The organism is Streptomyces sp. TRM68416 (genome assembly GCF_014596915.1).
Taxonomy (GTDB): Bacteria; Actinomycetota; Actinomycetes; order Streptomycetales; family Streptomycetaceae; genus Streptomyces.
In genome coordinates this window covers 111,134-166,021 of the sequence record NZ_JACVWU010000022.1, presented here as the reverse complement: position 1 = coordinate 166,021, position 54,888 = coordinate 111,134, and the positions used below count along the sequence as shown (strand labels likewise).

The following is a 54,888-nucleotide window of genomic DNA, read 5'->3' as shown; positions in this document are numbered from 1 at the left end:
CACCCCCGTCACGGACGCGAAATGAGACCCGAAGCACATGATCTTCGAACGCAACGGGGCTGACGTACCCGTGGTGATCGTCGGCGCCGGGCCCGTGGGCGTGACCGCCGCCCTCCTCCTGGCCCGGCGCGGAGTCCGCAGCGTCGTCCTCGAACGCCACAGGGACATCTATCCGCTCCCGCGCGCCGCCGCCACCGACGACGAGGTACGCCGGATCCTCCAGGCCGCAGGCGTGGGAGAGGAGTTCGCCGCCATGGCCCGTCCGGCGAACGGGCTGCGGCTGCTGGACGCCCGGCACCGGGTGATGGCCGAGTTCCGGCGCACCGAGCACGGCCTGCACGGCTACCCGCAGACCAGCATGTTCGACCAGCCCGAGCTGGAACGCGTGCTGCGCGACGCCCTGGCCCGGCACCCGGAGTGCGAACTGCGGGGCGGAGTGGAGGTCACCGGCATCGGCCCGGACACCGAGGGCCCCGTGCGCGTGACCTACCGGGACGACGACGGTGAGCATCACCTGTGGGCCGAGGCGGTGCTCGGCTGCGACGGCGCGAACAGCCTCACCCGAGAGGCCGTCGGAGCCGCCTGGGAGGACCTGCGCTTCGAGGAACGCTGGACCGTCATCGACGTCCGTACGACGGCCGACGTGCGCTCCTGGGAGGGGGTCGACCAGGTCTGCGACCCGGACCGGCCGGCGACCTTCGCGCGCATCGGCGAGGACCGTTACCGCTGGGAGTTCCGGCTGCGCGAGGGGGTGGAGCAGCCGGTCCGCGAGTTGGTCGCTCCGTGGCTGCCGCCCTCGTACGAGGGGGACTTCGAGGTCATCCGCGAGGCGCAGTACACCTTCCGGGCCCGCCTCGCCGACCGTTGGCGCAGCGGTCGGGTGTTCCTGCTCGGCGATGCCGCCCACCTCACCCCGCCGTTCATCGGACAGGGGCTGTGCGCGGGCCTGCGGGACGCCTACAACCTCACCTGGAAGCTCGCCCGCGTGCTCCGACAGGGCGGGGACGAGCGACTGTTGGACACCTACGAGAGTGAACGCAAGCCGCACGCCCGGCATGTGATCCGGCTCGCGGTCGCCGTCGGCTGGGCCATGACCGGCGGCCAGGACCGTGCCGCCGCGATCCGCCGCAGGGCCCTGGCCGCGGCCTGCCGCGTACCCGGCCTGACCGAACTGGCCGGCCGCGACCTCAGCCCGCCCCTGACCACGGGACTCCTCGTACGCCGCCGCCTCCGCAAGGGCCTTGCGGGAACGCACTGCCCCCAACCATGGATCACCGCCGACGGACGGCGCAGCCGCCTCGACGAGGTGCTCGGTGACTCCTTCACCGTCCTCACCGCCGCCGATCCCTGGCCCTCGCTGAACGCCCTCGCCCACGCGCTCGGCGTCCGGACGATCCCCGCGACCGGCCTCGGCGACGACGGCACACTCGCCGCCTGGCTGCGCGCCGGCCGCGCGGACGCCGTACTGCTGCGCCCCGACCGCGTCGTCATGGACGTCGTCCCCGCCGGGGGCCGGGACTTCACCGGCACCACCACCTGGGCGTCCCTGCTGTACAGCACCCGCAGTCCCCACCCGCCGCGACGAACCGCCGACAACAGCCCGCTGAGGAGCGTCACCCGATGAGTCTGCGCGACCCTTTCGCGAGGCCGGATCCGCAGGCCGCCGCGGACAGCAACCTCACGGACTCCGCCCGCAATGTCGGGATGTCCGGCACCGATTACGCCGACCTGTACCGCTGGTCGGTCACGGACCGGGAAGGTTTCTCGGGCACCACGGCCCTGCCCAGGTGCATCGTCCACGGCCACGGCGCCACCACCCCAGCACTGACGGCGCCCGCCCGCGCAACGGGATGAGCAGCGGCCACTCACCCTTGCGCCCGAGACCGCGCTCTCGTCAGCCGTCCACGCATCTCACAGCTTCTTCAGGAGGGCTCCTCATGCCCATGCGTACGGAGATTCCCGTCTACCACCCCGACCTGTATTCGGCGTCGGCCATCCGCGACACCTATCCGCACTACGCCGCGCTGCGCGCACTCGGCCCCGTGGTGTGGCTGAGCAAGCACAAGGTCCACGCCCTGCCGCGGTATACCGAGTGCAAGCAAGTACTGCTGGACGACGACACCTTCGTCTCCTCGGGCGGCGTCGGCCTCAACCCCGTCGCCAACCGTATGAGCCAGGGCACCACACTGTGCAGTGACGGCGAGGAGCACGCCCGCCGCCGTTCCCTCCTCGCGCACCGCCTGACCCCCAGGGCGCTGCGCGCGATGAAGGACACGGTCGAGCAGCAGGCGGCCGCCGTGGTCGAGGCAGCCGTGGTCCGGCGAACGATCGACGCGGTGGAGGTCGCCACGGCACTGCCGATGGCAGTCGTCCCCGACCTGGTCGGCTGGCCTCAGCAGGGCCGCGAGGATCTGCTGCGCTGGGCCGGTGCCACCTTCGACGCTCTGGGCCCGATCAACCGCCAGGCGGTGCGCACACTCCCCGCGTCCCTCGGCATGCTGCGCTACGCCCGCGGTGTCGTCCGCGACCGGTCCGTGCTGGACGGCAGCATGGGCCACGACCTGCTGCGCGCGTCCGACGAGGGCCGGATCATGCCCGCCGAGTGCGTCACCATGATGATCGACTACCTGGCGCCGTCCCTGGACACCACCATCAGCGCCATCTCCAGCGCCCTGTACTTGTTCGCCACCCACCCCGAACAGTGGCGTCTGCTGAAGGCGGACCCGGACCTCATCCCGAAAGCGGTCAACGAGGTCGTCCGGCACGAATCCCCGATCCGCGCCTTCTCCCGCACAGTCGCCCGCGACACGGAACTCGCGGGCGTCCCGCTGGCCAAGGGCTCCCGGGTACTCGTCCTCTACGGCTCCGCCAATCGCGACCCGCTGGAGTGGGACGACCCGGACACCTTCGACATCCGCCGCGACGCCGCCCGCCAACTCGGCTTCGGGCAGGGCACGCACGGCTGCGCCGGTCAGGGCCTGGCCCGCATGGAGACCTCCGCGATGCTCCGCGCCCTGGTCGAACGTGTCGACCGCATCGAGGTGACCGGCCCACCCGAGTGGGCCCTGAACAACGTCATCCATCGCCTGGAGCGCCTGCCGCTCGAACTCATCCCCGCCTGAACCCGCCGCTCGCCCGTTCGAAGACAGCTGAGGACAGCACCATGAAGATCTCCGTCGACCATCCGCGCTGCGAAGGCCACGGCCTGTGCGCCGACCAGGCCCCCGACCTCTTCAGCCTGGACGACGACGCCGAACTCACCTACCACTTCGAGGGCACCGACGTCCCCGACGAGCATCAGCCCGCCGCCCGCGCGGCCGTCAACGCCTGCCCGGTCGCCGCCCTGCGAGTGCTGTCGTGACCGCACCGCGCTCGGTGCTCATCGTCGGTGAGTCACTCGCCGGGACCACCGCCGCCCGCCACCTGCGCACCCTCGGTCACACCGGACCCCTCACGATCATCGGCGCGGAAGAACACGGCGCCTACTCGCGCCCGCCCCTGTCCAAAGCCGTCCTGAAAGACCCGGCCGCCGACGACACCCTCGGCCTGGCCCTCGACGGACTCGACGCCGACGTCATCCGCTCGCCCGCCGTCGCCGCCGACACCCGGCGCCGCACCGTCACAACCGCCGACGGCCGCCAGGTCGGCTACGACGCGCTGATCATCGCCACCGGCGCCGACGCCCGCCGCCTCGCCGCCCCCGGGCAGCGGGGCGAACTCGTGCTGCGCACCCTCGACGACGCCCGCCGACTCCGCGCCCGCCTGGCCGACGCCGCTTCGGCGATCGTGGTCGGCGCCGGCTTCCTCGGCATGGAGGTGGCCGGCGCCTGCGCCGCCCGCGGCATCCCGGTCACCGTCGTGGACGCCGACCGGCCGCTGGAACGCATCCTCGGCGGTCACCTGTCCGCCGCGATCACCGCACGCGCTGCGGCGTACGGCATCCGCTTCATACAGGCCACTGGCTTCGCCACCCTGACCGGCGACCCCGTCAACGGCGTGGCGCTCCCGGACGGCACCGAACTCACCGCGGACCTGGTCGTCACCTGTGCCGGAGAAGTGCCCTGCGTCGGCTGGCTGGCAGGGACCGGCCTCGCCGACCGCCTCGGTGTCGGCATCGACGAGGCCTGCGCCACCACCATCCCCGGCGTGTTCGCCGCAGGCGACGTCACCTATCTCCGTGGCGACGGCACACGGCCCGACCGGCGTGCGCCCTTCTGGTCCAACGCCGTCGCCCAGGGCAGGACCGCGGCGGCCTCCGCCCTGGGGCTCGCTGCGACGGGACCAGCGCAGGACGACTACTTCTGGACCGAGGTCGCCGGTCTCACCGTCAAGATCGTCGGCCGTCTGCCGCTCCTCGGCGAACCGGCCACGGTCCAGGGCAGCGTGGCCGACGGACGCGCGCTGCTCACCTGGAGCCATGCCGACGGAACGTCGACGGCGGTCGCCTACGGACTGCGTAAACCGGTCTCCGCGCTACGGGCCTTGGCCGCCACGTCTTTGCCGCCGCCACCGTGACTGCTGGCCGAACTCCGCCGCGCGGACTCATGGGACCTGGACGACTGCTCCGTGGACGGATCGCACGTCCGGCCCTCAAGGGGGATCACGTCGGCCCCTCGCCTCATCCCGGCGGACGCCGAGCACGCAGGGGCGAGAAGCTCGCCGAGTCCCTCGGCGTGACCCGCAGGAGTCGGGTCAACGGTCGACCAGCCGCGGACGCGGGATCTCACCCGTGGATTCCGCAGTCGTGTCTGCGGTGCCGACCGGGCCGCGGGGAAGGATCCGGTCCAGCCACTTCGGCAGCCACCAGTTGGTCCGGCCGAGGAGTGTCATGGTCGCCGGTACCAGCACCATGCGTACGACCGTGGCGTCGATGAAGATCGCGGTGGCCAGGCCGAGCCCGAACATCTTGGTGGAGGGATCCTCGGCGACGGCGAAGGACAGGAAGACCGCCACCATGATGAGGGCGGCCGAGGTGATGATCCGGGCGGTGCCCGAGACGCCCTCGACGATCGCCGTGCGGTTGTCGCCGGTGCGCAGGTACTCCTCGCGTACGCGGGAGAGGAGGAACACCTCGTAGTCCATCGACAGGCCGAACAGGATGGCGAAGAGGAACATGGGGATGAACGACACGATCGGAACCGTCGCCTCCAGGCCGATGAGTGAGCTTCCCCAGCCCCATTGGAAGACCGCGACCATGACGCCGTAGGCCGCGCCGATGCTCAGCAGGTTCAGCAGTACCGCCTTGAGCGGGACGAGTATCGAGCGGAAGACCAGCATCAGCAGCAGGAACGACATCGCCAGCACGGCTGCGACGAACACCGGCAGGCGTTCGCTGGTGCGTTGGCCCACATCGGACAGGCTCGCGGCGGCGCCGCCGACATGAGCCCTGGCCGGGCCGTGCCCGGTCGCCGTGGGCAGTACGTCGGTGCGCAGCCGGGCGATGGTGTCGGCCGTGGCCTTCTCCTGCGGGCTGGTGGTCGGGAACACCACGAGGGTCGCGATGCCGGTGGCCCGATCGATGTGCGCCGGCGCGACGGACGCGATGCCCGGATCCGCGGCGACCGCCCCGACGAGGCGGTCCACCACTTGCGGATCACCGGCGGGGTCCGCGGCGATGACGAGGGGACCGTTCGTGCCCGGGCCGAACCCCTCGGCGACGAGGTCGTAGGCGCGGCGCTCGGTACGGCTGGGGGGCTGCGAGCCGTCGTCGGGCAGGCCGACGCGCAGGCCGAGCACGGGCAGCGTCGCGGTCAGCAGCAGCCCCGCCGCGCCGATCGCGTACGGCACCGGGTGCCGGTTGACGTGCCCGATCCAGCGCCGCCACCCGGCGGCGGGGGCGGCGCCCGGCGCCGGGGCCCGTCGCCGGGTGAGTCGGCCCGGCTTCCCGGTCCGCAGAGCCCGGCCGATCCGGCCGATCCGGGCCAGGCGCGGGCCGGCGGCGCCGAGGAAGGCCGGCAGCAGGGTCACCGACGCGACCACCATGATCAGGACCACGATCGAGACGGCGAGCCCGCCCACCGTCATGAACGGCACGTTCGCGACCGCCAGGCCGAGGATCGATACGACGACGATGCCGCCGGCGAAGACCACGGGCCGCCCCGCCGTGGCCACCGCCCGCCCCGCCGCCTCGCGGTGATCGAGCCCGCGCGCGAGGTACTCCCGGTGCCGGGCGAGCACGAACAGCGCGTAGTCGATGCCGACTCCGAGCCCGACCATGCTGCCCAGGACGGGGGCGAAGGTCGGGACGTCCGTCACCCCCGCCAGGACCGTCATCGTGGCAACCCCGACGGTCAGCCCGAAGACCGCCATGCCGATCGGCAGCGCGGCGGCGACGAGCGAACCGAACGCCAGAAACAGGATCGCCGCCGCGGCGAGGATGCCGATCAGCTCGCTCATGCCGCCGGCGGGGTCGGAGAAGGCGTAGAAGAGGTCCCCGCCCATCTCGATGCGCAACGGCAGTTCGGCGCGCAGCCGGTCGCCGAGATCGACGAGGGCGTCGAGGTCCTTGGCGGACAGCATGCTCTGGTCGGGGTACTGCACCCGGACGACCGCGATCCGCCCGTCGGCCGAGACGAGGCCGTCGCGCACGGTGGTGTCCCCACCCGCGTCGAGTGCCCCCGCCGGGTCGCTCGTGCCGAGTACGTGCGGCAGCCGCCGCACCTCGGCCTGCAGCCGCGTGAGAGCGGTACGCGCGCCGGCGTCGTCGATGAACGTCGCACCGTCCTCGACGGGGGTGACGACCACTTGGGCGGTCATCCCCTCCTGGCCGGTGCCGGCCCGCTCGATCAGTTGCGCGGCCCGCTGGGAGTCCAGTCCCGGGGCGGTCATCGAGTCCGCGGTCCGCCCGCCGACGGAGAGCGCGGCGAGGACGGCGAGCGTGGCGGCGACCAGCCATGCCGCGATCACCCGCCAGGGACGGCGGGCGGCGCTTGCGCCCAGGCGCCACAGGGCTTTCGAGAGCATCGGGTCCTCCAACCACCTCGTCGGCCGTCCTTGTACGGCCCTCGATGCCGAGGTTGGCCGCCACGGTGTTCCGCGGCATCGGCCCGCGGGCCGCGGATCCGTCGGCCCCGAGTCGGAGTGCCGCCCCGTCCTTTCGGCCGATGCGCGCCACGGCGCGGTCCCTAGGCTGAGAAGCGTGCTGCGAGACGACCTGCGAACCCTGTGGAGCGAACCCCGGCCGCCCGACGCGCCCGCCCGGGTGTGGCGGGACTGGGCGCTGCTCGCCGCGGGCCTGTGCGGCGTGGTGCTGGAGGCCACCCTGCGCGAGGACCTCGTGTGGCGGCCGGTGGCGGTGGTGCTCGCCGTATGGCTGTGCCTGCTGACCCTGTGGCGCCGGACGCGCCCGCTGGCGATGGTCACGCTGGCGTTCGGCTCGACGATGCTGCTCCAGGCCGCCTCGCTCGTCGCCGCACCGAGCGAGCCCGTCGGCCTGCACACCGGCGTGATCGTGCTCGCGCTGGTGTACGCGCTGCCCCGGTGGGGATCGGGACGGGAGATCGTGCTGGGCAGCGGGGTGATCGTGGCGGTCTGCGCGGTGTACGCCGTCACGGACGAAACCCCGGCCGCCGAACAGGTGGGGGGCTACGTCTTCCTGTCGCTGCCCGGTTTGATCGGGGCCGCCGTGCGGTTCTGGGGGGCCGCTCGCGAACGGCAGTTGGAGCAGGTACGCTCCCGCGAGCGTGAGCAACTCGCCCGGGAACTCCACGACACGGTGGCCCACCACGTGTCGGCCATGGTGATCCGCGCCCAGGCGGGCCGGGTGCTCGCGGCCACCGACCCGTCCGCCGCCGTGGAGGCGCTGGAGGGGGTCGAGGAGGAAGGGGCACGCACGCTGGAGGAAATGCGGGCCATGGTCGCCACGCTGCGCGACCGCAGGGTCGGCGCCGAACTGGCGCCGCCTGCCGGCGTCGCGGACCTGGAGTGCCTGGTGCGCGCCCCGGGCGGTCGTCTCAGGGTCGATCTGGGGCTCCACGGCGAGCTGGACTCGCTGCCCCCGGCCGTGGACGCGGCCGTCTACCGCATCGTGCAGGAGTCGGTGACCAACGCGATGCGCCATGCGGTCGGCGCGACCGAGGTCGTGGTCCGGGTCACCGCGGAACGGCACACGGTACGGGTGAGCGTGCGCGACGACGGCCAACGCACCGGCCGAGGTCGCGACGGATACGGACTCACCGGACTGCGCGAACGCGCGACCCTGCTCGGCGGCACCCTACGAGCCGGCCCGGGCGCCGAAGAGGGCTGGCACGTCGAAGCCGAACTGCCGAGAGCGAGGAGCGAGAACGGTGTCCATTCGCGTCCTCGTCGCTGACGACCAGACGATCATCCGCACCGGGCTGCGGATCATGCTGAACGCCCAGCCCGGCATCGAGGTGGTCGGCGAGGCCGCCGACGGACGCGAAGCGGTACGCCTGGCCCGCGAACTGCGCCCCGACGTCTGCCTGTTCGACATCCGCATGCCTCTGCTCGACGGGCTGGAGGCCACCCGGCTGATCGCCGGCCCGGACGTCGCCGACCCGCTGGTCGTGGTCGTCATCACCACGTTCGACCTCGACGAGTACGTCTACGGCTCACTCCGTGCCGGCGCCCGCGGATTCCTCCTCAAGGACACCGGACCTGACCTCCTGGCGCAGGCCGTCCGGTCGGCGTCCGACGGTGAGGCGCTCATCGCCCCCAGCGTCACCGTCCGTCTGCTCCAGGCGTTCGCGGACCTGCCCGCCGGCCGGCCCGCGGCCCAGCCGGTCTCCCCGGTCACCGCCCGCGAGGAGCAGGTGCTCCTGGCCGTCGCTCGCGGGCTGACCAACACCGAGATCGCCGATGCGCTGCACATCAGCCTCAGCACGGTGAAGACGCATCTGGCCAGCCTGATGGCCAAACTCGGCGCCCGCAACCGGGTCGAGATCGCGATGTGGGCCTACGAGACACGCCGCATCCTCCCCGGAAGCTGAGGCGTGTGCCGGGCCGTGCGGGCGGGTGGGCCGGTTGCCGACGTGCTCCGCACGCAGCTTGCGCGAGTCGGCCATCCTCTTGGCGTGCACCTGTCGACGAGGTCGACGGGTGCCCCGGCGCACGAGCGAGGCGACCGGCGCCCTGATCCACTCGTGCTGGGGCCGGTCGGCCTGCGCCGGACCATCACCGGCCGCCACCCCTGCGCCCGTTCGCCCGGCGGCGTTAGCCTTCCGGTATGGGCGACCCCGGGCTCTTCACCCCCCAGTCCGTGACCTGGCAACTGCACGCCGACCCCATGATGTGGGTCGCCGGCGTGCGCGCGCTCTACCTCCAGGCCCTGCACCCGCGCGCGGTCCGCGGGGTCATGCAGAACTCCGACTTCCGGCGCGACGCCTGGGGCCGGCTGATGCGGACCGCGAACTTCGTCGGGACCATCACCTACGGCACCACCGAGGCCGCCGAGCGGGCCGGGGCCAAGGTGCGGAAGATCCACAGCATGCTGCGGGCCACCGACCCGGACACCGGCGAGGTGTACGGCGTCGACGAACCCGGACTGCTGCTGTGGGTGCACTGTGCCGAGATCGACTCCTATCTGCACGTCGCCCGCCGCTCCGGCATCCCGCTCACCGACGCCCAGGCCGACCGGTACATCGACGAACACCGGGCAGGCGCCCGCCTGGTGGGGCTCGACCCCGACGCCGTACCGGCCAACCGGGCGGAGATGGCGGCGTACTTCGAGAAGGTGCGCCCCGAACTCGCCTGTGGAGCCGAGGCACGCGCGGTGGACGACTTCCTGCTCCGCCCCCCGACGCACCCCCTCCTCGTCCCGGCGCGCGAGCTGCTGTGGCGGCGCGTGGCGCATCTGGCGTACGCCGCTCTGCCGCCGTACGCCCACGAGCTGTACGGCAGACCGGCCCCCGAACCGGCCACCGTCACCCGCCGGTTGCGCGCCACCGGCACCCTGCTGCGCTGCATTCCCGCACGTCTGCGCTGGCAACTCCCGCCCAAACACATCCTGCGGGCCATGGACCGGCTCGGCCCCGGCAGCCGCCCGGCACCGTACAAATTCGGACGATAGCTCGCCATACTGGACGGGCCAGGGGAGGGCGGGGCACCACAGCGACGGGGGCGATCGCGGAAGATGGGGGACAGCAGGCTCATTTACGGCCGGTACCGACTGCTCGACCTGATCGGGCGCGGCGGCATGGGCGAGGTGTGGCGCGCCCGCGACGAGTCCCTCGGCCGGCACGTCGCCGTGAAGTGCCTCAAACCGCTGGGCCGGCACCACGACCAGTCCTTCACCCGGGTCCTGAGAGAACGGTTCCGGCGCGAGGCCCGCGTGGCCGCCGCGCTCCAGCACCGCGGCATCACCGTGGTGCACGACTTCGGCGAGTCCGACGGCGTCCTCTACCTCGTCATGGAACTCCTGGAGGGCCGCAACCTCAGCCAGCTCCTGGAGGACAACAGACACCACCCGCTGCCCGTCCACGCCGTCGTCGACATCGCCGACCAGGTCACCGCCGCCCTCGCCTACACCCACCAACAGGGCATCGTGCACCGCGACCTCAAACCCGCGAACATCGTGCGGCTCACCGACGGCACCGTGAAGATCTGCGACTTCGGCATCGCCCGGCTCGGCGCCGACATCGGCTTCACCTCCCGGCTGACCGGCACCGGCATCGCCATGGGCACCCCGCACTACATGTCGCCCGAACAGATCGGCGGCACCGAGGTCGACCAGCGCAGCGACCTGTACTCGCTGGGCTGCGTGCTCTACGAGATCGCCACCGGCGTGCCGCCCTTCGACCTCGACGACGCCTGGGCGGTCCTGGTCGGCCACCGCGACACCCCGCCCCGCCCGCCGCGCGAACACCGCGCCGAACTCCCCGGCTACTTCGAGGAGATCATCCTGGACCTGCTGGCCAAACGCCCCGAGGACCGGCCGCACGACGCCCGCGCGGTGGGCCGGCGGATCGGCGCGGGCCGCACCACCCCGACGTACGTACCCACCGTCGTCACCCCGCGCCCCGAACTGCGGCCGCCCGAACCGGCTCCCCGCGAGGCCCGGCTGCCGTCCTGGACACGGGGCATGACCACCGGCCACAAGGCCACCGGCGCCGGACTGCGCACCGCACCCCCGGACGCCGGAGCAGGGCTGACCGGCGAGTGGATCCCGCGCTCGATCGCCGCCCGGCCCGAGGAACCCGTGCCGCAGGCGCCGCCCGCGCCCGACCCGGCCGCGCTCACCGCCCTGGCCGGCCGGCACAACGCCGGACTCAGCCTGGGACGCCTGGGCCGCTGGGCGGAGGCCGGCGAGGTGCACCGCGCGGTCGCCGCCGAACGCGAGCACCTCCTCGGCCCCGACCACCCCGACACCCTCGCCAGCCGCTACGAGGTGGCCTTCACCCTCAGCCGCACCGGCCGCGCCGCCGACGCCCTGCGGGAGTACAAGCACGTCGCCCGCTGCCGCAGCCTGGCCCTCGGCCCCGACCACCCCGAAACCCTCGCCGCCCGCCAGGAGATGGCCTTCGTCCTGGGCCAGCTGGGCCGCCACTTCGACGCCCACCAGGTGTACACCTCCGTGCTCGCCGCACGGGAGCAGGCCATGGGCGCCGACCATCCCGACACCCTGCGCTGCCGGCACAACCTCGCCTTCAACCTCAGCCGCCTCGGCCGCCTGGAGGACTCCTACCGCATGGCCCGCGAGGTGGCCGCCGCCCGCGCCCGCGTCCTCGGCGCCGACCACCCCGAAACCCTCGTCACCCGCTACGAAGTGGCCTACGCACTGGGCCAGTTGGGCCGCTGGGCGGAGGCCCTGGACACCTACCGGGACGTCGCCGCGGCACGCACCCACGCCCTGGGGGCCGACCACCCCGACACCCTGGCCGCCCGCTACGAGGTCGGCATCAGCCTCGGCCGCCTCGGCCGCAGCGCCGAAGCCCTGCGGCTGTACCGCGAGCTGATCGAGGACCGCACCCGCGTCCACGGCCCCGCCCACCCCGAAACCCTGCGCGCCCGCCACGGCCTCGGCGTCAACCTCGGCCGGCTCGGCCACTGGGAGGAGGCCCTCGCCGAGTCCCGCGACGTGTGCGCGATCCGCGAGCGCGTTCTCGGCCCCGAGCACCCGGACACCCTCGTCAGCCGCCGCGAGGTCGCCGTCGGCCTCGGCTGGCTCGGCCGCTGGCCGGACGCCCTCACCGAGTACCGCAGAGTCGCCGCCGCCCGCGAACGCGTCCTCGGCCCCACCCACCCCGACACCCTCGCAAGCCGCAACGACGAGGCCCACTGCCTGGAACAACTCGGCCGCGCCGCGGAGGCGGTGGAGCTGTACCGACGGGTGGCGGTACTGCGGCAGCAGGGCGCGGCGAGCGCGCACTGACCGGACCGGTCGAAGGCGGCCGGTGCGTGCACCAGACGGGCGGAGGAGCCGCAAAGGCGGCGGCCGGTCCCCGGGCGATGTCCGCGACCGCCGCCCTCGCGGGGGCGACGCGGCACTGCGTCGGATCAGTTCAGGAGGTGGTCGCGCAACTCGGTCATGGCCTGCATCAGCCGGTCCGGCCAGGTCGGATCGGTCAGGAAGGCACCCTCCGCCTCGGCCAGCACCGCCGCCGTGGTCCCCGGAACGGGCGCGGAGCCGAGAGTCCGTGCGATCTCCCGCGCGATCTCCGCCATACGGGCCACGCTCCCCTCCTGATGGGCGGCGCGCAGGTGTCCGACGAGGCGGACCACCTCCGCACGCCCCCGGGCCGGTTCGCCCATGGCCGTCAGCGATCGCGCGCCGCAGTCCTCGTACACCCGACGTTCTCCTTGCTCAGCGCTCACGGGAGCTCTTACGCGGTGGTGTGGGCGGTGCTGTGCTGCCCGCGCCGGCGGCCCGGACGCGGCCCGCGCCCGCCGTCACCGTCGGTCGCGCCGCGCACCCCGGTGAGGGTGAAGGCCAGGGCGGCGGCGGCCACGACCGCGAGCAGGGCGAGGCCGGCCGCGTAGGTCCCGTACTCGCCGTACAGCGAGCCCATCACCAGCGGCGGCAGGAAGCCGCCCAGCCCGCCGGCCGCGCCGACCACGCCGGTGACCGAGCCGACCTGGTTGGCCGGGGTCTGCAGCGCCACCAGCGCGAAGGTCGCGCCGCTGCCCGCGCCGAGCGCGGCGGCCATGGCCAGGAAGGCGACGGTGCCCAGCGGCACCAGGCCCGGCGTGAACGACTGCACCAGCGCCCCGGCCACGACCACGCCCAAGGCCCCGGCCAGCACCCGGACCGGCCCCAGCCGGTCGGACAGCCAGCCGCCCACCGGCCGCATCGCCACCGCGAGCAGCACGAACCCGGCCATGCGGTTCGCGGCGTCGGCCTGGGAAAGGCTGTAGCCGGTCTTGAGGTAGGTGGGCAGGTAGACGGAGAAGGCGACATAGCCGCCGAAGGCGACCGCATACAGCGCGGACGCCTGCCAGGTGATCCTCAGCTTCAGCGTGGCACCCAGCCGACGGGCCAGGGGCTGGGTCGGCACGGTACGGCCGGGAGCGTCCCGCAGCAGCAGCGCGGCGGTCGCCGCGTAGACGGCGAGCACCGCGGCGGTGATCAGGAAGGGGGTGGACATGCTCTGCGCGTCGACCAGCTTGACCGTGGTCAGGGCGCTGATGGCGGTGCCGCCCATGCCGACGCCGAAGACGCCGATGGCCAGGCCCCGCCGCTCGGGCGGGAACCAGGCGTTGACGAGCGGCACGCCGACGGCGAACGCGGTGCCGCCGATGCCCAGGAAGAAGCCGCCGACCAGCAGGGCGGCGAAGGAGTCGTGGCCGGCCAGACCGAGGTAGAGCACCGGCACGATGGTGGCGGCCGAGACGATCGGGAACATCATCCGGCCGCCGAACCGGTCGGTCAGCGCGCCGACCGGTATGCGGCCCAGCGAGCCGACCACGACCGGCACCGCCACCAGCAGCGACTGCTGGAACGACGTCAGGTCCAGGGTGTCCTTGAAGCGCGGGCCGAGCGGACTGAGCAGCGCCCAGGCCCAGAAGTTCACGGCGAAGCCGATGGTGGCCAGCGCCAGCATCAGCCAGGCCCGCCCCGGCACCGGCGAGCCCGAGCCCGGCCTCTCGCTGTGCGTCTTCGCCGACTGGACCATGCTGTCCGTCCTCTCCCACTGCGTCACCACTGCGTCACGTGTGTGGCGTGGGGCCCGTGCTGTCGCGGACCCGTCTTCGCAGCCACTGTCCGCGCGCGGGTGCTCGGGCGGCATGGGCCAAGGGTCCCCGCGGGCCGGGCACAGGGCCCTCGAACGGGGCCGCCCCGGCGGCGGCACCCCGCCTCCGCGGGGGACACGGCGGAACAGGGCCGATCGGCCCTGTCGCCCTTGCGGTGAGCCCGGGGACGATGACGCGATGTCCTGGGACGACGCCTTTCGCGCTCTCGGCCGACGGGAGTGCCTGAGCCTGCTGGGCAAGGTACCGGTCGGGCGCGTGGTCTACACCCGGCAGGCGCTGCCTGCCGTCCTCCCGGTCAACTTCTCGCTGGACGCGGACGCCTCCGTCGTGCTGCGCACCGCACGGGACTCGGACCTCGTACGCGCCGTCGACGGGGTCGTGGTCGCCTTCGAGGCGGACGAGTTCGACGCGGCGGCCCACTCCGGCTGGAGTGTCGTCGTCACGGGACGGGCCGACGTGGTGACCGACCCGGCCGAGCACGCACGGCTGTCGCGGACCGGCCCCCGCTCCTGGATGCCCCTGCACGACGCGGTCTTCGTGCGGATCACCTCCGAACTGGTCACCGGACGCGAGCTCAGGGCGGCGACCGACCCTCGGTGAACCGCCTTCCGCGCCGGGTGCAACAGCACCGCGGCCGGGCCGGGTTCGACCCGGGCATCCCTGTCGTGCACATGCTCTCAAGGTGTCCCGGCGTACGCTGGCCCCTGCGCACCGTGATCTCCGACAGCGGTGGATCCACGGGCGCGACCGGGACCGAGAACGGCGTGAGGGGAGCGGCCTGGATGGCTGACGTACGGGAATTCTCACCGCAGGAACCGATCAAGGTGTTCCTCGTCGACGACCACGAGGTGGTCCGGCGCGGAGTGCACGACCTGCTGGACGCCGAGCCGGACATCTCCGTGGTCGGCGAGGCCGGCAGCGTGGAGCAGGCGCTGACCCGCGGCCCCGCGCTGCGGCCGGACGTCGCCGTGCTGGACGTACGGCTGCAGGACGGCGACGGCATCACCGTCTGCCGCGAACTGCGCTCGCGCATGCCGGAGTTGGGCTGTCTGATGCTCACCTCCTTCGATGACGACGAGGCCCTGCTGGACGCGATCATGGCGGGCGCGTCCGGTTACGTGCTGAAGCAGATCCGAGGCTCGGAACTGGTGTCGGCCGTGCGCACCGTCGCCTCCGGCCAGTCGATGCTGGACCCGGCGACCACGAGCCGGCTGATCAGCAGCCTGCGCGCCGAGAACGCCCCGGCCGAGCCCGAGAACGAGCAGCTGGCCCACCTGAGCGACCGGGAGCGGGAGATCCTCGCCCTGATCGGGGAGGGCCTGACCAACCGGCAGATCGGGCAGCGGCTGTACCTGGCCGAGAAGACGGTCAAGAACCACATCTCACGGCTGCTGGCCAAGCTGGGGGTGGAGCGCCGCGTCCAGGCCGCCGTCATCGCCACCCAGGCGTCCGCCCCGCCGCCGCCCGCCCCCGCCGACTCCCGCCGCCGCACCTGAGACCGGTCCCGCCCACCCGCGGAACGGTCAGCGGGGGCTCGTGCACGCCCCGGCACAAGGCCCCCACCGGTCCTCGCACGGGCCCGCTCGTCCCTCGGGCACCTGGTCCCGCGGAGCGATCCTGGAACCAGGCGAGGGTGACGGCAACGGCCGGGGACGCCCACGTCCCCGCCACAGCCGACGCCCGCGCCAGGGGGACGGCCTCTTGGCAGGCTGCGGCTGGACGTGGGTCGTCGACCGCAGGCCCGCGCACCGCGTACCCGCGCGGGCCCGCCCCTCGCCGCACAGGCCGGGTCCGCGCGACATCGGCAGGGGTGCCGCCCGGACCCGGCCGCATGCCGCCACCGGCATCCGGCCCACCCTCTTCGACGTCGCCGACCGCCTGAACAGCACCACCGGATCCCGAGCCAGGCCGCCCGCCGACAGACCCGCCGCCCCGTAGAAGGGGACCGCCGCACCTCGCCGGGAACCCGGTGGGCGCGGCAAGAAGATGTCCGGTACCGCGGCCCGTCTCAGCCGGCGAGGAGTTCGGCGACCTCCCGGCGAATGTAGGGCAGGTCCGTGTGGAGCGTGCCCGGGCATTGGGTGCTCGCCCAGTCGCGGTGCCCGCTGATGGCCGGCACGGTGCGCACCACATTGCTGACGGGATTGCGGTAGACCACGTCGGCCAGCGGGTCCACCCCGTGACGGCCCGCGAGTTCGGCCAGCAGCCGGGCCAACGAGACCCGCGCTTCCGGGGTTGCGGACCGCGCGGTGAAGGTGCCCAGTAGGGCGATGCCGACGTTCCCGGAGTTGTACCCCCCGATGTGGGCGGCGGTGACCAGGCGGCCCGCCGCGTCGTGCGCGGGCGTTCCGTCGGTGCCCGACCAACGTCCCTCGTACACCTGACCGGCCGCGTCGATCAGGTAGTGGTAACCGAGGTCGCCGTACTCCGCGGCGTCGGTGCGGTAGATCGCGCGCACCCGGGCGGCCGCCTCCAGGCTGTCGCCGCCGTCCGCGGTGTGGTGGACCGTCAGGGTCTGGACCGGATAGTAGGCGGGGGGCCAGCGCTCGGCGCCGGTGGCGGTGTGGCGCAGGGCTTCGTCGGCTCCCCACTGGGCGCGGGTGAGCAGCGGGTAGGTGGCGGCCGAGGCCGGGAGCGCTGTCGTGCCCAGTACGGCCGCGGCGCCCAGCGCGCCAAGGAACGTCCGGCGCGGCAGCGGGGAGGGGGACGCGGGGCGTCTGGTGCCCCGTAGGTCTTGGCGGTCCGGGAGGTCCATGGGGGGTGTATTCCTGTGTGTTCTCGTCGGGAAGGGTGATCGTGTGTCGCCGTACGGGCCGCTGCCCGTCCTCCCTGATGAGGGGAGGACGGGCAGCGGTGCGCGTGTGTGCGGTCGGAGGCGAGACCAGGTCAGCAGCGGTCCGTGCGGGCGAAGCTCCAGAACGCGGACCTGGTGGCGGGTCCGGCGATCCCGTCGACGGTGAGGCTGGCGCCGTGCAGGTTGAGATACCTCTGCAGCCCCTTGATCGTGTTGGGGCCGACGATCCCGTCGATGGAGTCGCTGTAGTAGCCCAGGTACTTGAACAAGTTCTGCGCCGCCTTCCAGCTGTTGGTGCCCAGCTGGCCGTCGATGGTGCCCGGCCCGGGGAAACCATAGGAGCGCGCCCGGTCGCGCAGCAGGCACTGCCAGCTCTTGGCGTGGGCGGTGTCCAGCCCCAGGTTGTTCACGGCGAGCACGCCGATGGCCTCCGCGCCCGCCGCCGGCGCCGCCGCGGGCACCGAGGACGAGGCGGGGGCCGCGGAGCTGGTACCCGCACCGGCCAGACCGCCGGCGGTGAGCGCGGCGACGGTCGCGGCGGTGACACACGCCCGCTTCATGATCTTCGATCGCATTCGGAAAATCCTCTTCGTCTCGTAGATCGCCCAGTGCTGCACGGGGGTTCGAGACGACCTTGCCAGCCTCCTGCGCTCCTTCACATACTTTTACGCGCCAGTGCAAAGGACGAGGCAGACGAGAGGAATCCAATGCTCCGCATCCATTTCACGGATGCCGATTTAGCGCGTGTTCAAGTCACGTCAAGACCAGATCCACTCTGGGAGACCTACTTCAGCCTGCACCGGCTCCAGGGCCGACGGAACCTGCGGCGCTACGGGCAATGGCACCGCACCACACGCCAGGCCCTGCACGAGAAGGGACTGACCGCAGCCGTCCGTGAGGTACTGCTGCCGCTCTACCCTCGCGGCAGCTACATCCCTGACTTCCTCACCCCCGGCGCGGCGGCCGAGGGCCTGCAAGCAGGACTGGAGGCGATACTCTCCGCTCCCCGCAGCCGCGTCCAACGCGAAATCGGAATGCTGGCCAGAGTGGGAAGCGTTCCCTCCTGGACCCGGCGATTAGCCGATACGGAAACCCGCGGTCAATTGGTCGAGACGATCCGGGCCTATCATGACATCGCCCTTCTTCCGTACCGCGATCTCATGCAAGCGCACCACGACGCCGACCGCTCGCTCCGCGCCCGTGCCCTGCTGGACGACGGCACCGGAGGGATGCTCGCGGGACTGGGCCCGTGTATCCGCTGGCTGAGACCGATCCTGGAGGTCGACTACCCCGTCGACCGGGATCTGCATCTGCGCGGCCGCGGCCTCACTCTTGTCCCCTCGTACTTCTGCCAGGGCACCCCCGTAGCCCTGGCCGATCCCGACCTCCCGCCCGTCCTCGTCTACCCCCTGCGTCACCAGGACCCCGACGACGGCCACACCGGGGCGCCCGGCCCACCGGCCCGGCTCTGTGCGCTCATCGGAGCGACCCGCGCCGCCATCCTCCGGGCCTCCGCCACCGGCGCGACCACCGGTGAACTCGCCCGGCTCGCCGGCGTATCCGCGGCCTCCGCCACCCGGCACACCACCGTCCTGCGCAACAGCGGCCTGCTCCTCAGCCGCCGCCACGGCCCATCCGTCCTGCACACCCTGACCCCCGCGGGCACCACCCTGCTGAACGCCGACGGGGGCCGGTGAGACACCTGTTGAGTCCCTCCGCGACGAGCAGGACAGCGGCAGCCCGGACGCCTTCGCCCGCTCCTGCAACATCGCCGCCCAGGGCCTGCGGGGAACAGAGATCGTTGGAAACGACGCTGCTCACGGATGGGCGACCAGTCCGCACGCGGCAGTGACCACGCTTCCCCCGATGAGGCGAGCCCCGGCCTGTCCTCAGCGCGGTGTCCCGTGCCGGCGTTTACGATCCGGCCCACCATCACGCCCTGGGGAACGATGAACAACACGCCGCACAAGCCTGCAGCCCCGCCGCCCGGGCCGCTGGCCAAACCCAAGAAGAGCCGCACCAACATGATCATCATCGGGGCGGCTGCAGCGGTCATCGCTGCAATCGTCGCCACCGGCATCGTGGTGGTGCAGACCCGCGACAACGGCGGGGACCCGAACAACGAGCCGCCACGTTCCGCACCGGCGGACAAGACGCTCACCACCGAGGAGGAGCCGGAGCCTACAGCGGAGGAGAGCGAACCAGGGGTCCGAGAACTGCAGGACACGGCGGCGTACGACAACGGCGTTGAGGTGACGCTGTCCGACTACCAGCGGGGTACATCGACGGCGAACGCCGCGCCGGCGAACACACCCTACGTCTCGTTCGCCGTGACGATCAGCAACAAGTCCGAGTCGGCCCTGGACGTCGGAACCGGCACCTTCACGTGCTACTACGGCGACGCGAGCCAGGAGTCCCGGCAGATCTTCGACTTCGATGAGGGACTGCGCGGCCTGCCCTCCGTGCGGCTGCGGCCGGGCCGGACAGCAAAGGCCACGGTGGCGTGCGAGATGGCCAAGGACGAGAGATATCTGCAGGTGGAGTTGACCCCTTCGATCAACCTGCCGAAGACGATCTTCGCGGGCGATGTGAAGTAGGGCGCGTCATGTATGCCTACGCGCCTCGCTGGACTGGGCATACCAAGCCATCAACACCCGAGCTGTGCCAGGCTCCGCAGCGCATCCCGCCCCAGCCGTCACCCCATCCGGCGCATGTGTCACAACCACTCCAAGGGATTGGCGAGGATCCGCGGGAGGCGATCTCGGGAAGGCGCAGACGCGTGTCGCGGATCTTGCGCACGAGGTCGGACAGAGCCCGGAGGGCGGATCGACCCCTTGCTCGACGCAGAGCCAGTGCGGCTCGTCCGAATCGAGCCCCGCGCGGCCCGATCCCGCCGGTGAGCGGGGGAAACGCTGATCGGCGGGGCCGGAGGCCGGTAGCATCTGACGCCGTAAATCAGAAGGGCCCTGCCGATCAGCGCACCCGGGGGCGGGCGGGGACTGACGAGGTGAAGGGCGGGGCGGGGCATGACGACGTCATCGGCGGACGAGCAGGATCCGACGACCAGACTGCGTGATCTCGAAGCGATGCTGGACGCGCTCGGCGACCATGCGGTGATCAAGCTGGGCCCGGACGGCGAAGTGGCCCGCTGGAGCAGCAGCGCCCGGGCGATGACCGGCTACGCCGAAGCCGAGGTCGTGGGGCGGCCGTTGTCGCTGCTGCGCAGCGCGGAGGAGCGCGAGGCCGGACGGCTGGAGCAGGAACTCGCGGAGGTCCGGCGGACCGGCCGGCAGGAGTTCCAGGGCTGGTGGGTCCGCAAGGACGGTGAGCGGTTCCTGGCGCACATCAGCATGACTTCGCTGAAGGCCGAGGACGGCACGGTCACCGGCTTCGTCAAGGTCCTGCGGGACATCACCGAGTCCGCGCGCGCCGAGTCGCTGTTCCACGGGCTTCTGGAGTCGGCCCCGGACGCCATGGTGATCGTCGGCGAGGACGCCCGGATCGTCCTGGTCAACCGGCAGGCGGAGGCCCTGTTCGGCTTCGAGCGCGACGAGCTGGTCGGCCGGGAGATCGAGGTGCTGGTGCCGGCCCGGTTCCGTGACCGCCACGTCGGCCACCGCAACGGCTTCCTCGCCGACCCGCGGCTGCGGCCCATGGGGGCGGGGCTGGAGCTGTCCGGCATGCGCCGGGACGGCAGCGAGTTCCCCGTCGAGATCAGCCTCAGCCCGCTGCAGACCGCCGAGGGACGGCTGGTCGCCGCCGCCATCCGGGACGTCACCGAACGCCGGGAGACCGAACAGCGCCTGCAACGCCAGCGCGACGAGATCCTGGAACTGTCCACCCCCGTGATCCAGGTGTGGGACAAGATCCTCGCGCTGCCGATCATCGGGACCCTGGACACGCTGCGGGCCACGCGGCTGACCGAGGGGCTGCTGGAGAAGATCGCGCAGACCCAGGCGGAGGTCGCCATCCTCGACATCAGCGGGGTGCCCACGATCGACACCCAGGTCGCCCAGCACCTGCTGAAGACGGTGCAGGCGGCCGCGCTGATGGGCACGGTGAGCATCATGAGCGGGGTGCGGCCGGAGACCGCGCAGTCGATGGTGCACCTGGGCATCGACATGGGCCGGCTGCGCTCGCGCAACACCCTCCAGGACGCCCTGCAACTGGCGTTGGCGGTCCTGGCCGAGCGCGCCGGGACCACGGCGACGGCCGCCCGCGCCCTGTCGGCGGGGGAGTCGCTGTGACCGAGGACGTCGTCCCGGTCATGAAGATCGGTGACACGCTGCTGGTAGCACTGCAGGGCGACCTGGACGACACCACGGTGATCCAGATCGAGGAGCAGCTCACCCGGGAGATCGCCCGGACCGGCGCCACGGGCATGCTGATCGACGTCAGCCGCCTCAGCGTGGTCGACTCCTTCATCGCGCGGGTGCTGGCGCGGATCGTGGCCATGGTGCGGCTGCTGGGGGCGCAGGCGGCCGTGGTGGGCATCCAGCCCGCGGTCGCCATCACCCTCGTAGAACTCGGCGTTCCCATGGGGCACTTGGACACCGCGCTCAACGCCGAGCAGGGACTGGCGCTGCTGCAGCGGCTGCGCCGGAGCGACGCCGGGCCGGGCCGGCCGTGACCACCGAGGCGGCAACGGACCGGGAGCCGGACGTCTTCGCCATCGCCCACGAGGCCGATCTGATCCGTGTGCGCAAGGTGCTGCGCGCCGAGGCCCAGGCGGCAGGGCTGAACCTGGTGGACGCGACGAAGCTGATCACGGCGGGCAGTGAGCTGGCCCGCAACATCCTCAACTACGCCACCGGGGGCCGCGGCCGGATCCGCGTCGAACGGGTGCACCGGCAGGGACGCCAGGGCGTGCGGGCCACGTTCGCCGACGACGGCCCGGGCATCGAGGACATCGCGCAGGCCATGACCGACGGCTTCAGCACCCGCGGCAGCATGGGACTTGGCCTGCCGGGCGCGAAGCGACTGGTGGACGACATGATCCTGACCTCCGCCGCCGGTTCGGGCACCACCGTGGTGATCGTGAAGTGGCAGCGGTGACCGGGAGCGCACACCGGCTGTGCGCGGTCAGGGCCGAGGAGGACGCGGGCGCGCTGCGCCGCACGGTGACCCGGATGACGGCCGGGCAGGGCGGACTGCGGCCCGGCGTGGCCGAGTTGGTGGCCACCGAGTTGGGCACCAACCTCGTCCGCCACACCCGCGACGGCGGTTACGTGCTCGTCCGCACGGCCGGGGACGGGATCGAGCTGATCTCCGTCGACCGGGGCCCCGGGATGCCGCCCGGCGCCCTCACGCCCGCCACCACCGCGGCCGGCCCCCCGGCGCGGGGGCGCGGCCTGAACGCCGGCCTGAACGTCGTACGGCGGCACGCCGCGGAGTTCGACTGCTACACCACCCGCGGCGGCACGGTCGTCTACGCCCGGCTCGGCACCACGGACCCGCACCGGGCCGGCCGGTGGCGGTTCGGCGCCGTCAACGTGCCCTACGGCGGGGACGGCGAGTCCGGAGACGCCTGGGCCGTCCTGCCGGACGGACGCCTGGCCGCCCTCGTCGTCGACGGGCTCGGACACGGCCCGGCCGCGGCCGCGGCGTCCCGCGCCGCCGTCGCCGTATTCGAACGCGGCCCGGTCACCGACCTGGAGGCCCTGATCAAGCAGGCCCACGAGGCGATGCGGGCCACCCGGGGCGGTGTGCTGGGCGCCTGCCTGGTCGACCCCGGACGCGGCGAACTCACCTACGCGGCCGTCGGCAACATCACCGGGCGCCTGCTGGCCGGTGGCCGCGCCGTCCACCTGCTGGACCGCCCCGGCACCCTCGGCACGCACCTCCCGCTGCCCACCGTGCGCCCCCAGACCTGCCCCTGGGAGCACGGCGCCACCCTGGTCCTGGCCTCCGACGGGCTCCGCTCCGGCTGGAACCTCGACGAGCACCCGCGCCTGCTGGAGCACCACCCGGCCGTGATCGCCGCCGTCCTGCACCGTGACCACGGCCGGCCCACGGACGACGCCACGGTGCTCGTGGTCCAAGGCACGGCCGGCACGGCATGATGAGGGAAGCGCGCGTCACCGCGGACGAAGGACGGTCAGGCATGGGAAATCCGGGCAGTCTCCACCCCGTTGACGGTCCGCCCCCGCCGGGCCACGACACCTGGCACACGGAGTCGGGTCCGATGGCCGAGCTGCGCCAGGAGTTGGAGGACACCAACCGGGGCCTGATCGCCCTGCACACCGAGCTGGAGAACGCGCGTCTCGCCGAGGCCCGCCTCGCGGCCATCGTGGCCTCCTCCGACGACGCCATGCTCTCGCTGGACCCCGACTGCCGGGTCCGTACCTGGAATCCGGGCGCCCGGCACCTGTTCGGCCACACCGAACAGGACATCACCGGCCGGCCGGTCGACATCCTCATGCCCCACGCGGCGGGCGCACCGTTCCGTGCGGCGGTGGAGCAGATCCGCTCCGACCGGCGCGCCGAGTCCTACGAGTGCCGCTGGCGCCGCGCGGACGGCAGCGAGGTGGACGTGGCGGTCACCGTCTCGGCGATGCGGGACACCGACGGCACGCTGATCGGGTACTGCGCGACGGCCCGGGACATCACCCAACAGCTCGCCGCGCGGGCCGAACTGGCCGCCGCCCGCGCCGATCGCGAGGTGATGGCGGAACGCGACCGCATCGCCCGCGACCTGCACGACATGATCATCCAGCGGGTCTTCGGCGCCGGACTCGCCCTGCAGAGCACCGCCGCCCGCCTCCCGCAGCCCGAGGCCGACCGCGTTCACTCCGTGATCGACGAACTCGACGCCACCATCCGCGAGTTGCGCACCACCATCTTCGACCTGCACCAGCCCACCCAGAAGGCGGCCAGCCTGCGCGCCCAGGTCCTCGACGAGACCGCCGCCGCACGCGAGCGCCTCGGCTTCGTCCCCGCCGTCGAGTTCACCGGCCCCGTCGACGCCGCCCTCCCCGACGCGACCGCCGCCCACCTGCTCGCCGCTCTGCGCGAGGCCCTGTCCAACGCCGCGCGCCACGCCCAGGCCTCCGTCGTCACCGTCACCGTCCGGGCCGACAGCCACCTGCTGCTGGAGGTCACCGACAACGGCCGCGGCCTCGACCCGGCCGTCACCCGCAGCAGCGGTCTGACCAATCTGCGCCGCCGTGCCGAGAAGCTCGGCGGCACCTTCGACATCGCCGGCCCCGCGACCGGCGGGTGCCGTCTGCGCTGGCGCATCCCCCTGACCGCCGCCGACCCGGGCCGCAGCACCGCCTGACAGGGGCGCCGAGCACCCCCGCGTCCCGTCGATTTCCTGCATGGGAATGTCGATCTCCCGAATTGGAATACCGAACGACTCGGTTCGGTTATGTTGGTGACCGGGTGCCCCTCCGTCACCCGGCACACCTCGGAAAGGATCGTCGCCATGCGATACGCCGTTCTCGGCACCGGCATCGTCGGCCGGACCCTCGCCGCCAAACTCGTCTCCCTCGGCCACGAGACCGTCATCGGCACCCGTGACCCGCAGGCGACCCTCGCCCGCACCGAGGGCGACGCCATGGGCAACCCGCCCTTCGCCACCTGGCACGCCGACCACGCGGACGTGGCGCTCAAGCCCTTCGCCGAGGCCGCCGCCTTCGGCGAGACAGTTATCAACACCACCGCCGGCGTCGCCGCCCTCGACGCCCTCGACAGCGCGGGGCAGGCCAACCTGGCGGGCAAGGTGCTCATCGACGTCGCCAACCCGCTCGACTTCTCCGCCGGGATGCCGCCCACCCTGAACCCCGTCGGCACCGACAGCCTCGGTGAGCAGATCCAACGGGCCCACCCCGACGCCAAGGTCGTCAAGACCCTCAACACCATGAACTGCTTCGTCATGGTCGAGCCCGGCCGCGTCGCCGGGGAGCACCACGTCTTCGTCTCCGGCGCGGACACCGACGCCAAGAAGCAGGTCACCGAACTGCTGGTCTCCTTCGGCTGGCCCGAGAACGCGGTCATCGACCTCGGCGGCATCGAGAGCGCCCGGGGCACCGAGATGCTGCTGCCGATCTGGCTGACCCTGATGGGCACGCTCGGCCACGCCGATTTCAACTTCCACATCCAGGGCGCCCGTTAGAACGCCCGCGCCGGGCCGGGGCCGCACCGCGCCCGGCCCCACGGCCGGACGGGAAACCGAAACCGAAAGGGGGCGATCCGCTTCGTCTACGCTGCGAACATGCGCACGACGAAGATCGGCAAGAAGGCCGGACGGCCCCGCTCGGCCGAGAAAGACGAGGCGATCCTGGCCGCCGCCCTGGAACTGCTGGCCACCCAGGGCTACGTCCGCATGACGCTGGATCAGGTGGCGAGCGCGGCGGGCGTCAGCAAGTCCACCATCCATCTGCGCTTCAAGACCAAGGCGGACCTGCTCACCGCCGCACTGGCCGCGGCGCGGATGGTGGACGCCCCGCCGCCCTCCGGCGACGTGCGCGCCGACCTGGTGGCCGTCCTGGAGGACTTCGCCGCCACCGTCGAACGGGTCAACGGCATGGCCCTCATCGGCACCTGCCTGGCCGAGGAGGACCACACCCCCGACCTGCTCGCCCTGCTGCGCGAGCGCACGGTGCTGCCCCGCCGGGCCCTGCTGCGCGAAGTGCTCGAACAGGCCCGGGAAGCCGGCCAGGTACGGCCCGACGCCGATCTGGAACCGGCCGTCTCGGCCCTGCTCGGCCCGTTCTACGCCGACTACATGGCCGGCCGCGGCGGCCGCCCCGAGTGGGCGGAGCAGGCCGTCGACCTGGTCCTGGCCGCACTCGCGCCGCAAGCCTCCGACCGGGGCGGACGGCCCCGCTCCTGACAGGGCGTGGTCGGTGTGGTCGGTCCCGCTCCTGACGGGGCGCGGCCGGTGTGGTCGGTCTCGCTTCTGACAGGGTGCGGCCCGTCTGGTCGGCCCCGCTCCCGACAGGGCGCGCCCGGTGCGGGTGTCAGGCCCGCTGCGGTACGAGGGCGACCGGGCAGGCCGCGCGGTGCAGCACCGCTTGAGCGACCCGGCTGAGCGGCCGCCCGTGGCGACCGCGGCGCTCGGCGCCCAGGACGAGCAGGTCCGCGCGCAGCGAGGCTTCCGCCAGCACCGTGCGGGCATGCCCCTCGACGGTGCGCCCGTCCACCCGGAGGTCCGGCGGGGCCTCGCCCAGGGCCGCCCGGAGCAGCGCCGCGGCCCGCTCCCCGTACGCCGGGGCCCGGCCGGCGGGTTCGCGGGCGGGGCGCCGCCAGACTCGTACGGCATCCAGGGGGACCCCACGGCGCCGGGCCTCCTCGACGGCGAAGCGCACGGCGGCCGGCGTCTCGGGGCCCTCGCCGACGCCCACGACGACCCGCCCGCGCGGCGGGTCGCCGCCACCACGGACCACGATGACCGGGCAGTGCGCGTGCGCGGCCACGGTCAGGCCGACCGAGCCCAGCAGCGCGTCCGCCACACCGCTGCGACCGTGGGTGCCCACGACCACGGCCGAGGCCTGCCGGCTCGCCGAACCAGTTCGTACTCCGGCTCCTCGGGCACCACCTCGACGTGCACCGGCAGATCCGGATGGAGCCGGCGCGCCCGGCGGGCGGCGGCGTCGACGATGTCGCCGGGCCCCGCCTGCCGCGCAGGGCCGCCGGGTTCCCGGGCGACGGGGGCGCCTTCGCAGTGCGGCCCCAGCGCGGCGTGCACGACGCGCAGCGGCACCTCGCGCCGTACGGCCTCGGCGGCGGCCCACTCCACGGCGCGCAGGCCGGACTCGCAGCCGTCGACGCCCACGACCACCGGCAGGCCCGCGGCCGTCATCTCGCGCCGGATGCCCATGCGTGCGCCTACGCGTGCGGGACGACGGCGACGGGCGCGGCGGCGTGGTGCAGGACGGCGTGGGTGACCGGACCGACACGGGCGCCGAACGGCGTCTGGCTCGCCGCGCGGCCGACGACCACCAACGAGGCGTCCCGGGAGGCCCCGACCAGATGCGAGCCCGCCTTGCCGACCACGGCCTGCGCCGTCACCTCCACCCCGGGGAACTTCTCCCGCCACGGGGCCAGCACCTCGTGCAGCGCACCGCGCATGCTGCCGGTCAGCTCCGCCTGCACCACGTCGGTGAAGGCGCCGTGGTCGGTCAGGGCGGGCGGGTTCCAGCCGTAGACCACGCGCAGCCCGGCCGCGCGGCGGGCGGCGGCGTCGAAGGCGAACCCGGTCACGGCGTCGTGCGGCTGCTCCAGGTTGAGGCCGAGGACGACGTCGCGGTACGGGGTGGTCGAGGAGGCGGCACCGGAGGCGTCGGGCAGATGCTCGTCCTCGGGGCGCTCGTCGCCGCGCACCAGGACGACCGGCCGCCGGCTGCGCGCCACGACGGTGAGCGCGACGGAGCCGAGCAGGAAGCCGGCGACGCCGCCCAGACCGCGCGACCCCAGGACGAGCAGCCCGGCGTCCTCGGCCGCCGCGAGCAGCACCGGGACCGCCTGCTCCGGGTGCAGCTCACAGGTGACGTCCAAGCCGGGGTGGCGGCGGGAGAGTTCGGCCTGCGCCTCGTGCAGCAGGCGGTCGGACCACCCCTGCAGGTCGCTGTAGAGCGCCGATTGCGAGACGCCGGCGAAGGCGGCGGGTGCGCTGGGCTGCGGCTGCCAGGCGTGCACGAGACGCAGCGGGGCGTCACGCAGTACGGCCTCACGGGCCGCCCACGCGGCGGCCGCCCGGCTCTCGCGCGAGCCGTCCAGGCCCACGACAACGATGCTCGACACGGTTCTCCTCACAAACGGATCGGGGAGCGAACTCCTGGTGCGCCGCTCACGATGCCGGTGCGGCGCGGGGTACGGCAGGGGCTCGGCGGCCCGCACCACGGGGCCGAAGGTCCCCGTCGCCACGGCGGGCTCCGCACGTCTCCCGACGCCGGTTCCACCGGGTGCCGACTTCCCTCCGGAGGGCCGCACATGTCTGGCCGACGTAGATCATCACGTGTTACGAAGAACCATGCCTGCACACGAGGGACACCCGGGACACCGCGCGTACGACGCCGTCATCGTCGGCGGTGGCCACAACGGTCTGGTCGCCGCCGCCTATCTGGCGCGGGCCGGACGGTCGGTGCTGGTGCTGGAGCGGCTGGACCGCACCGGCGGCGCCGCCGTCTCCACCCGTCCCTTTGCGGGCGTGGACGCCCGTCTGTCGCGCTACTCCTACCTGGTGAGCCTGCTGCCCAGGAAGATCGTGCGGGACCTGGGCCTCGACTTCCGGATCCGCACCCGCACCGTCTCCTCGTACACGCCCGTGGAGCGGGCGGGACGGGCCACGGGACTGCTGGTCGGCGGCGGCGAGCGGCGCACCCGCGAGGCCTTCGCGAAACTGACCGGCGGCGCGCACGAGTACGAGGCCTGGCGGCGCTTCTACGGACTTACCGGCCAGGTCGCCGAGCGCCTCTTCCCCACGCTCACCGAACCGCTGCCCACCCGCGAGGAGCTGCGCCGGCGCGTCGACGACGAGGAGGCCTGGCGGATCCTGTTCGAGGAGCCGATCGGGGCCGCCGTCGAGGACCGCTTCACCGACGACCTCGTGCGCGGAGTGGTCCTCACCGACGCCCTGATCGGCACCTTCGCCGACGCCCACGACCCGTCCCTGAAGCAGAACCGCTGCTTCCTCTACCACGTGATCGGCGGCGGCACCGGCGCCTGGGACGTGCCCGTCGGCGGCATGGGCGCCCTGACCGACGCCCTGGCCACCGCCGCCCGCGACGCGGGCGCCGTCCTGGCCACCGGCCACGAGGCGGTACGCATCGACACCGACGGCCGCACGGCGGAGGTGACGTACCGGACGGTCGACGGCGAGGGCACCGCCACCGCCCGGCACGTCCTGGTGGGCGCCTCCCCGCAGGCCCTGGCCGAGCTCACCGGCGACACGCCCCCGGCCCTCGCCGAGGGCGCCCAGCTCAAGGTGAACATGCTGCTCAAGCGGCTGCCCAGGCTCCGCGACACCTCCGTCGACCCCCGCGAGGCGTTCTCCGGCACCTTCCACATCGCCGAGGGCTACGAGCAGTTGGCCACCGCCCACGCCCAGGCCGCCGCCGGCCGGCTGCCCTCGGCGCCGCCCTCGGAGATCTACTGCCACTCGCTCACCGACCCGACCATCCTCGGCCCGGACCTGGTCGAGCGCGGCTACCAGACCCTCACCCTGTTCGGCCTGCACACCCCAGCCCGGCTGTTCGCGCGGGACAACGACGCCGTACGCGAGGAACTCCTCAAGTCGACGTTGGCCCAGCTCGACGCCCATCTCGCCGAACCCCTAGCCGACTGCCTGGCGACCGACGCCGAGGGCCGGCCCTGCATCGAGGCCAAGACCCCCCTCGACCTGGAGCGCGACCTGCGTCTGCCCGGCGGCAACATCTTCCACCGCGACCTGTCCTGGCCCCACGCCCAGGACGGCACCGGCCGCTGGGGCGTGGAGACGGCCCACGCCAACGTCCTGCTGTGCGGGGCGGGTGCGGTGCGCGGGGGCGGCGTGAGCGGCGTGCCCGGACACAACGCGGCGATGGCCGTCCTGGAGGGCGACGACTGAGCGGGCCGGGTGAAGCCAACCGCGGTTCGGCAGCGCCCTGAAGGGGGGCGGGGACCTGCGCGACCGGCCACGACGAGTCCGCAGGCGAACCGCGCTGTGCCCGGGCACTTCGCTCGGCTTTCTGGGAGCGCGGCCGGCCGCCCCGGAGAACGCACCGGCAGTCCCGGGCCGCTCAGTCGGCGGACGCCGTCCAGCCGGATGCCGTGATCCGTGCCGCGTCCGCCGGGCGCGCCTCGTCGAACAGCACGCCGGCGGGGTGGTGGACGCGCAGTCCGTCGACGTAGGCGCCCCGGCCCACGTACCGCTGGTCGGTGGCGTAGCGCCAGCGCAGGGTGAGCCGCCGGGCGGCCGGGAGCTCCGCCGTGAGCCGGTGCCAGACGCGGCCCGACCAGCCGGTGAGCGAGCCCGTCGGACGTTCCTGCGGCGCCCCGCCGGGCCGTACGGTCGTGAAGGGCACCGGCTGCCAGTCGGCGCCGCCGTCCGTCGAGGCCTCCAGCACCAGGGTGTCCGCCTGGGGTTCGGTGTCCCACCACAGGGAGCAGCGCAGCCGCGCGCCCTCGGCGGAGGTGTCCAGCGCGGGGAGGGTGAGGGTGGCGTCGGTGGAATTCGCCATGCCGGAGAACCAGGCGGTACGGCCGTGGCGCGGGCGGACCGGCACGGCCCGGGCGAGGTGGTTGGCGGCGGCGACGCGCGGCGCCGACCCGGAGCGCCAACTGCGCACGGGGTGCACCGAGTTGCCGAGCACCACCAGGAACGAGTCCGTCGTCGGGTCCAGCACCAGCGAGGTGCCGGTGAACCCGGTGTGGCCGGCGGTGCGCGGGGTGGCCATGGCGCCCATGTACCAGTGCTGGTAGAGCTCGAAGCCGAGGCCGTGCTCGTCGCCGGGGAAGTCGGTGTTGAAGTCGGTGAACATCAGCTCCACCGACTCCGGTTGGAGGACGCGCGTCCTGCCGTACACGCCGCCGTTGAGCAGCGTGCGGCCGAGCACCGCCAGGTCCCAGGCGCAGGAGAACACGCCCGCGTGGCCGGCGACTCCGCCGAGGCCGAAGGCGTTCTCGTCGTGCACCTCGCCCCACACCAGCCCCCGGTCGAGACCCGACCAGGGCCTGCGGGCGTCCTCGGTGGCCGCGATCCGCGGCTTCCAGGAGGCGGGCGGGTTGTAGCGGGTGCCGCGCATGCCGAGCGGGCCGGTGATGTCCTCGCGGAGGAGGACGTCCAGGGTGCGTCCGGTGATCCGTTCCAGCACGAGCTGGAGGGAGATCAGGTTCAGGTCGGAGTACAGGTACCGGGTGCCGGGCGGATGGAGCGGGGCCTCGTTCCAGATCAGCCGCAGCTTCTCCTCGTAGGTGGGCGCGCTGTACAGCGGCAGCCAGGCGCGGAAGCCCGAGGTGTGCGTCAGGAGTTGACGGATGGTCATGTCCTGCTTGCCGGCCGCCCCGAACTCCGGCAGGTACGAGGCGACCGTCGCCTCCAGCTCCAGCGTGCCGCGCTCGATCTGCTGCACGGCGAGCATTGAGGTGAACAGCTTGGAGACGGAGGCGAGGTCGAAGACGGTGTCTTCGGTCATCGGGATCTGCTCGTCGGCCGGGAACTCGACGCCGGTGTCGGTCTTCTCGTCGTACGCCGCATAGCGCACCGCCATGCCGATCGGCCGGTGCAGGGCGACGGTGCCGCCCCGGCCGGCCAGCAGGACGGCGCCCGCGTACCAGGGATGCGTGGGGGAGGGGGCGAGGAACGCCTCGGCGTCGGTGACGAGTTGACGCAGGTGAGCGGGGAGGAGGCCGGCCTGCTCCGGGGTGCCGGGGCGCAGGGTGCGGCGGTCGGAGGCGGCGGCCGCGGGTCCCGTGGGGAGCGGGGCCAGGGTGAGGGCGCCGCCCAGGGCCAGCGCTCTTCGGCCCAGTTGACGTCGGGTCAGGCCACGGGTGCTGTCGGTCATCGGGCGTCCTCCCGCTGCACGTCTGAAAGTATCTTTCCGGGATCACCTTGCGCGGTGAAACTTTCGTGTCAGGAGGTGCTCGTGTCAACCGGGCCTTCACCGGAGGAAAACTGACGGTCCATCAGGAAACCTCTTCCGTCCTCCGGAGGACTGCGGCATCCTGCGCCCATGCAGACGGAGCTGAGCAAGACCCTGGGAGTCGAGCACGCCGTCTTCGGCTTCACGCCGTTTCCCGCCGTCGCCGCGGCGATCAGCCGGGCCGGCGGCTTCGGAGTGCTCGGCGCGGTCCGCTACACCGCCCCCGACGACCTCAAACGCGACCTCGACTGGATCGAGGCGCACATCGACGGCCGACCCTACGGCCTGGACGTCGTCATGCCCGCCAGGAAGGTGGAGGGCGTCACCGAGGCCGACGTCGAGGCGATGATCCCCGAGGAGCACCGGGCGTTCGTACGGGACACCCTCGCCAAGTACGGCGTGCCCGAACTCGCCGAGGGCGAGGCGTCCGGCTGGCGCATCACCGGATGGATGGAGCAGGTCGCCCGCACCCAGCTCGACGTCGCCTTCGACTACCCGATCAGACTGCTGGCCAACGCCCTCGGCTCGCCGCCCGCCGACGTGGTGGACCGCGCCCACGACCAGGACGTCCTCGTCGCCGCCCTCGCCGGCAGCGCCCGCCATGCCGTCAAGCACAAGGACGCGGGCATCGACATCGTCGTCGCCCAGGGCTACGAGGCCGGCGGCCACACCGGCGAGATCGCCTCCATGGTGCTCACCCCCGAGGTCGTCGAGGCCGTCGCCCCCCTGCCCGTCCTCGCCGCGGGAGGCATCGGCAGCGGACAGCAGGTGGCCGCCGCCCTCGCCCTCGGCGCCCAGGGCGTGTGGCTGGGCTCCCTGTGGCTCACCACCACCGAAGCCGACCTCCACTCGACGGCCCTCACCCGCAAACTGCTCGCCGCGGGCTCCGGCGACACCGTCCGCTCCCGCGCGCTGACCGGGAAACCCGCACGCCAGTTGCGTACCGAATGGACCGACGCCTGGGACGACCCGGCCGGCCCCGGCACCCTGCCCATGCCGCTGCAGGGCCTGCTCGTCGCCGAGGCCGTCTCCCGCATCCAGAAGTACGAGGTCGAACCGCTGCTCGGCACGCCCGTCGGCCAGATCGTCGGCCGGATGAACAGCGAACGCAGCGTACAGGCCGTCTTCGACGACCTCACCCGCGGCTTCGAGCGGGCGGTCGACCGGATCAACCGCATCGCCGGAAGGAGCGGCCAGTGACGAGCACACCCCCCGCCGGTTTCTGGGCCCAGGCCACCGCCGACCCCGGCCGCACGGTCCTCGTCGCCCCGGACGGCGAGGCATGGACCGCCGGCCGCCTGCACGCCGCCGCCAACCGGCTCGTGCAGGGACTGCGCGCCGCCGGCCTGGAGACCGGCGACGCCTTCGCCGTCGTCCTGCCCAACGGCGTGGAGTTCCTCACCGCCTACCTGGCCGCCAGCCAGGCCGGGTTCTACCTCGTGCCCGTCAACCACCACCTCGTCGGACCCGAGATCGCCTGGATCGTCGCCGACTCCGGCGCCAAGGTGCTCCTCACCCACGAACGCTACGCCGACCGGGCGCGCCCGGCCGCCGACGAGGCGGGCCTGCCCGCCACCCACCGGTACGCGGTCGGCCCGGCCGAGGGCTTCCGCCCGTACCCCGAACTCCTCGACGGACAGCCGGAGTCGCCGCCCTCGGGCCGCACCCTCGGCTGGGTCATGAACTACACCTCGGGCACCACCGGCCGCCCCCGCGGCATCCGCCGCCCGCTGCCCGGCAAGCCCCCCGAGGAGGCCTACCTCGGCGGCTTCCTCGGCATCTTCGGCATCCGGCCGTTCGACGACAACGTGCACCTGGTCTGCTCGCCGCTCTACCACACGGCCGTCCTGCAGTTCGCGGGCGCGTCCCTGCACATCGGCCACCGCCTGGTCCTGATGGACAAGTGGACGCCGGAGGAGATGCTCCGGCTGATCGACCGCGAGAAGTGCACCCACACCCACATGGTCCCGACCCAGTTCCACCGCCTCCTGGCCCTCCCCGACGAGGTGAAGGACCGCTACGACGTCTCCTCCATGCGCCACGCCATCCACGGCGCCGCCCCCTGCCCCGACCACGTGAAACGGGCCATGCTCGACTGGTGGGGGCCCTGCGTGGAGGAGTACTACGCGGCCAGTGAGGGCGGCGGCGCCTTCGCCACGGCCGAGGACTGGCTCAAGAAGCCGGGCACGGTCGGCAAGGCCTGGCCCATCAGCGAACTGGCGGTCTTCGACGACGACGGCAACCGCCTGCCGCCCGGCGAACTGGGCACCGTCTACCTGAAGATGAACACCGGCGGATTCGCCTATCACAAGGACGAGCAGAAGACGAAGACGAACCGCATCGGCGACTTCTTCACCGTCGGCGACCTCGGCTACCTCGACGAGGACGGCTATCTCTTCCTGCGCGACCGCAAGATCGACATGATCATCTCGGGCGGGGTGAACATCTACCCGGCCGAGATCGAGTCCGCCCTGCTCGCCCACCCCGCCGTCGCCGACGCCGCCGTCTTCGGCGTCCCCCACGACGACTGGGGCGAGGAGGTCAAGGCCGTCGTCGAACCGGCCCCCGGCCACGAGCCGGGCCCGGCCCTGGCCGCCGACCTCCTCGCCCACTGCGCCGCCCGGCTCGCCGGGTTCAAGTGCCCCAAGAGCGTCGACTTCATCGCGGACATGCCCCGCGACCCCAACGGCAAGCTCTACAAACGACGGCTCAGGGACCCGTACTGGACCTGACGAGCACGGTCAGCGGCGCTCACGCACCAGGACCACCCGGAGCGCGGGCGACCGGAGGATGTCCTTCTCGCAGAACCTGGACGTCACCCACCGCTCACCGGAGTACAGCCGCGTCTGGTCGCTGTAGTGCGACGAGTTCGGGTTCGAGGACTGGGAGTACGACAGCAGCGTGCGCGCCACCGGGCAGCGGCTGCCGTCCCAGCCGACGGCCTGGAGGTAGCTGGAGCCGGTCGTCACCTCCGTGTAGCCGCCGTTCGCCGGATCCCACACCGGCTCGACCTTGTTCCACACGCCCAGGCTCTCGGTGCCGCCCGGCACGGGGATGCGCTGACCCTTGCGCACCACGAACTGGTGCTGCCCGAGCCGGGAGTCCAGCGCGATGCCCGCCGCCCGCAGCTCGGCGACCGCGTCCGCGAGAGCCGTGGCGAAGCCCGGGGCATCCGTGTTCAGCGTGTTCGGGGTGCGCACCGGATCCGCCGCCGAGAACGGCACCTTCCACAACTGCGCCGCCGGAACCGCGGCCGTCAGCTTCCGCCAGAACCGGTCGAAGAGCAGGGCACCCCGGCTGCCGGTGTCCGTCGTGCGGTCCCACGCGGCGATCACCGCGCAGGCCTCCGTGACGTCAACCACCGTGCCGTCACTGCCCGTTGCGGTACCCCCGGGCATAGACGCGCAGGCCTTCGCCGCGTCCGCCGCGGCCAGGTCGCCCGCGGGCGCCCGGTTGGCGAACTGCTGCGCCTGCAGATCCCGCACGGACAGCCTGCCGCGCCGCGCCATCCCGGCCACGTCCTCGATCGCGCCGCGCGTCCGCATCGAACGCTGCGTCCCGATCGTGCCGAAGACCCGCTCGTACCCGGTCAACGGCCGGTCCGCGTTGGCCAGCCAGGCACTGTCGTTGCTGTTCTCCGCGTACGGAGCGTCCTTCAGCGTCGGCAGCTTCGCCGGCCCGAAGATGCCCGGCTGCACGGCGTCGGGGTCGGCGCCGAGCGCGCAGGCGCCGCGGGAGCCGTCGAGGATCGCCAGTCCGGCGGAGGGATAGGTGACCTGACCGAGCGGGGTGGAGCAGGACCGGGCCAGTTCGTCGGTGATCCGGGGGAGCACCTGGGACTGCGTGAACAGGGTGTGGCCGGTGGAGTCCGCGGCGACCGTGTTCACCCACGGCAGGCCCTGGGTGCGCTTCAGCGAGTCGAGCACGTCCCTCGTGCCGCGGGCCTTGCTGAAGCCGAGCGCGGTGTCCGAGGCGCGCAGGTTGAGCGCGTTGGGGTCGTTGACCGCGTACGCCGTCGTGGACGTCCACGGCAGCGGCAGCGAGGCGCCGAGCGAGGTGACCACCGGGCCGTACCGCGTCCACCACTGCGTCCGGCTCACCGGTTCGCCGTCCTTCACGGCCACGGTGACGGTGCGCTTCGTCATCCGCTCCGGCTTCCCGTCGACGAGGTACACCGTCGGGTCCGCCGGATCCAGTGTCAGCTGGTGCAGGTTGAGCGGAACGCCCGTCGCCACGGTGTGGCTCCACGCCACGTGGGCGTTGTGGCCGATGGACACGGTGGCGGAGCCGAGCAGCGAACCGCCCGCGACGTTCAGCTTTCCGGGGATGGTCTGCTGCGACTGCCAGAAGCGGCGGCCGCCCTGCCAGGGGTAGTGCGGGTTGCCCAGCAGCAGCCCGCGGCCGTTGGCGGTCGTCGTACCGCTGAAGGCGACCGCGTTGGAGCCCATCGTGCCGTCGGAGGCGAGGAGTTCACGCGCGGCCCGGGCGGTGTCCCGGGCGTCCGGGGCCTGTGCGGTGGTGGACGTCGTCGGCGGCTGCGCGGCCGTGATGCCGTCCACCGCCCTGCCCTGGCCGCCGAGCACGGCCAGCGCGAAGCCGCGTGCCGCCACGTCGAGGGTGGTCACCGGGCGCACCCAGGCCGCGCCCTTGCAGGCCGGGTCGGTGATCCGGTTCTGCGCGAGCCAGGCGTTGTACCCGGCCGCGAACCCGCGCATCAGCTCCTTGACCTGACGGCTGGGCCCGCGCGGCGCCGGTTCGGCGAGCAGCTTCTCCACCGTGCCCGCCTCCCGTACGCCACGGAAGTACAGGTCGCTGGAGAGATTGTGGCCGGCCGAGGACAGCGAGAAGTCGGTGGCCGCGTCGGGCCCGAAGAAGCGGGAGCGTTCGCCGCGCACGGTCACGAAGCCGTCGGCGAGCGTGCACACCTGGTCGGCGGCCTGCGCCCATCCGGTGCCGAAGCCGAGGTTCGCGTAGTCCTTGGCGACGATGTGCGGAATGCCGTACTCGGTGTAGCGGATCACGGCCGACAGGCCGGCGTGCGAAGGGCGGGCGCCGCGGTCCGGGCGGTCGGCCGCGGCCGCCGGCAGCGCCGCGGTGGCGGTGAGCAGGGCGACGGCCGCGACGGCGAGCCGTCTGAGGCGGATGCGCATCGTGCCTCCCAACGTCATTGAGGGAAGGGGCGGTTGAGCGTACCAACGGGTATGTTCCTGGGGAACGTGTCGATCGTCCGGTCTCTTGACCTCCCCGAGGCAGGGGTCGAGGATCAACTGTCATGACGCCCGGACACGGCAGCACGGTTGACGGGGTACTGCGCCGCAGCGCCCGGCGCACCCCGGCACGCGTCGCGGTCGAGTACCGCGACCGGACCTGGACGTACGAGGAGTTGGACGAGGCCGTCTCCCGCGCGGCGAGCGTCCTGCTCGACCAGGGACTCACCCCCGGCGACCGGGTCGGCGCCTACGGCCACAACTCCGACGCCTATCTGATCGGCTTCCTCGCCTGCGCCCGCGCCGACCTGGTGCACGTGCCGGTCAACCAGAACCTCACCGGGGACGACCTGTCCTACCTGGTCGGCCAGTCCGGCAGCTCGATCGTCCTCGCCGACCCCGACCTGGCGGGCCGACTGCCGGACGGCGTACGCACGTTGCCCCTGCGCGACACCGAGGGCTCGCTGCTGGACCTGCTGGCCGCGACAGCGCCGTACGACGGCCCCGAGGCGCGCAGCGAGGACCTGGTCCAACTGCTGTACACCTCCGGGACCACGGCCCTGCCCAAGGGCGCGATGATGACCCACCGCGCCCTGGTGCACGAATACCTCAGCGCCATCACCGCCCTCGACCTGAGCGCGGGCGACCGGCCCGTGCACGCGCTGCCGCTGTACCACTCCGCGCAGATGCACGTCTTCCTGCTGCCCTACCTCGCGGTCGGCGCGACCAACATCGTCCTCGACGCCCCCGACGGCGACCGGCTCTTCGACCTGATCGAAGGCGGGCGGGTGGACAGCCTGTTCGCACCGCCCACCGTCTGGATCGGCCTCGCCAACCGCCCCGACTTCGCCGCCCGCGACCTCACCGGCCTGCGCAAGGCCTACTACGGGGCCTCGATCATGCCGGTGCCCGTGCTGGAGCGGCTGCGCGAACGGCTGCCGGAGCTGGCGTTCTACAACTGCTTCGGCCAGAGCGAGATCGGCCCCCTGGCCACCGTCCTCGCACCCGACGAGCACAAGGGCCGGATGGACTCCTGCGGCCGGACCGTCCTGTTCGTCGACGCCCGGGTGGTCGACGAGGACGGCAAGGACGTGCCCGACGGCACCCCCGGCGAGATCGTCTACCGCTCCCCGCAACTGTGCGAGGGCTACTGGGACAAGCCCGAGGAGACCGCCGAGGCGTTCCGCGACGGCTGGTTCCACTCCGGCGACCTCGCCGTCCGCGACGCCCACGGCTACTTCACGATCGTCGACCGCGTGAAGGACGTCATCAACTCCGGCGGCGTCCTGGTCGCCTCCCGCCAGGTCGAGGACGCGCTCTACAGCCACGAGGCCGTCGCCGAGGTCGCGGTCGTCGGGCTGCCGGACGAGCGCTGGATCGAGGCGGTCACCGCGGTCGTCGTACCGCGCGGCGAGGTGACCGAGACCGAACTGATCGATCACACCCGCGAGAGGCTCGCCGCCTTCAAGGCGCCGAAACGCGTCGTCTTCGTCGACGAGTTGCCGCGCAACGCCAGCGGAAAGATCCTGAAACGAGAGCTACGGGACCGTTTCACCACGGGCTGAGGACGGCGCGCGACGCCGTCCGGAGGAGCACACATGGGCAAGGTGACCTGCAGCATCACGATCTCGGCCGACGGCTACTCGGCCGGGCACAACCAGAGCGAGGAACGCCCGTTCGGCGACGACGCGGGCGACGGCTGGGGCAGCAGGCTGCACGCCTGGTACACCGAGACCCCCGTGGAGAACAAGGCCGAGATCGAGGAGATGGCCACCGCCAAGGCCTACATCATGGGGCGCAACATGTTCGGCCCGGTGCGCGGCGCGTGGGACCGGCAGTGGAACGGCTGGTGGGGCGACGAACCGCCGTACCACGCACCGGTGTTCGTGCTCACCCACCACGCCCGCGAACCGCAGCCGATGGCCGGCGGCACCACGTTCCACTTCGTCACCGACGGCATCGAGGCGGCACTGGACCGGGCGCGCGAGGCGGCCGGCGACGGCGACGTCGCGATCGCGGGCGGTGCGACCACCCTCAACCAGTACCTCGCCGCCGGCCTCCTCGACGAACTGCGCCTGTCCATCGCCCCGCTCACCCTCGGCGCCGGCACACGCGTGTTCGACGGCGTCCCGCCGCTGAAACTGGAGCAGGTGAAATCACGCCCGGCGAGCCTGGTCACGCACGTGACCTACCGCGTACTGCGCTGAGAGCCGGTCACCGGGGCGCGTAGGCTCCCCGCCATGTCGATCTTCACCGCGCCCGACGGAACCGCACTCGCCTGCCACACGCAGGGCGAGGGCACCCCGCTCGTCGTCCTGCCCGGCGGCCCGATGCGGGCCTCCGCCTACCTCGGCGACCTGGGCGGACTGGCCGCCCGGCGCCAACTGGTCCGGCTCGATCTGCGCGGCACCGGCGACTCGGCGACGCCGGCGGATCCGGCGTCGTACCGCTGCGACCGGCTCGTCGACGACGTGGAGGCGCTGCGGGTCCACCTCGGCCTGGACCGGATGGACCTGCTGGGGCACTCCGCGGGCGGCAGCCTCGCGATGCTGTACGCGGCCCGCCACCCCCGGCGAATACGGCGGCTGGTGCTGGTCACCGCCAACCCGTGGGCGCTGGGGATGGCGCCCACCCCCGAGGAGCGGCTGGCGGCCGCACGGCTGCGCAAGGGCGAGCCCTGGTTCGAGGAGGCGTTCGAGGCGCTCCAGGCCTGGCTCGCGGGCACCGGCGACTTCGTCCCGGCACTCACGCCGTTCTCCTACGGCCGCTGGGACCGGGCGGCACAGCAGCACGACGCCCGCGCGGACACGGAGTTCAACGACGAGGCCGGCGAGGTCTACGGCTCCGACGGCGCCTACGACCCGCCCTCGACCCGCGCCGCGCTCTCCCGTCTGCCGGCCCCCGTGCTCGTCCTCGCCGGGGAACTCGACGGCGGCCCGAGCCCCGACCTGGCCCGCCGCAGCGCGGAGGTCTTCCCGCACGCAGAGCTCGCGGTGCAGCCCGGCGCCGGGCACTTCCCCTGGCTGGACGATCCGGAGTGGTTCGCCGGCCGGGTCGACACCTTCCTCGGCGGGCCCGCTTTCGGGTGAACGGCGAGCGCCGTCGGGGCAGCGCCGCGGCGCCGGTGGCGCACGATGGCCTCAAGGAGCGTCGCACGGCGTGCCCCACCGCAGGTCACGAAGGGAAGACGTCTGGTGGACAACTCCGGCGGGAGGTCTTCCCTGCCCCCGATCGGCGTCAACGCCCGGTGCACCGGCCGCGCCGAGCGGGTCCCGCTGAAGCTGAACGTCCTCGGTTCGCTGACCCTGGACTTCAGGGGCGGCCTCGACCTCGGCACCCGGGCCGGCCGGTCCGACGGGCTGGTGCTGGAGGTCCGGGGGTTCCGGATGGAGGCCGACACCAGCCCGGCCACCCCCGGCACGGGCATGCTCGTGACCCTCTCCGAGGCGCACGCGCCGCTCACGGCGCTCAGCGTGCTGCGGCCCCTGCCGGAGGGCGGGGCGGAGATGCTCATCCACCTGGCCCTCACCCTGCACGTGCGGGAGAAGCCCCACGGCGACATCGTCCTGGAACTGTTCATGGACCCGGCCAGGCACGCCACCCTCCGGGCCCGGGGCGCGACCGCCTTCCCGCCGGTCGACCAGCACTGCACGCTCCAGGAACCCGTCCTGCTGTACCCCCGGTCCCGGCCCCATTCCCGGTCCGCGGACGACCGGATCGACACCACCGCGCCGGCCGGTGAACTGCCGGCCTTCGGCCTCACCTTGAACCCGCGCGCCTGACCGTCACCCGCCGTCCGGCCCGTACGCCGTCATGAACCGGTCCCGGAACTCGTCCATGCCCCACTGCGGGGCGTCCGCGGCCGGCTTGAGGCCGTCCGTCCAGCCCCAGTCGGCGACCCGGTCCAGCACCTTCGGGTCGCGGGCGACGACCGTGACCGGCACGTCCTTGCTGGTGCTGCCGGCCGTGACGGTCGGCACGGGCTGGTGGTCGCCGAGGAAGACGACGACGGTGTCGTCGTCGCCGTAGCGCTCGATGTACTCGACCAGGCTGCGCAGGGAGTACTCGACGGCGTTCGCGTACTCGGCGCGGACGCTGTCCGGGTCCTGCCAGACCTCCTTGGGGTCCTTGCCCTCCTTCTTGATGTCGTGGAAGACCGAGCCGTCGCCGAGGTCGTCCCAGTCGATCATGCGGGCCACGGGCGCCCAGGGGTTGTGGCTGGAGGCCAGGATGATCTCCGCCATGATCGGGTCGCGGTTCTTCTTCCCGCGTTCCAGGCGCTCGAAGGCCTCCAGGCTGTACTGGTCGGGCACGGGCGTCCAGCTGAAGTACGGGCCGTGGTAGCCGAGGTGCTCGGAGTCGTAGATGTGGTCGAGGCCGAAGAACTTGCCCTCCGGCCAGGCCCGGCGCACGCCCGGCACGATCCCGACCGTGCGCCAGTCGCCGGTCTTGCGGAAGTAGCTGGTGAGGGTGGCGCGGTCGCTGGTGGTCAGACTCCGGTACCGCTGCTGGTTCTTGATCCACAGACCGGACAGGAAGGTCGAGTGGGCGAGCCAGCTGCCGGCGCCCGTCACCGGTGACTTCAGCCAGCCGCTCTGCGACGCGAACCCGGCCTCCTCCAGCCGCCGCGTGCCCTCCTGGAGCACCGCGTCGGTCTGCTCGGCCATGTCCGGATCGTCGATCGCCACCCGGCCGTAGCTCTCGATGAAGGTGAGCAGCACGTCCTTGCCGCGCAGCCCGGTGAGGAGTTGGTCGGGCGGGGTGTCGGCGAAGGCGTCGACGGCCGCCTGCTTCTCGAAGACCCGTGCGTCCCGCAGTCCGGCCTGGACTTGATCGACCCGCCTGCCGACATAGTCGGCGTTGATCTTCGAGGCGACCGGCACGTCCGTGAACTGCACCCCGAGGGTGACGCAGGTGATCCAGGCGGTGCCGAGGATCAGCGTGGTCCGGGCGGCGACCGGACGGTGCCGCACCATCAGCGAGGTCAGCCGCAGCATCGCCAGCGTCGTCAGCACCAGCACGGCGACGATCATGACGAGGACGGCGACGATCGCGAGCACCTCGCCGGTGCGGCCCACCGACGTCCGCAGGAACTCGGCGGCGGCGCCGAGCAGGATCCAGTCCAGGACCAGGTCGAAGGGGCGGGCCAGCACCGAGTAGAAGCCCATGTCGACGAACTTCAGCACGGTGAGCAGCCCGAGGAACGCCCCCGCGACGCCCGCCGTGATCCGGCGGGCCCGCGGCGGCAGCGCGAGCAGCAGCCCGGCGAGCAGAATGCCTTCGGCGGGGATGCGCACGAACATGTCGAACGACATCCGCTCCAGCCGGTTCGGCACGAGCAGCGCGAACAGGACGAGCACGCCGGCCAGCACGGTGGTGCCGACGGTGACGCCGCGGGCGGCGCGCGGGTACTTGCGCCGCCAGCCGAACCACCCCGCGCGGCCCTCACTCCCTGCGGCCTCGCCCTCGGTGTCCGGCAACTGACGAGGGCGCGCGAGGTGCAACACGGAGAACCTTCCCTGCGACTTGCGGTGGTGGCACGGCGGAGCCGGCCCGGTGGCCGGGTCCGCCACCACCAGTACGGTCGCACGTCACCTTCGGTTCAATCACACGGGCCCGTGATTCACCGGTTCGGCCCCGTTCGCGTCACCGGTCGGCCGCCACCGCCACCTGCCGCGCCCACCGGTAGTCCGCCTTGCCGCTCGGGGAGCGGCGGACGGCGTCCGTGACCACCAGTTGGCGGGGGATCTTGTAGCCGGCGAGACGGTCCCGGCAGTGGCGCTGGATGTCCTCCAGGGAGGGCCGGTCCGCGCCGTCGCGGAGCTGGACCACGGCCGCCACGTGGTGGCCCCACTTGGCGTCGGGCACCCCGGCCACCAGGACGTCGTACACGTCCGGGTGGGACTTGAGCGCCTGCTCGACCTCCTCCGGGTACACCTTCTCGCCGCCGGTGTTGATGCACTGCGAGCCCCGGCCGAGGACGGTCACGACGTCCTCCTCGTCGACGGTCGCCATGTCGCCGAGCAGCACCCACCGCTCGCCGTCCCGCTCGAAGAAGGTCTCGGCGGTTTTCACCGGGTCGTTGTAGTAGCCGAGGGGCACATGGCCGCACTGCGCGACCCGGCCGACCTCGCCGACGGCGACCGGCTCGTGGGTGGCCGGGTCGACCACCTGTGTACGGGAGTTGACGCGGATGCGGAAGCCGCGCTCGGGCCCGGCGTCCTCCGTCGCCGTACCGTTGAAGCCGGACTCGGAGGAGCCGAAGTTGTTCAGCAGCATCACGTGCGGCACCAGCTCCAGGAACTGCCGGCGGACCGTCTCGGACATGATCGCCCCCGACGAGGAGACGCTGAACAGCGACGAGCAGTCGGTGCCCTTCATCGGGCCGCCGAGCGCGTCGATCAGCGGCCGCAGCATCGCGTCGCCCACCAGCGACATGCTGGAGACCTTCTCCTTCTCGACCGTGCGCAGCACCTCCTCGGGCACGAACTTGCGGTGCAGGACGACCCGTTGCCCGAAGTTGAAGCCGATGAAGGCGGTGAGGGTGGACGTGCCGTGCATGAGCGGGGGAGCGGGGAAGAAGGTGATCCCGGAGCCGCCGGCCGCGACCCGCTCGGCCAGTTCCTCGGGCCTCTTGACCGGCTCCCCGGTCGGCGCGCCGCCGCCGAGACCGGCGAAGAACAGGTCCTCCTGGCGCCACATCACGCCCTTGGGCATGCCGGTGGTGCCGCCGGTGTAGATGATGAACTGGTCGTCGCCGGAGCGTGCCGGGAAGCCCCGCTCGGGCGAACCCTCGGCCTCGGCCTCGGTGAACGAGGAGCCGCCCCCGACCTGCAGCAGATGCCGCAGCTTCGGGGCCCGGGGCCGTGCCGCCGCCACCCGCTCGGCGAACTCCGCGTCGAAGACCAGCGCCACCAGATCGGCGTCCCGGTACAGGTACACCAACTCGTCTTCTACGTAACGGTAGTTGACGTTGACCGGCACAATCCGTGCCTTGAGGCAGCCCAGCACCGTCTGGAGGTACTCCACGCCGTTGTAGAGATGGAGGCCGAGGTGCTCGCCGGGGCGCACCCCGCTGTCGAGCAGATGGTGACCGATCCGGTTGGCCGCCGCGTCCAGCTCCGCGTACGTCAGACGGCGTTCCGCACCCGTGCCCGGATGGTCGACGTACACCAGCGCCTCACGGTCCGGAACCACGTCGACGACCGACTCGAACAGGTCGGCAAGGTTGTACTCCACCGCTCCTCCTGACCTCGCTCTGACCCGGCTGCCGGTCATCAGAGCAAAGGGCGGCACAACTGGGAAGGGTCCGCGCACAAGAAATCTGACTGTCTGTCAGAAAACCCTTGAAGTGCTCCGGCGCCTCCTGCAACCTGTTCTCGTTCTGTCAGAGGGGAGACGGTCGATGGGTGGAACGGAACACCTCACGGTGGAGCGCGCGGGCGCCACACTGGTGCTCACGCTCAACAGGCCACAGGCCAAGAACGCCCTCTCGCTGCCCATGCTTGTCGGCCTGTACGACGGCTGGCTGGAAGCGGACGGCGACGACGAGATCCGCTCGATCGTCCTCACCGGCGCGGGCGGCGCGTTCTGCGCGGGCATGGACCTCAAGGCCCTGGCCGGCGACGGCATGGCCGGCGAGCACTACCGGGACCGCCTCAAGGCCGACCCGGACCTGCACTGGAAGGCCATGCTGCGCCACCACCGCCCCCGCAAGCCGGTGATCGCCGCCGTCGAGGGGTACTGCGTGGCCGGCGGCACCGAGATCCTCCAGGGCACCGACATCCGCGTGGCGGGCGAGTCGGCGACGTTCGGCCTCTTCGAGGTCAAACGGGGACTGTTCCCGATCGGGGGCTCGACCGTCCGGCTGCAGCGGCAGATTCCCCGGACCCACGCCCTGGAGATGCTGCTCACCGGGCGCCCGTACTCCGCCCAGGAGGCCGCCGCCATCGGTCTGATCGGACACGTCGTCCCCGACGGCACGGCTCTCGCCAAGGCGCTGGAGATCGCCGAACAGGTCAACGCGTGCGGCCCGTTGGCCGTCGAGGCCGTCAAGGCGTCCGTGTACGAGACCGCGGAGATGACCGAGGCCGACGGTCTGGCCGCCGAACTCAAACGAGGGTGGCCGATCTTCGACACCGCCGACGCGAAGGAAGGCGCCCGCGCCTTCGCGGAGAAGCGACCGCCCCACTACAAGCGTGCATAAGGGGAGAGTCACCGTGCCCGAAGTCCTCAAAGCCCCCCTCGTCGTCGAGTTCCCCTTCACCCGCTCCCTCGGCCCCGTCCAGAGCGCCTTCCTCACCGGCCTGCGCGAACGCGTCGTCCTCGGGGTGAGGACCACCGACGGCCGCACCCTCGTCCCGCCCGTCGAGTACGACCCCGTCACCGCCGAGGAGATCCGCGACCTCGTCGAAGTCGCCCCCACCGGCACGGTCACCACCTGGGCCTGGAACCACGCCCCCCGCCGCGGCCAGCCCCTGGCCACCCCCTTCGCCTGGGCCCTGGTCCGCCTCGACGGCGCCGACACCTCCCTCCTGCACGCCCTCGACGCCCCCGGCCCCGACACCGTCCGCACCGGCATGCGCGTCCGCATCCGCTGGGCCGCGGAACGGACCGGCGCCATCACGGACATCGCCTGCTTCGAGCCCCACGACGGCGAAGCCGCCCAACCCGGCGTCCACAGCGGCGAGTTCGCCGACCCGGTCACCGGCATCGTCGCCCCGGCCCGCCTCGACTACACCTACTCGCCCGGCCGCGCCCAGTCCGCCTACATCACCGCCCTCGCCGACCACCGCAACGTCGGCGAACGCTGTCCCTCCTGCCGCAAGGTCTACGTCCCGCCCAGGGGCGCCTGCCCCACCTGCGGCGTCGCCACCTCCGAACAGGTCGAGGTCGGCCCCCGCGGCACCGTCACCACCTTCTGCATCGTCAACATCAAGGCCAAGAACCTCGACATCGAAGTCCCTTACGTCTACGCCCACATCGCCCTCGACGGCGCCGACCTCGCCCTGCACGGCCGCATCGCCGGCATCCCCTACGACCAGGTGCGCATGGGACTGCGCGTCGAACCGGTGTGGACCGAGAACGCCCGATACCCCGCCCACTACCGGCCGACCGGCGAACCCGACGCGGACTACGACACCTACAGGGAGCTGCTGTGACCCGCGAGATCGCCGTCGTCGCCTTCGCCCAGACCGACACCCGGCGCACCAGCGAGGACCTCTCCGAGGTGGAGATGCTCATGCCGGTCCTGCACGAGGTCCTCGACCGGACCGGGCTGAAGACCGCCGACATCGGCTTCACCTGCTCCGGCTCCAGCGACTACCTCGCCGGCCGCGCCTTCTCCTTCACCCTCGCCCTCGACGGCGTCGGCGCCTGGCCCCCCATCTCCGAGTCGCACGTCGAAATGGACGGCGCCTGGGCCCTGTACGAGGCCTGGACCAAACTGCTGACCGGCGACGCCGACACCGCCCTCGTCTACGCCTACGGCAAGTCCTCACCCGGCTCCCTGCGCGACGTCCTCACCCGCCAGCTCGACCCGTACTACGTCGCCCCCCTCTGGCCCGACTCCATCGCCCTGGCCGCCCTCCAGGCCCAGGCACTCATCGACGCCGGCGACACGGACGAGCCCACCCTGGCCGCGATCGGCGCCCGCAGCCGCGCCACCGACAACCCGCACGCCCAGCTCAAGGGCGACGTGCCGCACGGCGAGTACGCCGTACGGCCGCTGCGCACCGGCGACTGCCCGCCCGTCGGCGACGGCGCCGCCGCCGTGATCCTCGCCGCCGGGGACCGCGCCCGCGAGCTGTGCGCACGGCCCGCCTGGATCCGCGGTATCGACCACCGCGTCGAGGCTCACTCCCTCGGTGTCCGCGACCTCACCGACTCGCCCTCCACCCGGCTCGCCGCCGAAAAGGCCGGCGCCTTCGAACGGCCCGTCGACACCGCCGAGTTGCACGCGCCCTTCACCTCTCAGGAGGTCGTCCTGCGCAAGGCGCTCGGGCTCGGGGACGAGGTCGGCGTCAACCCGTCCGGCGGCGCGCTCGCCGCCAACCCGGTCATGGCCGCCGGGCTCGCCCGCATCGGCGAGGCCGCCGCCCGCATCCACCGGGGCGCGTCCGACCGCGCCCTCGCCCACGCCACCTCCGGCCCCTGTCTGCAACAGAACCTGGTCGCCGTACTGGAAGGGGACCCGCGATGAGCAAGGAGCCCGTGGCCGTCGTCGGGGTCGGCCAGACCAAGCACGTGGCGGCCCGCCGGGACGTGTCCATCGCCGGACTCGTCCGCGAGGCCGCCCGACGCGCCCTCGACGACGCCGAACTGACCTGGGCCGACATCGACGCCGTCGTCATCGGCAAGGCACCCGACTTCTTCGAGGGCGTCATGATGCCCGAGCTGTACCTCGCCGACGCCCTCGGCGCGGTGGGCAAGCCCATGCTGCGGGTGCACACGGCCGGCTCGGTCGGTGGCTCCACCGCGCTCGTCGCCGCCGCCCAGGTCGCCTCCCGCGTCCACGGCACGGTGCTGACCTGCGCCTTCGAGAAGCAGTCCGAATCCAACGCCATGTGGGGACTGTCCCTGCCCATCCCCTTCCAGCAACCCCTGCTGGCCGGGGCGGGCGGCTTCTTCGCCCCGCACGTGCGCGCGTACATGCGCCGCAGCGGCGCCCCCGACACCGTCGGCTCCCTCGTCGCCTACAAGGACCGGCGCAACGCCCTGAAGAACCCCTACGCCCACCTCCACGAACACGACATCACCCTGGAGAAGGTCCAGGCCTCGCCCATGCTCTGGGACCCCATCCGCTACTCCGAGACCTGCCCGTCCTCCGACGGCGCCTGCGCCATGGTCCTCACCGACCGGGCCGGAGCCGCCCGCGCACCCCGCCCGCCCGCCTGGATGCACGGCGGCGCCATGCGCAGCGAACCGACGCTCTTCGCGGGCAAGGACGCCGTGTCCCCGCAGGCCGGCAAGGACTGCGCCGCCGATGTGTACCGGCAGGCCGGCATCACCGACCCTCGCCGGGAGATCGACGCGGTCGAGATGTACGTGCCGTTCTCCTGGTACGAGCCCATGTGGCTGGAGAACCTCGGCTTCGCCGCCGAGGGCGAGGGCTGGAAGCTCACCGAGTCCGGGGTGACCGAACTCGACGGCGACCTGCCCGTCAACATGTCGGGCGGCGTCCTGTCGGCCAATCCCATCGGCGCCTCCGGCATGATCCGGTTCGCCGAAGCGGCCCTCCAGGTGCGCGGACAGGCCGGGGAACACCAGGTGGACGGGGCCCGCAAGGCGCTCGGGCACGCCTACGGCGGCGGCTCGCAGTTCTTCTCCATGTGGCTCGTGGGGGCGCAGCCGCCCGACTCCTGAAAGGTCCCCCTCACGTGGCCTGTTGGCGCCACGAACCGATCGCTAGGCTGGCCGCGGACGACGCGGATTCGGGAGGAGCACGGACGTGGCCGAGAGCACCATCCAGCAGCAGCCACTCACGGGCTGGGACAAGCCGGAGCTGGACCTCAGCAGCGCCGAGTGGCACTCGACCAGCCGCGGTCTGGGAGATGTCCAGATCGCCTTTGTCGAGGGATTCATCGCGATGCGCAACAGCGGCCGTCCGGAGAGTCCTTCCCTGATCTTCACTCCGGCCGAGTGGGGGGCGTTCGTGTCGGGGGCACGGGAGGGCGAGTTCGACCTGACGTGACCCGACGCGATCTGGCGGGCCGATCCGGGGGTGTTTCGCCGCTTTTTCCGGACACGCGACCATGAGCGACCCCGAGGGCCGGACGCCTGAGCGAGGCTGGCCCCGGGGGGAAGGTCGTACTCCGGAGGTGAGGAACCCATGAGCACCCTGCCGGTCATCGCGGCGGTCGACGGTTCGGACGACAGCATGCGGGCCCTGGACTGGGCCCTCGACGCCGCCCGCGGACGCGGGGCGCCGCTGCGGGTGGTCCATGTACGGCAGTACGCCGCCTGGATGCAGGCCGACGTGCTGGTGGCCGGGCCCGCCGACCAGGACGACGACCCGGTCCTCGACCAGGTGCGCACCTACCTCGCGGGCCTGCCCGACCGGCCGGTGATGGAGTACCTCGGCCTGGAGGGCGCACCCGGCGCCGTCCTGCCCGAACTGGGCTCCACCGCCCAACTGCTGGTCCTCGGCTCGCGCGGCCGGGGCGGCTTCGCCAGCCTCCTGCTCGGTTCCAACGGCATGGCCGCCGCCCGCGACTCCGAGTGCCCCGTCGTCGTGGTGCCCCGGCCCGGACGCGAGGTGCACGACGGCGTGCCCGCCGGCCCCGGGCCCCGGGTGGTCGTCGGCCTCCAGGTCGACAGCCCCGACGAGGCCGCACTCGGCTTCGCCTTCGCCGAGGCCGACCGGCGCGGCGCCCGCGTCCAGGCCGTGGCCGCCTACCCGTGGCCGGTGCAGGTGTGGACCGCGGCCCCCGGACAGATCGTCCCGCCGGCCGTGGACCAGGAAGCCGTCGAGAACGAGACCCGCACCCTCGCCGAGGGCTTCCTCGCCGCCCACCGCAAACGCCACCCGGACGTGCAAGCCGAGCCCTACGTGGCCCCCGGCGACGCGGCCGGTCACCTCGTCGCCGCCTCCAAGAACGCCACCCTCACCGTCGTCGGCCGCCACCGCCGCCGCCTCCTCGCGCCCACCCGCATCCTCGGCTCCGTCACCCAGGCCGTACTCCTCCACGCGGCAAGCCCCGTCGCGGTGATCCCCCCGACACCGCCGGAGGACTGAGCCGGCCCGCGTCCACCGCGCGCCGGTACCGGTACTCGGCTGCCCCGACCGCGCTGCTCCGGCGCTCCCGCACTGGAGGTGGCGCGGGTCGCTTGGGCGGCCGGTGCCCGCTCGCCGGCGGCGGACAGCAGGCCGGTTCTGGTCCCCGGGTGTCCTGGTGTCCGGCCCGACGGCGAGCGTCGGGCACGCCTCGCCAGCGGTACTCCGCTGCTCCGGCGTTCCCGCATCGCGGGTGGTGCGCTGTCACCGTCGGCAGGTCGGTTCCGGTGCTCGGGTGTCCGGGCCCGGTGGCGAGCCGTGAGGACCCCGGCGATCCGTGTGTACTCGTCGGTAACGGGCCGTGCGGCACCGGTGGATGCCTTCGACGGGCAGTCGGAGGTGAGGGGCGCCCGGCCGTCGCGGAGCAGGGGCGGGCACGTACCATGGCGGCATGTCGTTCCTCCGCCGCCGTAGCGCCACGCCCGCCGGGCCCGACTTCGACGTACTGGCCATGGACCCGGGTGACTGGCCCGGCAATCTCGGCGCCGGGCTGCTGCCCGCGCCCGACGGCAGCTGTCAGGGCGTGTTCCTCCGCTATGACCTGTTCGGCGGCCGCGGCCCCGCGATGATCATCGGCAATCTGCCGGAGGGCTCCCCGGCCCGGGACATCGCCGAGGACGAGATCCCCTTCGAGGTGGCCCAACTGCTGCTGGCCCTGGACAACGACGAGGAGGTCCGGGTCGTGGGCACCGAGGACGTCCCCGTCATGCAGGGCGACAACCTCCTGATCGTGCGCCGGCTGAAGCTCTCCGAGAGCCGGATCTCCTGCGTGCAGTTCGACCGCAGCGACAACGTCCTGGTGACCATCGCCGCCTGGGACCGCCCCATCACCGACGACCTGTACGCCCTGCTGAAGCCCCTGCCCGCGGAGCTGTTCCAGCAGGGCTGACCCGGCTACCCGGCCGCGGGCACCACCCGTACGTCCGCGGCCCGTACGAACGCCACGCGGTGCCCGAACTGGATCTCGTAGTACAGGTCCTCACCGACCACGACCCGGTGCGAGGCCGCGTCGAAGGTGACCGCGTAGTAGTACTCGCCCGGCACCGCGCCCCCGACCACGTACTTCTGCCCCTTGAGCAGTTGGTACGGCAGCGGGGACACCGGCTGGGCGGGTACCCCGGCCGGGTAGGCGGAGGCCTCCGGGTAGGCGCGGCCGTAGACCGGGACGCTGTCGCGGCCGTCCTTCGGCGTCACCACCGGACCCGTCGCGTTCACCGCCGTGGGTGCCTGCGCCGGGTTCTCGAACCACGCCTTCTGCCCCAGGTACCAGATCGCCGTCCAGTCGCCGTCCCGGCCCGCGACCGCGAACTGCTGACCGGTGGAGACCCGGGACGAGAGATCGTTCACGCCCGTGCCGGGAGTCGAGCCCAGGCCGATGTCCTTGATCAGCGGGTACGACGTCCCCGGCCCCGAGTACAGCCGCACCGCGCTCGAACCGTGCGCCGCGCACGGCTCGCCCGCCGCCGCGCAGCCCGTGAACACCGGGTGGTGCGTGGCGTAGTCCGGGCGGATCGTCACCATGCCGCCGTCCTGCCCGGCGGTCGGGCCGAAGGGGCGGCCCAGCAGCTCGAAGTAGTGCCGCCAGTCCCAGTACGGGCCCGGGTCCGTGTGCATGCTCCTGACCGTCGCCGCGGTCGGCCCCGGCACCGTGTCGTGGCCCAGGATGTGCTGCCGGTCGAGCGGGATGCCGTACTTCCGCGCGAGGTACTTCACCAGGCGGGCCGAGGAGCGGTACATCGCCTCCGTGTACCAGGCGTCCGGCTGCGCGAGGAAGCCCTCGTGCTCCAGCCCGATGGACTTGGCGTTGACATACCAGTTGCCCGCGTGCCAGCCCACGTCCTCGGCCTTCACATGTTGCGCGACATGGCCGTCCGTGGAGCGCAGCGAGTAGTGCCACGACACATACGTGGGGTCCTGGACCATGTTGAGGACGCCTTCCCAGCGGCCCTCGGTGTCATGGACGACGATGTACTCGATCTTCTGGGACGCCGGACGGTCGCCCAGGTCGTGGTTGCCGTAGTCGTCGTCCCCGAACTCCTCGTACGGCGCCGGGATCCACTCGCAGGGCACCGATGCCGGGCACTCCGTGTCACCGGCGGCCGGAGCGCGCAGCCCCGCGCCCGCCAGGGCGGCGGTGTCGGGCCGCAGACCCGGCTGCGCCGCCAGCACCACCCGCTGACCGGCGTCGGTGACGCGCTCACCGCCGGTGCGGATCACGCCGAAGACGTCGTTCGCGTACGCCGCCGCCGTCGCGCGGTCGTCGGCGCCGGAGAACAGGGCCACCGCCCCGTACCAGTCCGCCGGGTCCGCGCTCGCCGGCTCGCCCAGCTCCCGCTGGGCGGCGGCGAGGAGGGCGGCACCCCCGGCCACGTTGGCGGCCGGGTCTTCGCGGAGCCGTGCCGTGCTCAGCCCGGTCAGCTCCGCGGCCTTCGGCAGCGTCCTGAGACGGGCCGGGATCTCGCCGCTCTGCGGGATCCGCTCCTCGGGCACGAGCGGCGCACGGGCCTGGTCGCCGCGGGCGTCCTCCGTGCCCTCGCTGTGATGGACCGCCCCGGCAAGCGCGGTACGCGCGTCGGTGAGGTGCATCGGACCGTAGCCGCCGGTGACGCTCGGCGCCCCGGCGTGCGCGTCCCAGCGGGACTGGAGGTAGGAGACGCCCAGCAGCACGCTCAGCGGCACCCCGTACTCGGCCGCCGCCGCGCCGAACGCCGACTGGAGGCGGCTCGCGGACGCCTCGGCGCCGGGAGGGGCCGACGGGGCCGCGCCCAGCAGCGGCAGCAGCAGCGCCGTACCCGCCACCGCTGCGGCGGCACGTTTTGGGACGGTGACGGATCCACGCAATGCAGCCTCCTGGGGCGGTCGGGCGCGACGAGCCGTGCGGGGCCGGGCGTGCGTCAGCGGTACCGGCTCTCCGACGATCCGTCAATCATGCCCAGGGACAGGACAATTCCCTTGTCAACCACGGTTCCCGGGAGTTTCGCGAGGGGGCCCGCCGGACCTGCGGGACGCCAGTGGCGTACCCCCAGGGGCAGACGCGTCAGGGCATACGAAGGGCAGACGCACCGGGGCGTACGAAGGGCAGACGCGTCCGGGCATACGAAGGTCCGCGGCGCGCCGCTGTCCCGGGCGCACCGCGGACCGTCATCCCCGTCAGCGAGTACCGACCGCCGCGCGGACGGCCCGTCGGGCCATCTGGCAGTCGTCGTGCAGCCGCCTGAGCAACAGCCGCTGTTCCTCGCCGGACGGCGCAGCACCTGGGTGGGCCACTCCCGGTGCCGCCGGGGCCGCGTCGTGCATCGAACGCTGCACGGCCATCTCGTAGGTACGGATCTCGCGGGTCAGTACGAGCATCAGGTTCACCAGGAACGCGTCCCGCGAGGCCGGGCCCGCCGACTGGGCGATCTGGCTGATCTGCCGCCGGGCCACCGGGGCGTCACCGAGGACCGACCAGAGCACCGCCAGGTCGTAGCCCGGCAGGTACCAGCCCGCGTGCTCCCAGTCCACCAGCACTGGACCGGCCGGGGACAGCAGGATGTTGGAGAGCAGGGCGTCGCCGTGGTTGAACTGGCCCATGCCCTGGCGGCCCGCCGCGTGCGCGATGCCGTGCAGCAGCTTCTGCAGGTCGCCCATGTCCCGGTCGGTGAGCAGACCCAGCTCGTGGTAGCGGGCGATCCGGGCCGCGTAGTCCAGCGGCGCGTCGAAGGTGCCCGCCGGCGGCCGCCAGGCGTTGAGTCGGCAGACCGAGGCGAGGGCCGCCCTGATGTCGGCGCGCGACGGAGCCTCCGTGGGGTGCCGCTGCAGTGCCGCCACCCGTCCGGGCATCCGCTCGATCACCAGCGTGCAGTTGTCCGGGTCCGCCGCGATCAGCCGGGGCACCCGCACCGGGGGGCGGTGCCGGACGAACGAGCGGTAGGCAGCTATCTCGTGCCGGATCCGCTCCGCCCACGCGGGGGAGTGGTCCAGTAAACACTTGGCGACGGCCGTGCTGCGTCCTGTCGTCCCCACGAGGAGCACGGACCGGCCGCTCCGGCGCAGCACCTGCACCGGAGCGAACTCCGGGCAGATCCGGTGCACGGACGCGATGGCCGTACGCAGCTGGGCGCCCTGGGGGCCGGACAAGTCGAGTCTCCCGCTGAGCGGTGGGGTGCCGAGCCCCGCGGTGCGCCGCGGCCGGCCCGCTCCGAGGACGGGCGCCGCCGGACGGGCGGGGTCGAGGTAGGGGCCGCTGCCCGCCGGGCGGGGGTGCAGCGTCCGGGGCGGGGCGGACACGGAGGACGATGCTGCGTACATGGGCGAAACAGATCCCTTCGTGTGCCTGCTGTGCCTGCTGAAGCGCGAACGCCTGCCCGACCCGGACGCCCGGGTGCACCCTGGGGAATGCACCGGTGTTGCCGGGTGGTGACCGGGTCGGGGTGGCGCATATCTACCTGACACCCGTCGCCCACTGGCACACCATCTGGCGCACCCTGGCGAACCCTGGCGAATAGTCGCCCGGCAACTCTCCCCGGGCTACTGTCAACTCAGCCGAGAACCTGGGGGCTTGACGTGAGCGGACAACCCAACACCCGCCTTTCGGACCTGTTCGGCCTGGCCGGCTGGTCCAAGGGCGAACTTGCGAGGCTGGTCAACCGGCAGGCGGCGGCCATGGGCCACCCCCAGCTGTCGACCGACACCTCGCGGGTACGGCGCTGGATCGACATGGGGGAGATCCCCCGCGATCCCGTGCCGAGGGTGCTGGCGGCCCTGTTCACCGAGCGACTCGGCCGTGTCGTGACCATTGAGGACCTCGGTCTGGTCCGGCACGGGCGTGCGGGGAAACGGCAGAGCGGCGGGAATGTGGAACATCCCGACGGTGTGCCGTGGGCGCCCGAGCGGACGGCCGCGGTCCTCACCGAATTCACGGGAATGGACCTCATGCTCAACCGACGCGGCTTGGTGGGCGCGGGTGCCGCGCTCGCCGCGGGATCAGCACTCAGCAGCGCCATGCACGACTGGCTGCACACCGACCCCACCCTGAAAGCCGACGCTCCCCGCTTCACCGATCCCCTGCACGCCGACCCCGCTGGGTTCGACCGCTACGAGGCCGCCCCCATCGGGTCGCAGGAGATCGAGGAACTGGAGCGCTCGGTCGAGGTGTTCCGCGCCTGGGACGCGGCCCGCGGAGGCGGGCTGCAACGCAAGGCGGTCGTGGGACAGCTCAACGAAGTGGGCGGCATCCTCGCCTACCGCCATCCCGAACACCTCCAACGGCGCCTGTGGGGCGTCGCCGCCAACCTCGCCGTCCTCGCGGGCTGGATGTCGCACGACGTCGGCCTGGAGCCCACGGCCCAGAAGTACTTCGTCATCGCCGCCCACGCGGCCCGTGAGGGCGGCGACCGGCCACGCGCCGGGGAGGCGCTC

At 72.8% G+C, this 54,888-nt stretch carries 47 protein-coding genes and 2 pseudogenes (1 of these 49 running past the window's edge); 36 read left to right on the top strand and 13 right to left on the bottom strand.

Annotation, left to right across the window (positions count from 1 at the left end; translation table 11 throughout):
• Positions 1-37: 37 nt before the first annotated feature.
• The 6 genes and pseudogenes from ICC28_RS30750 to ICC28_RS30725 form a co-directional block, all read left to right on the top strand.
• Positions 38-1,624: a bifunctional 3-(3-hydroxy-phenyl)propionate/3-hydroxycinnamic acid hydroxylase gene (locus ICC28_RS30750; RefSeq protein WP_188292027.1), complete on the top strand. Its 1,587-nt coding sequence runs from the start codon at positions 38-40 to the stop codon at positions 1,622-1,624.
• A complete protein-coding gene (locus ICC28_RS30745) occupies positions 1,621-1,854 on the top strand; it encodes a hypothetical protein (RefSeq protein ID WP_188292026.1) in 234 nt (77 codons plus the stop codon). The genes ICC28_RS30750 and ICC28_RS30745 overlap by 4 nt, the downstream gene beginning before the upstream one ends.
• An 83-nt stretch (positions 1,855-1,937) precedes the next feature.
• Complete coding sequence (locus ICC28_RS30740; RefSeq protein WP_188292025.1) at positions 1,938-3,122, top strand: cytochrome P450; 1,185 nt, start codon at positions 1,938-1,940, stop codon at positions 3,120-3,122.
• A 41-nt stretch (positions 3,123-3,163) separates the two neighbouring features.
• Positions 3,164-3,361 carry a ferredoxin gene (locus ICC28_RS30735; RefSeq protein WP_188292024.1) on the top strand — a complete coding sequence of 66 codons (198 nt, stop codon included), beginning with the start codon at positions 3,164-3,166 and terminating at the stop codon, positions 3,359-3,361.
• Positions 3,358-4,515: an NAD(P)/FAD-dependent oxidoreductase gene (locus ICC28_RS30730; RefSeq protein ID WP_188292023.1), complete on the top strand. Its 1,158-nt coding sequence runs from the start codon at positions 3,358-3,360 to the stop codon at positions 4,513-4,515. Before ICC28_RS30735 ends, ICC28_RS30730 begins: the two co-directional genes overlap by 4 nt.
• A pseudogene (locus tag ICC28_RS30725) lies at positions 4,516-4,655 on the top strand (IS5/IS1182 family transposase); the annotation flags it as partial.
• A gap of 37 nt (positions 4,656-4,692) precedes the next feature.
• Here the strand turns inward: ICC28_RS30725 and ICC28_RS30720 are convergent.
• Entirely contained in the window at positions 4,693-6,963 is a 2,271-nt protein-coding gene (locus ICC28_RS30720) for an MMPL family transporter (protein WP_188292022.1), read from the bottom strand.
• 175 nt (positions 6,964-7,138) lie between these two features.
• Here ICC28_RS30720 and ICC28_RS30715 point away from each other — a divergent pair, with 175 nt between their 5' ends.
• From ICC28_RS30715 to ICC28_RS30700, 4 genes are all read left to right on the top strand, one after another.
• Positions 7,139-8,311 (top strand): sensor histidine kinase, encoded by a 1,173-nt coding sequence (locus ICC28_RS30715; protein ID WP_188292021.1) that lies wholly within the window; start codon positions 7,139-7,141, stop codon positions 8,309-8,311.
• Positions 8,286-8,948, top strand: a complete 663-nt coding sequence (locus ICC28_RS30710) for a response regulator (RefSeq protein WP_188292020.1) — start codon at positions 8,286-8,288, stop codon at positions 8,946-8,948. Before ICC28_RS30715 ends, ICC28_RS30710 begins: the two co-directional genes overlap by 26 nt.
• A gap of 236 nt (positions 8,949-9,184) precedes the next feature.
• Positions 9,185-10,027 carry an oxygenase MpaB family protein gene (locus ICC28_RS30705; protein WP_188292019.1) on the top strand — a complete coding sequence of 281 codons (843 nt, stop codon included), beginning with the start codon at positions 9,185-9,187 and terminating at the stop codon, positions 10,025-10,027.
• A gap of 63 nt (positions 10,028-10,090) precedes the next feature.
• Positions 10,091-12,328, top strand: a complete 2,238-nt coding sequence (locus tag ICC28_RS30700) for a tetratricopeptide repeat-containing serine/threonine-protein kinase (protein WP_188292018.1) — start codon at positions 10,091-10,093, stop codon at positions 12,326-12,328.
• A gap of 125 nt (positions 12,329-12,453) precedes the next feature.
• Here ICC28_RS30700 and ICC28_RS30695 read toward each other — a convergent pair whose 3' ends face one another.
• Positions 12,454-12,744: a hypothetical protein gene (locus ICC28_RS30695; RefSeq protein ID WP_188292017.1), complete on the bottom strand. Its 291-nt coding sequence runs from the start codon at positions 12,742-12,744 to the stop codon at positions 12,454-12,456.
• A 35-nt stretch (positions 12,745-12,779) separates the two neighbouring features.
• Positions 12,780-14,069 (bottom strand): nitrate/nitrite transporter, encoded by a 1,290-nt coding sequence (locus ICC28_RS30690; RefSeq protein WP_188292016.1) that lies wholly within the window; start codon positions 14,067-14,069, stop codon positions 12,780-12,782.
• Between the two features lie 256 nt (positions 14,070-14,325).
• Here ICC28_RS30690 and ICC28_RS30685 point away from each other — a divergent pair, with 256 nt between their 5' ends.
• Both ICC28_RS30685 and ICC28_RS30680 read left to right on the top strand, forming a co-directional pair.
• A complete protein-coding gene (locus ICC28_RS30685; protein WP_188292015.1) occupies positions 14,326-14,748 on the top strand; it encodes a pyridoxamine 5'-phosphate oxidase family protein in 423 nt (140 codons plus the stop codon).
• A gap of 182 nt (positions 14,749-14,930) precedes the next feature.
• The gene (locus ICC28_RS30680) at positions 14,931-15,644 is read left to right on the top strand and encodes a response regulator (RefSeq protein WP_188292014.1); all 714 of its coding nucleotides are present in this window, start codon (positions 14,931-14,933) and stop codon (positions 15,642-15,644) included.
• 512 nt (positions 15,645-16,156) lie between these two features.
• On the opposite strand, the gene ICC28_RS30675 is transcribed toward ICC28_RS30680, so the two are convergent.
• Entirely contained in the window at positions 16,157-16,903 is a 747-nt protein-coding gene (locus ICC28_RS30675; protein WP_188292013.1) for a peptidoglycan recognition family protein, read from the bottom strand.
• A gap of 131 nt (positions 16,904-17,034) precedes the next feature.
• The gene (locus ICC28_RS30670; RefSeq protein ID WP_188292012.1) at positions 17,035-17,517 is read right to left on the bottom strand and encodes a peptidoglycan-binding domain-containing protein; all 483 of its coding nucleotides are present in this window, start codon (positions 17,515-17,517) and stop codon (positions 17,035-17,037) included.
• A 585-nt stretch (positions 17,518-18,102) separates the two neighbouring features.
• On the opposite strand from ICC28_RS30670, the gene ICC28_RS41345 reads away from it, so the two are divergent.
• From ICC28_RS41345 to ICC28_RS30625, 9 genes are all read left to right on the top strand, one after another.
• Entirely contained in the window at positions 18,103-18,639 is a 537-nt protein-coding gene (locus ICC28_RS41345) for a winged helix-turn-helix domain-containing protein (protein WP_317454129.1), read from the top strand.
• Positions 18,640-18,765: 126 nt separating this feature from the next.
• Positions 18,766-19,539 carry a hypothetical protein gene (locus tag ICC28_RS30660; RefSeq protein WP_188292040.1) on the top strand — a complete coding sequence of 258 codons (774 nt, stop codon included), beginning with the start codon at positions 18,766-18,768 and terminating at the stop codon, positions 19,537-19,539.
• Between the two features lie 429 nt (positions 19,540-19,968).
• Entirely contained in the window at positions 19,969-21,189 is a 1,221-nt protein-coding gene (locus ICC28_RS30655; RefSeq protein ID WP_188292010.1) for a PAS domain S-box protein, read from the top strand.
• The gene (locus ICC28_RS30650) at positions 21,186-21,572 is read left to right on the top strand and encodes an STAS domain-containing protein (protein WP_188292009.1); all 387 of its coding nucleotides are present in this window, start codon (positions 21,186-21,188) and stop codon (positions 21,570-21,572) included. The genes ICC28_RS30655 and ICC28_RS30650 overlap by 4 nt, the downstream gene beginning before the upstream one ends.
• A complete protein-coding gene (locus ICC28_RS30645; RefSeq protein ID WP_282702307.1) occupies positions 21,569-21,997 on the top strand; it encodes an ATP-binding protein in 429 nt (142 codons plus the stop codon). Before ICC28_RS30650 ends, ICC28_RS30645 begins: the two co-directional genes overlap by 4 nt.
• Positions 21,994-23,004: a SpoIIE family protein phosphatase gene (locus ICC28_RS30640; RefSeq protein WP_317454128.1), complete on the top strand. Its 1,011-nt coding sequence runs from the start codon at positions 21,994-21,996 to the stop codon at positions 23,002-23,004. Before ICC28_RS30645 ends, ICC28_RS30640 begins: the two co-directional genes overlap by 4 nt.
• Before the next feature lie 122 nt (positions 23,005-23,126).
• Positions 23,127-24,221 (top strand): PAS domain S-box protein, encoded by a 1,095-nt coding sequence (locus tag ICC28_RS30635; protein ID WP_188292007.1) that lies wholly within the window; start codon positions 23,127-23,129, stop codon positions 24,219-24,221.
• A 147-nt stretch (positions 24,222-24,368) separates the two neighbouring features.
• On the top strand, positions 24,369-25,058 hold the full coding sequence (locus tag ICC28_RS30630; protein WP_188292006.1) for an NADPH-dependent F420 reductase: 690 nt from the start codon (positions 24,369-24,371) through the stop codon (positions 25,056-25,058).
• A gap of 99 nt (positions 25,059-25,157) precedes the next feature.
• Entirely contained in the window at positions 25,158-25,778 is a 621-nt protein-coding gene (locus ICC28_RS30625) for a TetR/AcrR family transcriptional regulator (protein WP_188292005.1), read from the top strand.
• 127 nt (positions 25,779-25,905) lie between these two features.
• On the opposite strand, the pseudogene ICC28_RS30620 reads toward ICC28_RS30625, so the two are convergent.
• Both ICC28_RS30620 and ICC28_RS30615 read right to left on the bottom strand, forming a co-directional pair.
• Positions 25,906-26,747, bottom strand: a pseudogene (locus ICC28_RS30620) (universal stress protein).
• Between the two features lie 26 nt (positions 26,748-26,773).
• Positions 26,774-27,688 (bottom strand): universal stress protein, encoded by a 915-nt coding sequence (locus ICC28_RS30615; protein ID WP_188292004.1) that lies wholly within the window; start codon positions 27,686-27,688, stop codon positions 26,774-26,776.
• Positions 27,689-27,917: 229 nt separating this feature from the next.
• On the opposite strand from ICC28_RS30615, the gene ICC28_RS30610 reads away from it, so the two are divergent.
• Positions 27,918-29,492: a phytoene desaturase family protein gene (locus tag ICC28_RS30610; RefSeq protein ID WP_188292003.1), complete on the top strand. Its 1,575-nt coding sequence runs from the start codon at positions 27,918-27,920 to the stop codon at positions 29,490-29,492.
• Positions 29,493-29,664: 172 nt separating this feature from the next.
• Here ICC28_RS30610 and ICC28_RS30605 read toward each other — a convergent pair whose 3' ends face one another.
• Entirely contained in the window at positions 29,665-31,428 is a 1,764-nt protein-coding gene (locus ICC28_RS30605; RefSeq protein WP_188292002.1) for a serine hydrolase domain-containing protein, read from the bottom strand.
• 168 nt (positions 31,429-31,596) lie between these two features.
• Between ICC28_RS30605 and ICC28_RS30600 the strand changes: the two genes are divergently transcribed.
• Together ICC28_RS30600 and ICC28_RS30595 are read left to right on the top strand one after the other, a co-directional pair.
• Entirely contained in the window at positions 31,597-32,706 is a 1,110-nt protein-coding gene (locus tag ICC28_RS30600; RefSeq protein WP_188292001.1) for a nitronate monooxygenase, read from the top strand.
• The gene (locus tag ICC28_RS30595; protein ID WP_188292000.1) at positions 32,703-34,238 is read left to right on the top strand and encodes an acyl-CoA synthetase; all 1,536 of its coding nucleotides are present in this window, start codon (positions 32,703-32,705) and stop codon (positions 34,236-34,238) included. The genes ICC28_RS30600 and ICC28_RS30595 overlap by 4 nt, the downstream gene beginning before the upstream one ends.
• 9 nt (positions 34,239-34,247) lie before the next feature.
• Here ICC28_RS30595 and ICC28_RS30590 read toward each other — a convergent pair whose 3' ends face one another.
• Positions 34,248-36,656 (bottom strand): penicillin acylase family protein, encoded by a 2,409-nt coding sequence (locus ICC28_RS30590; protein WP_188291999.1) that lies wholly within the window; start codon positions 36,654-36,656, stop codon positions 34,248-34,250.
• A gap of 122 nt (positions 36,657-36,778) precedes the next feature.
• Here ICC28_RS30590 and ICC28_RS30585 point away from each other — a divergent pair, with 122 nt between their 5' ends.
• The 4 genes from ICC28_RS30585 (at position 36,779) to ICC28_RS30570 (ending at position 40,495) form a co-directional block, all read left to right on the top strand.
• Positions 36,779-38,278: an acyl-CoA synthetase gene (locus ICC28_RS30585; protein ID WP_188291998.1), complete on the top strand. Its 1,500-nt coding sequence runs from the start codon at positions 36,779-36,781 to the stop codon at positions 38,276-38,278.
• 33 nt (positions 38,279-38,311) lie between these two features.
• A complete protein-coding gene (locus ICC28_RS30580) occupies positions 38,312-38,920 on the top strand; it encodes a dihydrofolate reductase family protein (RefSeq protein WP_188291997.1) in 609 nt (202 codons plus the stop codon).
• 33 nt (positions 38,921-38,953) lie between these two features.
• Positions 38,954-39,802 (top strand): alpha/beta fold hydrolase, encoded by an 849-nt coding sequence (locus tag ICC28_RS30575; protein WP_188291996.1) that lies wholly within the window; start codon positions 38,954-38,956, stop codon positions 39,800-39,802.
• A 105-nt stretch (positions 39,803-39,907) separates the two neighbouring features.
• Positions 39,908-40,495, top strand: coding sequence for a hypothetical protein (locus ICC28_RS30570; protein ID WP_188291995.1), 588 nt, complete (start codon positions 39,908-39,910; stop codon positions 40,493-40,495).
• Positions 40,496-40,498: 3 nt separating this feature from the next.
• On the opposite strand, the gene ICC28_RS30565 is transcribed toward ICC28_RS30570, so the two are convergent.
• On the bottom strand, positions 40,499-42,028 hold the full coding sequence (locus ICC28_RS30565) for a sulfatase (protein ID WP_411158633.1): 1,530 nt from the start codon (positions 42,026-42,028) through the stop codon (positions 40,499-40,501).
• Positions 42,029-42,359: 331 nt separating this feature from the next.
• Complete coding sequence (locus ICC28_RS30560) at positions 42,360-43,952, bottom strand: acyl-CoA synthetase (protein WP_188291994.1); 1,593 nt, start codon at positions 43,950-43,952, stop codon at positions 42,360-42,362.
• Positions 43,953-44,118: 166 nt separating this feature from the next.
• On the opposite strand from ICC28_RS30560, the gene ICC28_RS30555 reads away from it, so the two are divergent.
• The 7 genes from ICC28_RS30555 (at position 44,119) to ICC28_RS30525 (ending at position 50,377) form a co-directional block, all read left to right on the top strand.
• Entirely contained in the window at positions 44,119-44,919 is an 801-nt protein-coding gene (locus tag ICC28_RS30555) for a crotonase/enoyl-CoA hydratase family protein (protein ID WP_188291993.1), read from the top strand.
• 13 nt (positions 44,920-44,932) lie between these two features.
• Entirely contained in the window at positions 44,933-45,874 is a 942-nt protein-coding gene (locus ICC28_RS30550; RefSeq protein ID WP_188291992.1) for a Zn-ribbon domain-containing OB-fold protein, read from the top strand.
• Positions 45,871-46,914, top strand: coding sequence for a thiolase domain-containing protein (locus ICC28_RS30545; RefSeq protein WP_188291991.1), 1,044 nt, complete (start codon positions 45,871-45,873; stop codon positions 46,912-46,914). Before ICC28_RS30550 ends, ICC28_RS30545 begins: the two co-directional genes overlap by 4 nt.
• Positions 46,911-48,077 (top strand): thiolase domain-containing protein, encoded by a 1,167-nt coding sequence (locus ICC28_RS30540; RefSeq protein WP_188291990.1) that lies wholly within the window; start codon positions 46,911-46,913, stop codon positions 48,075-48,077. The genes ICC28_RS30545 and ICC28_RS30540 overlap by 4 nt, the downstream gene beginning before the upstream one ends.
• Positions 48,078-48,162: 85 nt before the next feature.
• Positions 48,163-48,405, top strand: a complete 243-nt coding sequence (locus ICC28_RS30535; RefSeq protein WP_188291989.1) for a DUF397 domain-containing protein — start codon at positions 48,163-48,165, stop codon at positions 48,403-48,405.
• A 138-nt stretch (positions 48,406-48,543) separates the two neighbouring features.
• Positions 48,544-49,449, top strand: a complete 906-nt coding sequence (locus ICC28_RS30530; protein ID WP_188291988.1) for a universal stress protein — start codon at positions 48,544-48,546, stop codon at positions 49,447-49,449.
• Positions 49,450-49,879: 430 nt separating this feature from the next.
• A complete protein-coding gene (locus ICC28_RS30525) occupies positions 49,880-50,377 on the top strand; it encodes a hypothetical protein (RefSeq protein ID WP_188291987.1) in 498 nt (165 codons plus the stop codon).
• A gap of 5 nt (positions 50,378-50,382) precedes the next feature.
• Here the strand turns inward: ICC28_RS30525 and ICC28_RS30520 are convergent, their stop codons facing one another.
• Together ICC28_RS30520 and ICC28_RS30515 are read right to left on the bottom strand one after the other, a co-directional pair.
• Positions 50,383-52,329: an N-acetylmuramoyl-L-alanine amidase gene (locus tag ICC28_RS30520; RefSeq protein WP_188291986.1), complete on the bottom strand. Its 1,947-nt coding sequence runs from the start codon at positions 52,327-52,329 to the stop codon at positions 50,383-50,385.
• Between the two features lie 309 nt (positions 52,330-52,638).
• A complete protein-coding gene (locus ICC28_RS30515) occupies positions 52,639-53,778 on the bottom strand; it encodes an aminoglycoside phosphotransferase family protein (protein ID WP_188291985.1) in 1,140 nt (379 codons plus the stop codon).
• 255 nt (positions 53,779-54,033) lie between these two features.
• On the opposite strand from ICC28_RS30515, the gene ICC28_RS30510 reads away from it, so the two are divergent.
• Positions 54,034-54,888 carry the 5' portion of a hypothetical protein gene (locus ICC28_RS30510; protein ID WP_188291984.1) on the top strand. It continues 636 nt past the right edge of the window, so the window shows 855 of its 1,491 coding nt (coding positions 1-855); the start codon lies at positions 54,034-54,036; its stop codon lies off the right edge, out of view.

What these genes read in the sequence shown, in the direction of transcription:
- ICC28_RS30575 (WP_188291996.1), top strand. Translation starts at nt 38,954, where the DNA reads ATGTCGATCTTCACCGCGCCCGACGGAACCGCACTCGCCTGCCACACG.
- ICC28_RS30670 (WP_188292012.1), bottom strand. Translation starts at nt 17,517, where the DNA reads ATGCGATCGAAGATCATGAAGCGGGCGTGTGTCACCGCCGCGACCGTC.
- ICC28_RS30630 (WP_188292006.1), top strand. Translation starts at nt 24,369, where the DNA reads ATGCGATACGCCGTTCTCGGCACCGGCATCGTCGGCCGGACCCTCGCC.
- ICC28_RS30625 (WP_188292005.1), top strand. Translation starts at nt 25,158, where the DNA reads ATGCGCACGACGAAGATCGGCAAGAAGGCCGGACGGCCCCGCTCGGCC.
- ICC28_RS30540 (WP_188291990.1), top strand. Translation starts at nt 46,911, where the DNA reads ATGAGCAAGGAGCCCGTGGCCGTCGTCGGGGTCGGCCAGACCAAGCAC.
- ICC28_RS30655 (WP_188292010.1), top strand. Translation starts at nt 19,969, where the DNA reads ATGACGACGTCATCGGCGGACGAGCAGGATCCGACGACCAGACTGCGT.
- ICC28_RS30740 (WP_188292025.1), top strand. Translation starts at nt 1,938, where the DNA reads ATGCCCATGCGTACGGAGATTCCCGTCTACCACCCCGACCTGTATTCG.
- ICC28_RS41345 (WP_317454129.1), top strand. Translation starts at nt 18,103, where the DNA reads ATGCAAGCGCACCACGACGCCGACCGCTCGCTCCGCGCCCGTGCCCTG.
- ICC28_RS30745 (WP_188292026.1), top strand. Translation starts at nt 1,621, where the DNA reads ATGAGTCTGCGCGACCCTTTCGCGAGGCCGGATCCGCAGGCCGCCGCG.
- ICC28_RS30585 (WP_188291998.1), top strand. Translation starts at nt 36,779, where the DNA reads ATGACGCCCGGACACGGCAGCACGGTTGACGGGGTACTGCGCCGCAGC.
- ICC28_RS30690 (WP_188292016.1), bottom strand. Translation starts at nt 14,069, where the DNA reads ATGGTCCAGTCGGCGAAGACGCACAGCGAGAGGCCGGGCTCGGGCTCG.
- ICC28_RS30515 (WP_188291985.1), bottom strand. Translation starts at nt 53,778, where the DNA reads ATGTACGCAGCATCGTCCTCCGTGTCCGCCCCGCCCCGGACGCTGCAC.
- ICC28_RS30635 (WP_188292007.1), top strand. Translation starts at nt 23,127, where the DNA reads ATGGCCGAGCTGCGCCAGGAGTTGGAGGACACCAACCGGGGCCTGATC.
- ICC28_RS30750 (WP_188292027.1), top strand. Translation starts at nt 38, where the DNA reads ATGATCTTCGAACGCAACGGGGCTGACGTACCCGTGGTGATCGTCGGC.
- ICC28_RS30685 (WP_188292015.1), top strand. Translation starts at nt 14,326, where the DNA reads ATGTCCTGGGACGACGCCTTTCGCGCTCTCGGCCGACGGGAGTGCCTG.
- ICC28_RS30530 (WP_188291988.1), top strand. Translation starts at nt 48,544, where the DNA reads ATGAGCACCCTGCCGGTCATCGCGGCGGTCGACGGTTCGGACGACAGC.
- ICC28_RS30525 (WP_188291987.1), top strand. Translation starts at nt 49,880, where the DNA reads ATGTCGTTCCTCCGCCGCCGTAGCGCCACGCCCGCCGGGCCCGACTTC.
- ICC28_RS30705 (WP_188292019.1), top strand. Translation starts at nt 9,185, where the DNA reads ATGGGCGACCCCGGGCTCTTCACCCCCCAGTCCGTGACCTGGCAACTG.
- ICC28_RS30555 (WP_188291993.1), top strand. Translation starts at nt 44,119, where the DNA reads ATGGGTGGAACGGAACACCTCACGGTGGAGCGCGCGGGCGCCACACTG.
- ICC28_RS30660 (WP_188292040.1), top strand. Translation starts at nt 18,766, where the DNA reads ATGGGCGACCAGTCCGCACGCGGCAGTGACCACGCTTCCCCCGATGAG.
- ICC28_RS30675 (WP_188292013.1), bottom strand. Translation starts at nt 16,903, where the DNA reads ATGGACCTCCCGGACCGCCAAGACCTACGGGGCACCAGACGCCCCGCG.
- ICC28_RS30735 (WP_188292024.1), top strand. Translation starts at nt 3,164, where the DNA reads ATGAAGATCTCCGTCGACCATCCGCGCTGCGAAGGCCACGGCCTGTGC.
- ICC28_RS30680 (WP_188292014.1), top strand. Translation starts at nt 14,931, where the DNA reads ATGGCTGACGTACGGGAATTCTCACCGCAGGAACCGATCAAGGTGTTC.
- ICC28_RS30600 (WP_188292001.1), top strand. Translation starts at nt 31,597, where the DNA reads ATGCAGACGGAGCTGAGCAAGACCCTGGGAGTCGAGCACGCCGTCTTC.
- ICC28_RS30720 (WP_188292022.1), bottom strand. Translation starts at nt 6,963, where the DNA reads ATGCTCTCGAAAGCCCTGTGGCGCCTGGGCGCAAGCGCCGCCCGCCGT.
- ICC28_RS30700 (WP_188292018.1), top strand. Translation starts at nt 10,091, where the DNA reads ATGGGGGACAGCAGGCTCATTTACGGCCGGTACCGACTGCTCGACCTG.
- ICC28_RS30605 (WP_188292002.1), bottom strand. Translation starts at nt 31,428, where the DNA reads ATGACCGACAGCACCCGTGGCCTGACCCGACGTCAACTGGGCCGAAGA.
- ICC28_RS30565 (WP_411158633.1), bottom strand. Translation starts at nt 42,028, where the DNA reads ATGTCGTTCGACATGTTCGTGCGCATCCCCGCCGAAGGCATTCTGCTC.
- ICC28_RS30580 (WP_188291997.1), top strand. Translation starts at nt 38,312, where the DNA reads ATGGGCAAGGTGACCTGCAGCATCACGATCTCGGCCGACGGCTACTCG.
- ICC28_RS30590 (WP_188291999.1), bottom strand. Translation starts at nt 36,656, where the DNA reads ATGCGCATCCGCCTCAGACGGCTCGCCGTCGCGGCCGTCGCCCTGCTC.
- ICC28_RS30610 (WP_188292003.1), top strand. Translation starts at nt 27,918, where the DNA reads ATGCCTGCACACGAGGGACACCCGGGACACCGCGCGTACGACGCCGTC.